Source organism: Oceanicaulis sp. (assembly GCF_051859625.1).
Classification (GTDB): Bacteria; Pseudomonadota; Alphaproteobacteria; order Caulobacterales; family Maricaulaceae; genus Oceanicaulis.
In genome coordinates, this window is record NZ_JBHYFH010000002.1 from 278,623 (window position 1) to 334,536 (window position 55,914).

56 protein-coding genes (2 of these 56 cut by a window edge) are annotated in these 55,914 nt (G+C 61.8%); 39 read left to right on the top strand and 17 right to left on the bottom strand.

The window, feature by feature from the left end; all coding sequences use genetic code 11:
* On the top strand, positions 1-58 hold the end of the coding sequence (locus ACTIGF_RS10835; RefSeq protein WP_439636903.1) for a TonB-dependent receptor. The gene continues 2,276 nt to the left of window position 1, outside the view; only the last 58 of its 2,334 coding nucleotides appear in the window; its start codon lies off the left edge, out of view; its stop codon occupies positions 56-58.
* A 135-nt stretch (positions 59-193) separates the two neighbouring features.
* Positions 194-1,561, top strand: coding sequence for a spinster family MFS transporter (locus ACTIGF_RS10840; RefSeq protein WP_439636904.1), 1,368 nt, complete (start codon positions 194-196; stop codon positions 1,559-1,561).
* A gap of 79 nt (positions 1,562-1,640) precedes the next feature.
* Here ACTIGF_RS10840 and ACTIGF_RS10845 read toward each other — a convergent pair whose 3' ends face one another.
* Entirely contained in the window at positions 1,641-2,183 is a 543-nt protein-coding gene (locus ACTIGF_RS10845; protein WP_375549179.1) for a DJ-1/PfpI family protein, read from the bottom strand.
* 337 nt (positions 2,184-2,520) lie between these two features.
* Between ACTIGF_RS10845 and ACTIGF_RS10850 the strand changes: the two genes are divergently transcribed.
* The 9 genes from ACTIGF_RS10850 to hisIE all read left to right on the top strand — a co-directional run bounded on the left by ACTIGF_RS10850 (position 2,521) and on the right by hisIE (position 9,412).
* Positions 2,521-2,946, top strand: a complete 426-nt coding sequence (locus ACTIGF_RS10850) for a group III truncated hemoglobin (protein ID WP_439636905.1) — start codon at positions 2,521-2,523, stop codon at positions 2,944-2,946.
* 72 nt (positions 2,947-3,018) lie between these two features.
* Positions 3,019-3,339, top strand: a complete 321-nt coding sequence (locus tag ACTIGF_RS10855) for a YerC/YecD family TrpR-related protein (protein WP_439636906.1) — start codon at positions 3,019-3,021, stop codon at positions 3,337-3,339.
* Positions 3,336-4,223 carry an ATP phosphoribosyltransferase gene (hisG, locus tag ACTIGF_RS10860; protein ID WP_439636907.1) on the top strand — a complete coding sequence of 296 codons (888 nt, stop codon included), beginning with the start codon at positions 3,336-3,338 and terminating at the stop codon, positions 4,221-4,223. The genes ACTIGF_RS10855 and hisG overlap by 4 nt, the downstream gene beginning before the upstream one ends.
* A 1-nt stretch (position 4,224) precedes the next feature.
* Entirely contained in the window at positions 4,225-5,529 is a 1,305-nt protein-coding gene (gene hisD / locus ACTIGF_RS10865; protein ID WP_439636908.1) for a histidinol dehydrogenase, read from the top strand.
* Entirely contained in the window at positions 5,526-6,722 is a 1,197-nt protein-coding gene (gene hisB / locus ACTIGF_RS10870) for an imidazoleglycerol-phosphate dehydratase HisB (RefSeq protein WP_439636909.1), read from the top strand. The genes hisD and hisB overlap by 4 nt, the downstream gene beginning before the upstream one ends.
* Positions 6,722-7,321: an imidazole glycerol phosphate synthase subunit HisH gene (gene hisH / locus ACTIGF_RS10875; protein ID WP_439636910.1), complete on the top strand. Its 600-nt coding sequence runs from the start codon at positions 6,722-6,724 to the stop codon at positions 7,319-7,321. The genes hisB and hisH overlap by 1 nt, the downstream gene beginning before the upstream one ends.
* On the top strand, positions 7,318-8,043 hold the full coding sequence (gene hisA, locus ACTIGF_RS10880) for a 1-(5-phosphoribosyl)-5-[(5-phosphoribosylamino)methylideneamino]imidazole-4-carboxamide isomerase (RefSeq protein ID WP_439636911.1): 726 nt from the start codon (positions 7,318-7,320) through the stop codon (positions 8,041-8,043). Before hisH ends, hisA begins: the two co-directional genes overlap by 4 nt.
* Positions 8,037-8,804: an imidazole glycerol phosphate synthase subunit HisF gene (gene hisF, locus ACTIGF_RS10885; RefSeq protein ID WP_439636912.1), complete on the top strand. Its 768-nt coding sequence runs from the start codon at positions 8,037-8,039 to the stop codon at positions 8,802-8,804. Before hisA ends, hisF begins: the two co-directional genes overlap by 7 nt.
* Entirely contained in the window at positions 8,801-9,412 is a 612-nt protein-coding gene (gene hisIE, locus ACTIGF_RS10890; protein WP_439636913.1) for a bifunctional phosphoribosyl-AMP cyclohydrolase/phosphoribosyl-ATP diphosphatase HisIE, read from the top strand. Before hisF ends, hisIE begins: the two co-directional genes overlap by 4 nt.
* A 62-nt stretch (positions 9,413-9,474) precedes the next feature.
* Here hisIE and ACTIGF_RS10895 read toward each other — a convergent pair whose 3' ends face one another.
* Positions 9,475-12,063, bottom strand: a complete 2,589-nt coding sequence (locus tag ACTIGF_RS10895; protein ID WP_439636914.1) for a M14 family metallopeptidase — start codon at positions 12,061-12,063, stop codon at positions 9,475-9,477.
* A 151-nt stretch (positions 12,064-12,214) separates the two neighbouring features.
* Between ACTIGF_RS10895 and ACTIGF_RS10900 the strand changes: the two genes are divergently transcribed.
* The 4 genes from ACTIGF_RS10900 (at position 12,215) to ACTIGF_RS10915 (ending at position 18,984) form a co-directional block, all read left to right on the top strand.
* Positions 12,215-14,260, top strand: coding sequence for a TonB-dependent receptor (locus tag ACTIGF_RS10900; protein WP_439636915.1), 2,046 nt, complete (start codon positions 12,215-12,217; stop codon positions 14,258-14,260).
* 147 nt (positions 14,261-14,407) lie between these two features.
* Positions 14,408-16,027, top strand: a complete 1,620-nt coding sequence (locus tag ACTIGF_RS10905; RefSeq protein WP_439636916.1) for a methyl-accepting chemotaxis protein — start codon at positions 14,408-14,410, stop codon at positions 16,025-16,027.
* A 63-nt stretch (positions 16,028-16,090) separates the two neighbouring features.
* A complete protein-coding gene (locus tag ACTIGF_RS10910; RefSeq protein WP_439636917.1) occupies positions 16,091-17,737 on the top strand; it encodes a thiamine pyrophosphate-dependent enzyme in 1,647 nt (548 codons plus the stop codon).
* A gap of 41 nt (positions 17,738-17,778) precedes the next feature.
* Positions 17,779-18,984 carry a glycine C-acetyltransferase gene (locus ACTIGF_RS10915; protein ID WP_439636918.1) on the top strand — a complete coding sequence of 402 codons (1,206 nt, stop codon included), beginning with the start codon at positions 17,779-17,781 and terminating at the stop codon, positions 18,982-18,984.
* Positions 18,985-19,003: 19 nt separating this feature from the next.
* Here ACTIGF_RS10915 and ACTIGF_RS10920 read toward each other — a convergent pair whose 3' ends face one another.
* A complete protein-coding gene (locus ACTIGF_RS10920; RefSeq protein ID WP_439636919.1) occupies positions 19,004-19,600 on the bottom strand; it encodes a glutathione S-transferase family protein in 597 nt (198 codons plus the stop codon).
* Positions 19,601-19,702: 102 nt separating this feature from the next.
* Between ACTIGF_RS10920 and ACTIGF_RS10925 the strand changes: the two genes are divergently transcribed.
* From ACTIGF_RS10925 to ACTIGF_RS10940, 4 genes are all read left to right on the top strand, one after another.
* The gene (locus tag ACTIGF_RS10925; protein WP_439636920.1) at positions 19,703-20,887 is read left to right on the top strand and encodes a hypothetical protein; all 1,185 of its coding nucleotides are present in this window, start codon (positions 19,703-19,705) and stop codon (positions 20,885-20,887) included.
* 29 nt (positions 20,888-20,916) lie between these two features.
* Complete coding sequence (locus tag ACTIGF_RS10930) at positions 20,917-21,696, top strand: hypothetical protein (protein ID WP_439636921.1); 780 nt, start codon at positions 20,917-20,919, stop codon at positions 21,694-21,696.
* A 160-nt stretch (positions 21,697-21,856) separates the two neighbouring features.
* Complete coding sequence (tdh, locus tag ACTIGF_RS10935; RefSeq protein WP_439636922.1) at positions 21,857-22,891, top strand: L-threonine 3-dehydrogenase; 1,035 nt, start codon at positions 21,857-21,859, stop codon at positions 22,889-22,891.
* Between the two features lie 62 nt (positions 22,892-22,953).
* A complete protein-coding gene (locus ACTIGF_RS10940; protein WP_439636923.1) occupies positions 22,954-23,622 on the top strand; it encodes a nitroreductase family protein in 669 nt (222 codons plus the stop codon).
* A 28-nt stretch (positions 23,623-23,650) separates the two neighbouring features.
* On the opposite strand, the gene ACTIGF_RS10945 is transcribed toward ACTIGF_RS10940, so the two are convergent.
* The 3 genes from ACTIGF_RS10945 to ACTIGF_RS10955 all read right to left on the bottom strand — a co-directional run bounded on the left by ACTIGF_RS10945 (position 23,651) and on the right by ACTIGF_RS10955 (position 27,082).
* The gene (locus ACTIGF_RS10945) at positions 23,651-25,063 is read right to left on the bottom strand and encodes a methyl-accepting chemotaxis protein (protein ID WP_439636924.1); all 1,413 of its coding nucleotides are present in this window, start codon (positions 25,061-25,063) and stop codon (positions 23,651-23,653) included.
* A gap of 67 nt (positions 25,064-25,130) precedes the next feature.
* Positions 25,131-25,313 carry a superinfection immunity protein gene (locus tag ACTIGF_RS10950; RefSeq protein WP_439636925.1) on the bottom strand — a complete coding sequence of 61 codons (183 nt, stop codon included), beginning with the start codon at positions 25,311-25,313 and terminating at the stop codon, positions 25,131-25,133.
* A gap of 137 nt (positions 25,314-25,450) precedes the next feature.
* Complete coding sequence (locus ACTIGF_RS10955) at positions 25,451-27,082, bottom strand: long-chain-fatty-acid--CoA ligase (RefSeq protein WP_439636926.1); 1,632 nt, start codon at positions 27,080-27,082, stop codon at positions 25,451-25,453.
* 152 nt (positions 27,083-27,234) lie between these two features.
* Here ACTIGF_RS10955 and ACTIGF_RS10960 point away from each other — a divergent pair, with 152 nt between their 5' ends.
* On the top strand, positions 27,235-28,215 hold the full coding sequence (locus ACTIGF_RS10960) for a threonine ammonia-lyase (RefSeq protein WP_439636927.1): 981 nt from the start codon (positions 27,235-27,237) through the stop codon (positions 28,213-28,215).
* 2 nt (positions 28,216-28,217) lie between these two features.
* Here ACTIGF_RS10960 and ACTIGF_RS10965 read toward each other — a convergent pair whose 3' ends face one another.
* Positions 28,218-30,398: a lytic transglycosylase domain-containing protein gene (locus ACTIGF_RS10965; RefSeq protein WP_439636928.1), complete on the bottom strand. Its 2,181-nt coding sequence runs from the start codon at positions 30,396-30,398 to the stop codon at positions 28,218-28,220.
* 147 nt (positions 30,399-30,545) lie between these two features.
* Between ACTIGF_RS10965 and dapA the strand changes: the two genes are divergently transcribed.
* A complete protein-coding gene (gene dapA / locus ACTIGF_RS10970) occupies positions 30,546-31,418 on the top strand; it encodes a 4-hydroxy-tetrahydrodipicolinate synthase (protein WP_439636929.1) in 873 nt (290 codons plus the stop codon).
* Positions 31,415-31,885 (top strand): SsrA-binding protein SmpB, encoded by a 471-nt coding sequence (gene smpB / locus ACTIGF_RS10975; protein WP_439636930.1) that lies wholly within the window; start codon positions 31,415-31,417, stop codon positions 31,883-31,885. Before dapA ends, smpB begins: the two co-directional genes overlap by 4 nt.
* A 7-nt stretch (positions 31,886-31,892) precedes the next feature.
* Here the strand turns inward: smpB and ACTIGF_RS10980 are convergent, their stop codons facing one another.
* Positions 31,893-32,924 carry a helix-turn-helix domain-containing protein gene (locus ACTIGF_RS10980; protein WP_439636931.1) on the bottom strand — a complete coding sequence of 344 codons (1,032 nt, stop codon included), beginning with the start codon at positions 32,922-32,924 and terminating at the stop codon, positions 31,893-31,895.
* A gap of 270 nt (positions 32,925-33,194) precedes the next feature.
* Here ACTIGF_RS10980 and ACTIGF_RS10985 point away from each other — a divergent pair, with 270 nt between their 5' ends.
* Both ACTIGF_RS10985 and ACTIGF_RS10990 read left to right on the top strand, forming a co-directional pair.
* Positions 33,195-33,368, top strand: coding sequence for a hypothetical protein (locus ACTIGF_RS10985; protein ID WP_439636932.1), 174 nt, complete (start codon positions 33,195-33,197; stop codon positions 33,366-33,368).
* Positions 33,369-33,458: 90 nt separating this feature from the next.
* Positions 33,459-33,935 carry a toxin-activating lysine-acyltransferase gene (locus tag ACTIGF_RS10990; protein ID WP_439636933.1) on the top strand — a complete coding sequence of 159 codons (477 nt, stop codon included), beginning with the start codon at positions 33,459-33,461 and terminating at the stop codon, positions 33,933-33,935.
* A 17-nt stretch (positions 33,936-33,952) separates the two neighbouring features.
* Here the strand turns inward: ACTIGF_RS10990 and ACTIGF_RS10995 are convergent, their stop codons facing one another.
* Together ACTIGF_RS10995 and ACTIGF_RS11000 are read right to left on the bottom strand one after the other, a co-directional pair.
* Positions 33,953-34,612, bottom strand: coding sequence for a uracil-DNA glycosylase (locus tag ACTIGF_RS10995; protein ID WP_439636934.1), 660 nt, complete (start codon positions 34,610-34,612; stop codon positions 33,953-33,955).
* Positions 34,602-35,174 carry a LabA-like NYN domain-containing protein gene (locus tag ACTIGF_RS11000; protein WP_022702171.1) on the bottom strand — a complete coding sequence of 191 codons (573 nt, stop codon included), beginning with the start codon at positions 35,172-35,174 and terminating at the stop codon, positions 34,602-34,604. The genes ACTIGF_RS10995 and ACTIGF_RS11000 overlap by 11 nt, the downstream gene beginning before the upstream one ends.
* On the opposite strand from ACTIGF_RS11000, the gene folK reads away from it, so the two are divergent.
* From folK to ACTIGF_RS11060, 12 genes are all read left to right on the top strand, one after another.
* A complete protein-coding gene (folK, locus tag ACTIGF_RS11005) occupies positions 35,173-35,772 on the top strand; it encodes a 2-amino-4-hydroxy-6-hydroxymethyldihydropteridine diphosphokinase (RefSeq protein WP_439636935.1) in 600 nt (199 codons plus the stop codon). The genes ACTIGF_RS11000 and folK overlap by 2 nt on opposite strands.
* A gap of 47 nt (positions 35,773-35,819) precedes the next feature.
* Complete coding sequence (rpoZ, locus tag ACTIGF_RS11010; protein WP_439636936.1) at positions 35,820-36,197, top strand: DNA-directed RNA polymerase subunit omega; 378 nt, start codon at positions 35,820-35,822, stop codon at positions 36,195-36,197.
* Between the two features lie 5 nt (positions 36,198-36,202).
* The gene (locus tag ACTIGF_RS11015; RefSeq protein ID WP_439636937.1) at positions 36,203-38,446 is read left to right on the top strand and encodes a RelA/SpoT family protein; all 2,244 of its coding nucleotides are present in this window, start codon (positions 36,203-36,205) and stop codon (positions 38,444-38,446) included.
* Complete coding sequence (gene pyrE, locus ACTIGF_RS11020; protein ID WP_439636938.1) at positions 38,443-39,027, top strand: orotate phosphoribosyltransferase; 585 nt, start codon at positions 38,443-38,445, stop codon at positions 39,025-39,027. Before ACTIGF_RS11015 ends, pyrE begins: the two co-directional genes overlap by 4 nt.
* Positions 39,027-39,785, top strand: coding sequence for a pyridoxine 5'-phosphate synthase (locus ACTIGF_RS11025; RefSeq protein ID WP_439636939.1), 759 nt, complete (start codon positions 39,027-39,029; stop codon positions 39,783-39,785). The genes pyrE and ACTIGF_RS11025 overlap by 1 nt, the downstream gene beginning before the upstream one ends.
* Positions 39,782-40,189, top strand: coding sequence for a holo-ACP synthase (acpS, locus tag ACTIGF_RS11030; RefSeq protein ID WP_439636940.1), 408 nt, complete (start codon positions 39,782-39,784; stop codon positions 40,187-40,189). The genes ACTIGF_RS11025 and acpS overlap by 4 nt, the downstream gene beginning before the upstream one ends.
* A 19-nt stretch (positions 40,190-40,208) precedes the next feature.
* The gene (gene rnc / locus ACTIGF_RS11035; protein WP_439636941.1) at positions 40,209-40,895 is read left to right on the top strand and encodes a ribonuclease III; all 687 of its coding nucleotides are present in this window, start codon (positions 40,209-40,211) and stop codon (positions 40,893-40,895) included.
* The gene (era, locus tag ACTIGF_RS11040) at positions 40,888-41,811 is read left to right on the top strand and encodes a GTPase Era (RefSeq protein WP_439636942.1); all 924 of its coding nucleotides are present in this window, start codon (positions 40,888-40,890) and stop codon (positions 41,809-41,811) included. Before rnc ends, era begins: the two co-directional genes overlap by 8 nt.
* Complete coding sequence (gene recO / locus ACTIGF_RS11045) at positions 41,811-42,539, top strand: DNA repair protein RecO (protein WP_439636943.1); 729 nt, start codon at positions 41,811-41,813, stop codon at positions 42,537-42,539. Before era ends, recO begins: the two co-directional genes overlap by 1 nt.
* A gap of 110 nt (positions 42,540-42,649) precedes the next feature.
* Complete coding sequence (gene parC, locus ACTIGF_RS11050) at positions 42,650-44,890, top strand: DNA topoisomerase IV subunit A (RefSeq protein ID WP_439636944.1); 2,241 nt, start codon at positions 42,650-42,652, stop codon at positions 44,888-44,890.
* A 108-nt stretch (positions 44,891-44,998) separates the two neighbouring features.
* A complete protein-coding gene (locus ACTIGF_RS11055; protein WP_439636945.1) occupies positions 44,999-45,559 on the top strand; it encodes a LemA family protein in 561 nt (186 codons plus the stop codon).
* A gap of 30 nt (positions 45,560-45,589) precedes the next feature.
* Positions 45,590-46,600: a M48 family metallopeptidase gene (locus ACTIGF_RS11060; protein WP_439636946.1), complete on the top strand. Its 1,011-nt coding sequence runs from the start codon at positions 45,590-45,592 to the stop codon at positions 46,598-46,600.
* Here the strand turns inward: ACTIGF_RS11060 and ACTIGF_RS11065 are convergent.
* The 7 genes from ACTIGF_RS11065 to ACTIGF_RS11095 form a co-directional block, all read right to left on the bottom strand.
* On the bottom strand, positions 46,597-47,751 hold the full coding sequence (locus ACTIGF_RS11065) for an AI-2E family transporter (RefSeq protein WP_439636947.1): 1,155 nt from the start codon (positions 47,749-47,751) through the stop codon (positions 46,597-46,599). The two genes, ACTIGF_RS11060 and ACTIGF_RS11065, sit on opposite strands and share 4 nt — an antisense overlap.
* Positions 47,744-49,318 carry a TRAP transporter large permease gene (locus ACTIGF_RS11070; RefSeq protein WP_439636948.1) on the bottom strand — a complete coding sequence of 525 codons (1,575 nt, stop codon included), beginning with the start codon at positions 49,316-49,318 and terminating at the stop codon, positions 47,744-47,746. The genes ACTIGF_RS11065 and ACTIGF_RS11070 overlap by 8 nt, the downstream gene beginning before the upstream one ends.
* 10 nt (positions 49,319-49,328) lie before the next feature.
* Positions 49,329-50,111: a TRAP transporter small permease subunit gene (locus ACTIGF_RS11075; RefSeq protein WP_439636949.1), complete on the bottom strand. Its 783-nt coding sequence runs from the start codon at positions 50,109-50,111 to the stop codon at positions 49,329-49,331.
* 3 nt (positions 50,112-50,114) lie between these two features.
* Positions 50,115-51,236: a TRAP transporter substrate-binding protein gene (locus ACTIGF_RS11080; RefSeq protein WP_273146927.1), complete on the bottom strand. Its 1,122-nt coding sequence runs from the start codon at positions 51,234-51,236 to the stop codon at positions 50,115-50,117.
* A 65-nt stretch (positions 51,237-51,301) separates the two neighbouring features.
* Positions 51,302-52,048, bottom strand: coding sequence for an arginyltransferase (locus ACTIGF_RS11085; RefSeq protein WP_439636950.1), 747 nt, complete (start codon positions 52,046-52,048; stop codon positions 51,302-51,304).
* Positions 52,049-52,085: 37 nt separating this feature from the next.
* On the bottom strand, positions 52,086-53,918 hold the full coding sequence (locus ACTIGF_RS11090; RefSeq protein ID WP_439636951.1) for an SLC13 family permease: 1,833 nt from the start codon (positions 53,916-53,918) through the stop codon (positions 52,086-52,088).
* Between the two features lie 120 nt (positions 53,919-54,038).
* Entirely contained in the window at positions 54,039-54,950 is a 912-nt protein-coding gene (locus ACTIGF_RS11095; RefSeq protein WP_439636952.1) for a flagellar motor protein MotB, read from the bottom strand.
* An 84-nt stretch (positions 54,951-55,034) separates the two neighbouring features.
* Here ACTIGF_RS11095 and ACTIGF_RS11100 point away from each other — a divergent pair, with 84 nt between their 5' ends.
* The 3 genes in view from ACTIGF_RS11100 to ACTIGF_RS11110 are tightly spaced (at most 12 nt apart) and all read left to right on the top strand, a layout consistent with a single transcriptional unit that may run on beyond the window.
* Positions 55,035-55,505: a flavin reductase family protein gene (locus ACTIGF_RS11100; RefSeq protein ID WP_439636953.1), complete on the top strand. Its 471-nt coding sequence runs from the start codon at positions 55,035-55,037 to the stop codon at positions 55,503-55,505.
* Between the two features lie 12 nt (positions 55,506-55,517).
* The gene (locus tag ACTIGF_RS11105; RefSeq protein WP_439636954.1) at positions 55,518-55,907 is read left to right on the top strand and encodes a cupin domain-containing protein; all 390 of its coding nucleotides are present in this window, start codon (positions 55,518-55,520) and stop codon (positions 55,905-55,907) included.
* A gap of 1 nt (position 55,908) precedes the next feature.
* Positions 55,909-55,914, top strand: partial view of an NAD(P)-dependent oxidoreductase gene (locus ACTIGF_RS11110; RefSeq protein ID WP_439636955.1) — the start only. 864 nt of this gene lie beyond the right edge of the window; 6 of the gene's 870 nt are visible here — the first part of the coding sequence; its start codon is at positions 55,909-55,911; its stop codon lies beyond the right edge, outside the window.

Genomic DNA, 55,914 nt, shown 5'->3' on the forward strand with positions numbered 1-55,914 from the left:
GACCGCATTCTACGGCGATCCGCGCACGGTGACGGCTTCCATCACCTACCGCTACTAATCGCGCCTAAGGTGAGAACGCCGCCAACCTCTCCGGGTTGGCGGCGTTTTTTCTTTGCAAAGTGATGGTTTACGCCTTCAGTATGCACTGAGCGCATGTCGACGCGCGAGCAATAGAAAAGACCAGGGGAGAGATATGACCACTCAGACCGAGACAGAGTTGGGCCAGCCGTCACCCCCGACCAGCGCGAAATATAGCGCTTGGGTGCTGGCGATGCTGTTTATCGTTTACGCGTTCAATTTCCTGGACCGGCAGATCATTTCCATTCTGGCGATTCCGATCCAGGAGGAGCTGGGCTTGTCGGACCGCCAGCTCGGTCTGCTGGGCGGGATCGCGTTCGCTCTGCTGTATTCCACGCTGGGCGTCCCGATCGCTTGGCTTGCGGACCGCACCAAACGCACCTGGATCATCACGATTTCTCTGTCCGTCTGGTCCGGCTTCACGGCCTTGTGTGGCTTCGCCACCAACTTCACCCAGCTGTTCCTGGCGCGCGTCGGGGTGGGCGTGGGCGAAGCGGGCGGCGTCGCCCCGTCCTATTCCCTGATCGCGGACTACTTCCCGCCGCAAAGCCGGGCCAGGGCGCTCGCCATTTATTCGCTTGGCATTCCCATCGGATCCGCCTTCGGCGTTGTGGCTGGCGCACAGATCGCTGGCGGCGCTGTGAGCGACAATCTGGACTGGCGCTCCGCCTTTATCATTGTCGGCGTTCTGGGCCTTGTCATCGCGCCATTGTTCAAGTTGACCGTGCGCGAGCCCAAGCGCGGCGGTCTGGACGCGCCGCAACGGCCTGCGGTGGAGGCCGAGCTGGCTGAAAACGTCGCTGCGGCGGGAGAGCCTGTCAAAGCGCCTGAGAAGCCGGGAATTTTCAAGGTTCTGGCTATTCTGTCGAAGAAGCCGAGCTTCTGGTTCCTGACCCTGGGTGCGTCGTGCAGCTCGATGATGGGCTATGGCGTCTTCTTCTGGGTGCCGAGCTTTTTCGCGCGCAGCTTCCAGCTCGACATCATCACGACGGGCTGGCTGTTCGGCGCGATCCTGTTCGTCGGCGGCAGCCTGGGGATCATCCTGGGCGGCGTTCTGGGCGATCTGATGGGCAAGGGCTCCAAGCGCATGTACGCGATCGTGCCGGCGGTGGCCTTTTTCGTCACTTATCCGTTCTATGTCGCCGGTGTGCTGGCGCCGTCAGCGCTATTGGCTGTTTTGTTGTTCATGATCCCGACCGGTCTGGGCCTGGCCTGGCTTGGCCCGACGCTCTCGGCCTTCCAGCATCTGGTGCCGCCCAACATGCGGTCGATGGCCTCAGCGATCTTTTTGCTGATCAATAACCTGCTGGGCATCGGTGTTGGCGTGTACGCCCTGGGCGAACTCTCAACCTTGCTGACCCCGAGCTTTGGCGAGGAAGCCTTGCGCTATTCCATCATGATCGGCGCGACGCTGTATCTTGTGGCGGGGGGCTTGTTCATGATCGGGGCCCGCACCATCGTCCGCGATTGGGAAGAGGCCTAGGCTTCACCTGAGACCTGAAACGAAAAACGCCCCGGCCATCGGCCGGGGCGTTTGCGTATTCAGCAGACAGTCTGAACGATCAGGCTGCGGCGGCCGTCATCGACATCGCCTTGATGAACAGGCTGCGTGCGTCAGAGCGCGCATCTTCACCATCAGCGGCGAACAAATCGCCCTTCAGCGCCAGAACCGCATCGGATTCAGGATTGGTGGTCTCAGCGATTTCCGCGACCATCGCCACGGCTTCGCCCAGTGCGCAAACGGGCGCGCCGGCGCGCAGGAAGTCTGCGATCAAGAGGCGCGAGTCCTGGTCGTTGCGCAGCCGCTCAATGCTTGCGGCGCCAGCAGGGATGACAAGGCCTGTGAACGCGCTTGCGGTCTTCTCGCCCGGCTGGGCGTCGACCACGAAATTCATTTCATCGCCGCCTTCGGGGCGACCCGTGATCAGGCCTTTTTTCGGGCTGATCATCACAGTCCGGTAACCGGCGCGTTCGGCCGATCCGGCGATATCGGTCAGATCACCGGCGTCAAATCCGTCCACCGCGAGAACCGCGATGTCACCGGACGCGCCAAGGTGCGTAAGATCGATTCGATTTTGACGTGCATTGGGTTTGGAAAAAGCCACATGTCCTCCTGCCGCTGCCAGCGGCTTTAAATGATTGATAGAGTGATCGCTAGTATCACATAGGAATATCTGGGCTCTGGTCAAGCCGATGTGCAGAAAAGAATGCAGATACCAGCAAGAAAGAGCTGGGATATTGATGATGTTTCATCGATTAAATAGTGCCAGTTAAACTGCGACGTTTCTAAGCTGTGTTTGAGCTGGCAAGATTTCAGGGATGGTGTGTATTTTAGAGGACATGCGGAGTTGCAAACGTCATGGGTGGTGCGATTTGACGCGTGGCGTGCGCTTGCATGTTTGTGCGGCGGCTGGCATCGGCTAGGGGATCAAGAGGGATTTCATGACCGAACCAGTCATCCGCACCGCATCCGCCCGCCAGACTGACATAGCCCGCCAGGCTGAAAGCATGGGCGTGGACGAGGCGTTCATCTCTGATCTGGTTGACGCATTTTATGCGCGCGTGCAGGCGGATGACGACCTTGGGCCCGTGTTCGAAGCGGCTATTGGTGATGACTGGTCGGAGCATCTGGTCACCATGAAGCAGTTCTGGGCGTCCATCGCGCTCAATGCGGGAACCTATGGCGGTCGTCCGATCCCGGCCCACCACAAGCATCTGGACAAGATCCGTCCTGAACACTTCTCGATCTGGCTGTCCCTGTTTCGCCAAACCCTGCAAGACCGAGCGCCAAGCCCGGAAGCGGCTGTTTTCTTCTTTGAGCGCGCTGAGCGAATTGGCCTGAATTTTCAAAAGATTCTCTTCAAATAGCGGACATCGCAGCCGCACTATTGTTTTATCACGCTAACACGCTATAACGTCTCCAAGAGTTGGAGGCGAGTGATGGCTGATCCTGTTTCTGAAACCCGTGTCGGCGGCCCCGAAGACGTCAGCGCCTTGTGTGAGGCGCTTTTGACCTTGCGCGATGGCGACGAGATGCGCCGGTTCCTGCGCGATCTGACCACGCCGGGCGAGATGCAGGCGCTGGCGGAGCGTTGGCGCGTGGCGCGGCTCTTGTCAGAGGGTCAGAAATCCTACCGCGAAATCAGCGCGGATACCGGGGTCAGCACCACCACTGTCACGCGCGTGGCGCGTTTTCTCAGTCAGGAAGATCATCAGGGATACCGGCTCGTGCTGGACCGTTTGAAGGAACAAGGCCAATGAATGAGAACCGTTTGACCCTGGCTGTTCAGAAAAAGGGACGTTTGGCCGAGGGCGGGCTGGACCTGCTCAAGCGCGCCGGCGTGAAGCTGGCGTATGGCCGGGACGACTTGTTGCGCCGGTCTGAAAACCAGCCCATCGACCTGATGCTGATCCGCGATGACGACATCCCCAGCTTTGTCGCTTCAGGCGCGTGCGATTACGGCATTGTCGGCGAAAACGTTTTGTATGAAGCGCAAAACAAGACCGCTCGCATGGCGGATCTCGAGATTGCGCTGAAGCTGGGTTTCGCTCGATGCACGCTCAAACTGGCGGCTCCCAAGGATGGCGCGATCACCAAGGCTTCAGACCTTGAGGGCAAGACGGTCGCCACCAGCTATCCCGCGTTGACGGCGGCCTATCTCAAGGAGCGCGGCGTCAACGCCGAGATCGTCGAGATGGGCGGCAGCGTGGAAGTCGCGCCGCGCATGGGCGTTGCGGATGCGATCTGCGATCTGGTCTCCACGGGGGCGACCCTTGAAGCCAATGGCCTGGCCGCGTTTGAAACCGTTCTCGAGAGTGAAGCGGTTCTGGTGCGCCGCAAGGGCGCGCAGAAGGACGGCGTCACCGAGACCGCAGAGCGCCTCATCGAACGCTTCAAGGGCGTCATCGCGTCGCGCCAGACCAAATACATCCTGCTGAACGCGCCCAAGGACCGGCTGGAGGAAGTCCGCGCCATCCTGCCGGGCACCGATGCGCCAACCGTGGCGCCCGTGGTCGGGCGCGACGATGTGGTCGCTGTTCATGCCGTCTGCACAGAGGCCGTGTTCTGGTCCACGCTCGAGCAGCTCAAGGCGGCCGGCGCACGCTCCATCCTTGTTATGCCGATTGAAAAGATGATGGCCTGACATGCTGACCCGGATCGATTGGAAAACGTCGGACGCGCAGACGCGTCAACGCCTGTTTGAGCGGCCTTCGCTTGGCTCAGACGCGGTCGCTGTGGCTCAGGAGATTCTGGACGCCGTGCGCGCCCGCGGCGAGGCTGCGGTGCGCGACTACGCCCTGTCATTGGATGATTGGGCGCCGGAAGCCGGTTTCCGGGTTCCTGAAAGCGCTCTGGCCGAGGCTGAGCAAGCCCTGGCCGATGAAGATCGTGACGCGATCCTGGCGGCGACAAAGGCCGTGCGCGCCTTTCACGCTGAACAAGGCTATCGCGATTACGAGGTTCAGACCTGGCCGGGCGCGCGCGCCAGCCGGCGGGCGACCCCGATCGATGTGGCGGGTCTGTATGTGCCTGCCGGCACCGCGCCGCTGGTCTCCACCTTGATCATGCTGGCGGTGCCTGCGCAGCTGGCGGGCGTGCCGCGCATCGCCGTCATCGCGCCGCCGCGCAAGGGGCGGGGCGTTGAGCCGACAGTGCTGGCCGCGGCCAAGCTGCTCGGGGTTGATGAAGTCTACGCCATTGGCGGCGCGCACGGCGTGGCGGCGCTTGGGCTGGGGGTGGCCGGACTGCCCAAGGCGGACAAGATTTTCGGTCCGGGGAACGCGTATGTGGCCGCCGCCAAGGCGTTGTTGTCGCAAAGCCCGAACGGCGCCGCGGCGGATTTGCCGGCGGGGCCGAGCGAAGTCATGGTGGTGGCCGATGACGCCGCCGATCCCGAACTTGTCGCCATCGACCTACTCAGCCAGGCCGAGCACGACCAGATGGCGCAAGTGGTTCTGGTCGCGTTCTCGGAAGGCTTCGCCGCTCGGGTGGAGGCGCAAATCGACGTCTTGCTCACACAATTGCCGCGGGCGGACACCGCGCGGGCTGCGCTGGCCAATTCCCGCGCGGTCATCGTCGCCTCAGAAGACGAAGCGGTGGACGCGGCCAACGCCTACGCCAGTGAGCACTTGATCGTTCAGACCCGCGATCCACGCGCTTTCTCTGACCGTATACGTCATGCCGGGTCGATTTTCCTGGGACCGTGGACGCCGGAGGCGGCGGGTGACTACGCCGCAGGTCCCAACCATGCCTTGCCGACCGCCGGCGCCGCACGCGCTTATGGCGGCGTCACGGTTGAGATGTTTCAGAAGACGACGACGCTTCTGGAACTGAGTGAAGAGAGCCTTCAGTCTATCGCGCCCGTGGTTGAACGCCTGGCGGCGCTTGAAGGACTGGACGCGCACCGCCTGGCGATGGCGTTGCGTCGAAACAGAAAGACGGATCAATGAGCGGCGTATTTGACCTCTCCAAACGTCCTGAAGACATGCGCGCCATGGGTGAAGCCATGTTGCTTGAACGTTTGTCGAGCCTTCTTGAAATTCCGGCCGCCAATCTGTCGCTGGCCTCCAGCACGGACGAAGCGCGTCAGGCGGTCTGGAGCAGTGATCTGACCCTTGTTCACGATTTTGGCGCGGACGGCGTGATTGCGCTGGACGAACCCGCTCAGCGCGGCCTGACCCTCTACAGGATCGGCGGTCTTCAAACGCCCGTCACCGTGTTGTCGGCCATGGATGAAGAACAGGCGGCGCTGTTGCGCACCAAGTTGAATGCGGTGCCCTGTTGCCTGCTTGAAGAAGGCATGAAGCAGTTGAGCCCGGGCGCCCGACTTGCTGCGCGCAAGGACCGTGAGGAGCGCGACGCCATCCTGATTGATATCGGTCAGGCGCTGGCCGAAGAGCTGGGCGAGGTGGGGCAGGTCACCGCCCGGGGGCTGGTCTATGAGCACACCAATCTCAAAACCCTCAGCCGTCTGGGTCTTGTTCTGGCTGAGGACGGCGAAGGGCTGGTCGGCCATGTGAGAGACGCACAGACGGCCCGGCAATTGCGCGATTTCCTGGGACTGCGTATCCAGCGCCGCACAGCCACGGTCCGCCGCGTCACCAAGGAGACGGAGATCACGCTGAGCGTCAATCTGGACCAGGAAGGCGCCCGGATCGACACCGGACTCGCCTTTTTCGATCACATGCTTGAACAAGTGGCCCGACATGGCGGGCTGTCGCTGGACGTGTCGTGTGAAGGCGATCTGGATGTGGATTCCCACCACACGATTGAAGATGTGTGCCTGGCGCTTGGCGAAGGGCTGAAGGAAGCGCTTGGCGACAAGCGCGGGATTGGCCGCTTCGGGTTTGAAGTGCCGATGGACGAGACGCGCGCGGGCGTCTGGATCGATCTGTCAGGGCGTCCCTATGCGGTGTTTGAAGGCGACATCCCCGGCGAGCGCGTTGGTGATTTCCCGGTCGAGATGTGTGAGCACGCTTTCCGCTCCATCGCGGAAAGCCTGAAAGCGGCGCTGCACGTGAAAGTGGAGGGTGAAAACGCCCACCATATGATCGAAGGTTGTTTCAAGGCCTTTGGCCGCGCCTTGCGCATGGCGTCCCGAATTGAAGGCGAGGCCTTGCCGTCCACCAAGGGTGTTTTGTGATGACCACGGCGATCATCGACACCTCGACCGCGAACATCGCTTCGGTGCGGTATGCGCTGGAGCGTCTGGATGCGCGCTACCGCCTTACTGAGACGCCGGACGAAGCGCAGGACTGCGACCGTATTATCCTGCCTGGCGTGGGCGCGGCGGGGCCGGCCATGAAGCGCTTGCGCGAAACCGGCTGGGCGAAAGCGCTGCAGACAGATCAAAGACCTTTGCTGGGCGTTTGCCTGGGGATGCAGCTCTTGTTTGAGTATTCGGTCGAAAGCGAGTGCGAGCTGTTGGGGCTGATCCCGGGGCGCATTGAGCGCCTGGATCCGGGCGCTGAGGGCCCGTGGCCGCATATGGGCTGGAACACCTTGACCCAGAAAAGCGCTGACGAGCCTTTGCTCGAAGGCGTCGATGAGGGCGCGCACGTCTATTTCGTCCATGGCTTTTATGCGCCTGTCGGCGGGCACACGGTCGCGTCCACACACTATGGGCCTGAAGTCACGGCCATCGCCCGCAAGGGCCATGTGGCCGGGTGCCAGTTCCACCCCGAGCGTTCGGCGAACACCGGTGCGCAAATCCTGACCAATTTCATAAAGGGCGCGGCATGATCCTGTATCCCGCCATTGATGTTCTGGACGGCCGCGTCGTGCGGCTGGCCAAGGGCGATTTTGACGCTGTGACTGAGTATGGCGACAATCCCGTAGCCGTCGCCGAGCAGTTCAAATCAGCCGGCGCCGATTGGTTGCATCTGGTGGACCTGTCCGGCGCCCGTGACGGCGCCCGGCGTCAGCAGGATCTGGTGCGCGCCATCGCGGGTGTGGGCCTGAAGGTTCAGACCGGCGGCGGCGTGCGGTCGCGTGACGATGTGGACGCCATCCTGAACGCCGGCGCAAGCCGCGCGGTGATCGGCAGTCTGGCGGTCAGCGATCCCCAGACTGTGATTGGCTGGATCGCGCACTATGGCGCTGAACAGATCGCCGCGGCGTTTGACGTGAAGATCGCGGAGAACGGCGTCGCCTATCCCACGCTCAAGGGCTGGACCGAGCAGTCAGTCACGCCGCTGGCGGACCTTCTGTCGGAATACCGTCTGGCGGGGCTGAGCCATGCTCTGGCGACCGATGTGGCGCGCGACGGCATGCTCGAAGGTCCGAACCTCGAGCTTTACGAAGACCTGGCGCAGATCCGGCCTGACATGAACTGGCAGGCGTCGGGCGGGGTTTCGTCGCTCGATGACATCCGCGCGCTCAAGGCGAACAAACTGTCCGGCGTCATCATCGGACGGGCGCTCTTTGAAGGCCGGTTCACGCTGGAGGAGGCGCTGGCATGCTAGCGCGCCGCATTATTCCCTGCCTGGACGTGCGCGATGGCCGCGTGGTGAAGGGCGTGAAATTCCAGAACCATGAAGATGTGGGCGGCATCGAGGAACTGGCGCGTCGCTATGCCCAGGAAGGCGCGGACGAGCTGGTCTTCTACGATATCAGCGCCAGCCCGTCGGGCCGCACGGTGGAGCCGGAATGGGTGGGTCGCGTGGCGCGCCAGATCGACATTCCCTTCTGTGTGGCGGGCGGCATCCGCTCGCTTGAACATGCGCGGGCGCGTCTGTTTGGCGGCGCGGACAAGATCTCCATCAACACCCCGGCGCTTGAAAACCCCGATCTGATTGACGCGCTGGCGACCGAGTTCGGGTCGCAATGCGTGGTGGTCGGCATCGACAGCCGGGTGATCGACGGCGATTGGCGCTGCCACAAGAACACGGGCGATCCGTCCAAAACCTCTACCGAACACCGCAAGACGCTGGACTGGATTCGCGAAGTCGTTGAGCGCGGCGCAGGCGAGATCGTGCTCAATTGCATGGATCAGGACGGCGTGCGCGAAGGCTATGACATTGACCAGCTCAGCGCCGCGCGCGAGGCGTGTTCCGTGCCGCTGATCGCCTCGGGCGGGGCCGGGGCCCGTGAGCATTTCCGCGACGTCTTTAAAAAAGCGAATGTGGACGGCGCCCTGGCGGCAAGCGTCTTTCATAAAGCCGTGATAGCCATTCCGGAACTCAAGTCCTGGCTGTCGAGCGAAGGTGTGGAGATGCGCGTATGAGCCTGTTTCAGATCGACTGGAAAAAGGGCGGCGGACTGGCCCCCGCCATCGTGCAGCACGCCGACACCGGCGAAGTGCTGATGCTGGGCTATATGAACGCCAAGGCGCTCGACGAGACCCAGACCCGGGGCCTGGTCACGTTCTGGTCGCGCTCCAAGGAGCGGCTCTGGACCAAGGGTGAAAGCTCGGGCAACACGCTGTCTCTGGTGTCGGTGGCGACCGATTGCGATTCAGACGCCATACTGGTGCGGGCGCGCCCGGCTGGCCCGACCTGTCATCTGGGCAGTCATAGCTGTTTTGGCGAAACGCCGGGCCCTGAGATCGGCTTTCTGGGGCAGCTGCAGCACGTGATCGACACCCGCGCCGAGGATGACTCCAAAGACAGCTACACCGCCAAACTCCTGTCCAAAGGCGTTCTGAAATGCGCGCAGAAAGTGGGGGAGGAGGGGGTTGAGACCGCGCTCGCCGCGGCCGCCGAGGATGACGACGCGCTTCTGGGCGAAGCCGCCGACCTGATCTTCCATTTGATGGTGACGCTGAAAGCGCGCGGCCTGTCGCTGGCGGACGTGACAGCGCTGCTGGCGCAAAGGCATGCGGCGAAGGGCTAGGCTCGGTTTTGTTTCAGACTTCAAAAAAAAGGCCCGGTCTTTCGACCGGGCCTTTTCATGTCTTAGTCGCTGGTGCGGCGCGAGGGGTTTCGGAAATCGTTGCCGAAGAAGATTGCGTTCATCATCAGCTTGGCCGGTCCGCGGAAATAGGCGCGGTAATAGGGATCATCCGCAAAGAGGATCACCGATCCCGAGCCGCGGCGTTCGGCGAAGACCGCGCCGGTTCCTGACAGAGCCCGGCGCACTTCCTCTGACGCGTAGCCGCTGAGCAGCGGATCGTCCGCGCCAAAGCGGACGGGCAGGGAGAAGGGATTGTCGCCGCCTGCAAACGCCATGCTGCCGATCCGGTGGCTGGGCAGGACGTCATCGCGATACCCAAAGGCCAGCGGATGGCTGGTGTCGATCCGGGTTTCAAAGATCGCGCCGGAAATCTGAAGCTCAGCGTTCCAGGTCGACATGGCGTCATAGTTTTCAGGCCGGGCGGCGTCCGCTTCAGGCGTTTCCAGCTCGGCGATCGCAGCGCTGGTCAGCTCCTGATCGATCACCCAGCGGGCTGCGCCACGGGTGGCGATCAGCGTGCCGCCATCGCGGACCCAGGCGTTCAGCGTTTCGGGCATGTCATCGCCCATCCGGTACAGACGACCATGGGGCAGGATGATATGGGTGTAGCTGCTGAGATCGGCGCCGCCGAGTTCGGACTGGTCGATCATGCTGACCGGCATGTGCATGTCATGGTCGAGCAGGTGCCACAGCTCGCCCGCATCGCCCATGCTGATGCCGCGCCCGGTGATCAGCAGGACTTCAGGGCGCTCCACATTGGACAGGTTGAACCCGCCCAGATCCGAGCCGCGCGAAGTGCTGCCGGAGGTGACGGCGTGAATTTTCACTCCGTCTTCTTCAGCCGCCCGGGTCAGCAGGGCGTGGATTTCCTCGGCGCTGACCGGCTGGCGGCTCAGCTCGATCATCAGCGCGCCGCGGTCAATATCGGTTTCGCCGGCGGTTGTCTGGATGCTGATTTCATCGGGGATGACGCGAGCGAAGACGCCAGCGTCCAGCAGGCGATAGAGCGCGCGGGGAGCGTAATAGCTGTCCCACTCCATCACATAGCCATAGGCGCTCACATCCGGCGCCGCTTCGGCCATGTCAAAACTGGTGACGCGGTCTCCGACGATCTGGCTGCGATACTGGCCGCCACGCAGTTCTGCGTAATCGAGGTCATAGGCGAGGGGTTGGGTCCAGCCCGACACGTCATAGAACTCGACCTTGTCCTCGATGATGCGGGTCTCAAACAGGCCGCGCACCAGGCGGTATTGCTGTTGACGCAAGGGAACGAGGAAGGCCTCGCCCGGCTCGAAATCCTGCCCCTCATGGGTGAAGGGTTGCGCCAGCTCGTAAACCTCAAGCCGGTGGGTCTCCAGCATTTGCAGGAAATCCGCCAGACGCCCGCGATCGGACGAGCCGAAGACATAGCCGCGCACCGGATCAGAACTCGCCATCTGGCGGCTCTCGTTGAAGAAGTCCCGCATATGCGTTTGCAGCGCGCTGCGGTTGGCGTGCGCGGATGCGATCAGGGCGATGGCGGTGCGCGCCTGCTGGGCGATTTTGTCGTCATAGCGCTGGATGCCGTAATCGGTCTCCTGAATGAGGCCGCGCACCGAACTTTGTTCAAACAGATAGGGAATGGAGCCGATCAGGCCCGGATAGCTCGAGCCATATCCCAGATAGAAGTCATCAAAGACCTCTTCGCTCACATACACCTCGCCAGCTTCGTCAAACTGCGCGTTGATCGACTGGTTCATCGTCAGATTGAGGTCAAACCCATCCAGGCTGAGCAAGGGATGAAAGCCCTCGCGGGGGCCAGGCGAAATGAAGAAGGTGGAGTTCGTCCCCATCTCGTGCAGGTCCGCCGCCACATTGGGGCGCCAGTCCTGGGTGGTGCTGACGAGCGCGCGGGATTCAGGCTGGGTGACGGGCAGCCATTGGCGGTTCAGGTCAAACCAGTAATGGTTCGTGCGCCCCCAGGGCCATTCGTAGAAATGCTCGCGGCTTTGCGGATCGGCCACCGCCACATTGGCGTGATGCATGTTGGTCCACTGGGCGAACCGGTTCGCGCCGTCGGGATTGATCATGACGATCTGCTGGATGACGGTCTCATCGAGCAAGGTCTCGATGTCCGAGCCCTGCGCTGCAGCCAGATGATACAGGATCAGCGGCGCGGAATCGTAGCCCGACGACTCCGAACCATGCACGCCATGGGTCAGCTGCACGATCACCGGTTGGTTCGCCGGCGTTTGCGCGCCTGGATCACCGAGTGAAAGCTGCGTTGCGCGGATCTCTTCCAGCCGAGCCTGATTGACGGGCGACGTGGTGGTCACGCGCAGGATGGGGCGGCCGAAATGGCTGTGTCCGATCGTCTCGACGCTGACCCGGTCAGACGCCGCTGCTATGGCGCGGATATAGGCGACGTGCATTTCAGGGGTGAAAATGATTTCGCCGGATTGAAAGCCCAGCACGGTCTCGGGCGTGGGGATGCCTGGGTCATATCGGACGTCGAAATCGAGTAGTTCAGCGACCGGTTTCGGATCATAGGCCGAAGCGGCTCCGGCCGTGGGCAAGGCCGTGGCCAGAGACAGTGCAAGCGCGCGCAGCATTAAGACAGCTCCCCTTTGTTGTTAATTTGTAACGGTAAACAGGCCGCAGCCCGGGTCAAGCATGTCTGGATGCCGCTCGCGCTCTATCTTGGCGATCCAGCCCTGTAGTAAAGCCTTTCAAACGCTGAAAGCCGCTTGAGGATACGCTGTGATGTCTCGCTTGTTCCGCCTTGTCTTGCTTGGCTCTGTGACCGGATTTGTGAGCGTCATCGGCAGCCAGAGTGTGGCCTCTGCGCAAGAGGCGCCGGCTGCGCGTGACGTGGTGGTTGTGACGGGCGCGCGGGCGGAAACACTGCGCAGCGACAGCACGCTGGCGACCGCAATTCTGGAGGCTGACGCCCTTGAACGGGTCGGCGCGCATCATGTCAGCGAGGCGCTGAACCGTTTGCCCGGCGTCAACATCAATCGCGGTAATGGCGCGGAACACCTGACGGCGATCCGCTCGCCGGTCTTTACGGGCGGACAGGGGGCTGGCAGCTTTTTGTATCTTGAAGACGGCGTGCCGCTGCGCGCTGCAGGGTTCGCCAACATCAACGGCCTGTTTGAGGGGGCGGACGGACTGGCGGACCGGATCGAAGTGGTGCGAGGGCCGGGCTCTGCGGCTTATGGGTCAAACGCGCTGCATGGCCTGGTGAACATCATCACCCCCGATCCGCAGGATGCGCAGCGCTCGGTCCAGCTGGAAGCCGGCTCCTATGGACGTGCGTCGGCACAGGCGAACCTGTCGGGCGAGACGGGGTTTGGCGCGGGATGGCTGGGTCTCGACATGCGCCATGAGGATGGCTGGCGAGACGATGCGTCGCTGGATCGCCGTGTGCTTCAGACCCGGCTGGATGGTCAGCTGGGACAGACTGATTGGTCCTTGCGCCTGTCCGGCGTCGATCTGGAGCAGGAGACCGCGACCTATGTGGGCGGGTTCGAGGCCTATTTGGATGAAGCCGCCTCACGTCGGAATGCAGACCCTGAAGCGTTCCGCAATGCGTACGCCCTGCGCGCCGCCCTGCACCTGAACCGTCCGATCACTGAAACGCTCAGCGCTCAGGCGACCCTGTTCACGCGCAGCAATGAGATGCAGTTTCGCATGCACTTCCTGCCGTCTGAAGCTCTGGAGACCAGCGGCCATGACTCGGTGGGCTTTCAGTCCGCTCTGGTCTGGGCGCTTGATGACAGCGTCTTCCGGCTCGGTCTTGATACGGATTTCACCGAAGGCGCGCTCAGAGAGTTCCAGACGCGCCCGACGATAGGGCCGTTCGTTCAGGGGCTTCATTATGACTATACCGTTCAATCGCGCACCGTCGCCGCCTTCGCCATGGCTGAACATCAGCTGACGCCAAGACTGAGGCTCGACGCCGGAGTGCGGTGGGAAAACACCCGGTACGCGTATTCAAACCGCGCTCCAGTGGGTGAGGTCGGACGCTATCTGCGGCTGGCGGATCGCGATGACAGCTTTGACACGCTGGCCCCGCATGCGGGCTGGGTGTTTGACGTGAACGACTCCCTGTCGCTGTTCGGCCGTGTGGCGCGCGGCGTGCGCGCCCCCCAGACCGCCGAGCTGTACCGGCTGCAACCGGGGCAGAGCGTTGAGGGTATTGAGCCTGAAACCCTGGACAGTGCGGAAACGGGCCTGCGACTTGATCTCGGCGGCGCCGCCCAGCTTGAGCTGACCGGGTATGTGATGCGCAAGGACAATGTGATCTTGCGCGATGCGGACGGGCTGACCGTCACCGGCGCGAAGACGCGCCATCACGGCGTGGAGCTTGAAGGCGGCTGGTCGATCACCGATGCGCTGATGCTCTCGGGCGCGGTCAGCTGGGCGGTTCATGAATATGATTTCAACGGCGGGGCCGGTGCGGGCTCTGAACGCATCCAGAAGGGCGCGCGCATCGACACGGCGCCGGAATGGCTGTCCAGTCTTCGCCTGTTCTGGCGTCCCGTGGACCGTATCACCGTAGAGACCGAATGGGCGCATGTGGGCGAATACTTCGCCGATGCCGGAAACACCGCCGCTTATAACGGCCACGATCTGTTTCACGTGCGCCTTTCCAAGGACATTCAGGACCAGATCCGGATCAGCCTTGCTGTGCGCAACCTTCTTGATGAGCGTTATGCAGAACGGGCGGACTTCGCGTTTGGGCGATACCGGTATTTCCCCGGGGAGGGACGCACCATCAGCGTCAGCGCTGGCTGGTCGTTCTAGGCCGCTCCAAGCCAGAATATGTGAATAACCATGCGTTAATGGACTCACAGCCACCTATGGAGCCTTCTCCAACGCAGGGTGGACTCCATGCTCAGAAACGCGTCAATCGGTCAGAAGCTCTATTTGGCGGGGGGAGCACTGGCCCTCATGCTTGTGCTGCTGACCGTGCTGAGCGCCTTGCAAGTCCGGCGCGCCATGCTTCAGGAGGTTGATCAGGGACTCTCTGAGATCGTCGAGATCGCCACAAGCACGATCAGCTCCTATCACGCCAGAGTCGAAGCAGGCGAGATGACGCAGGAAGCGGCTCAGGCTGCTGCGATGCGGGCTCTCAGCGACATGCGCTTTGAAGGCGACAATTATTTCTTCGTCATTGATCTCGACCACCAGATGGTCATGCACGCGGTGCGCCCTCAGCTGAACGGGCAATCGGTCTATAATACGCAAGACCCCAACGGGCTCTTCCTGTTTCGCGAGATGACCCAGGTTGCGCGTGCCGAAGGACAGGGATTTGTGGATTACGGCTGGCCTCGCGCCGGTTCTGACGTCCCTGAGCCCAAACGCAGTTATGTGATGTTGTTTGAGCCTTGGGGGCTGATCACTGGCGCCGGCGTTTATTATGACAATGTTCAGGCCAGCATCTGGTCGATCATCAGAGTGCTTGCGCTTGGCAATGGTGTTGTTGTCGCCATTCTGTTTGCCGGGGCATACGTGCTCAACCGATCCATTCAGGGGCCTGTGGCGCGACTGAGTGAAGCGGTGGAGCGACTGGCCAAAGGCGATACGGCGGCGGAACTGCCTGAACCCGACGGGCGGGAAGTCTCCACATTGACTGCGTCCGTGAAGGTTCTTCAGGTTTCCGCCCGGGAACGAGAGCGCCTTGAAGCCGAGGCTCATGCCGCTCAGGAGGCGCAGCTCAAGCGCGCCGAACAGATCGAGGCGCTTGTTTCTGAATTTGATCAGAGTGCGGCTCAGGCGATTTCCGCCTTTGAAGCGGCTGGCGAGCATCTGCGTACGTCCTCCCAGGGCATGAAGGCCAATGCGAGCGAAACGGCTAGCGGTGCGAGCACCCTGGACGGAGCGGCCCAGATGTCGGCTGAGAGCGTGGAAGTGGTCGCCGCCGCCGCAGAAGAGCTGACCGCCGCGATCAGCGAGATCAATCAGCAATCGCTGCGGTCCTCTGAAGTGTCCAAATCCGCGGTCGAGCAGGCGGAATCGACACGTCAGGACGTCCAGAAACTGGCGGACGCCGCCCAGAAGATCGACGGCATTGTCCAGCTGATCGCCGGCGTCACCGAGCAGACCAATCTTCTGGCGCTTAACGCCACCATCGAGGCCGCCCGCGCCGGTGAGGCGGGCAAGGGGTTTGCGGTTGTGGCCAGCGAAGTGAAAGCGCTGGCCGAGCAGACCGCCCATGCGACCGAGAGCATCGCTTCAGAGATCAAAGGCATTCAGTCCGCGACGGATGCGTCTGTGACCGCCATTGAGAAGATTGCGACCGTGATTGGCGAGACCTATGAGATCGCCACCGCCATTTCCGCCGCCATGGAGGAGCAGCGCGCCGCCGCCGCGGAAATCTCCCATTCAGCGCAAAACGCCGCTGCGGCGACGGGAGAGGTTCGCACCGAGGTGGGGCAGGCCCAGAGGCGCGCTGAAGAGGCGAACAAGGGCGCGAGTGATCTTGATCAGGCGAGCGTGGCTGTCGCAAGTGAATCGCAGGGCCTGAAAGCCACAATCGAGCGCTTCCTTTCAGGTGTTCGCGCCGCCTGACGCTTGCCAGGCGCCACCGGTGCGCGTTAGCAGATCGGGTCCATTCTTGCGGAGATCCCGATCATGCCTTCACGCACTGGCGCCCAGCACCTTATCGCCGCTTTGTCCGCCAATGGCGTTGAGCGGATTTTCGGTGTTCCTGGAGAGAGTTATCTTGCCGCTCTTGATGCGCTGGTTGAAGTAGATATCCCGTTCATCCAGTGTCGTCACGAAGCGGGCGCAGCCAATATGGCCGAAGCCCATGGCAAGCTGACGGGGCGCCCCGGCATTTGTTTTGTGACCCGGGGGCCTGGCGCGACGCAGGCCGCCGTCGGGGTTCACACCGCGCTTCAGGACTCCACGCCGATGATCTTGCTGGTCGGCCAGGTCCGTCGTGAGGATGAGGGGCGCGAAGCGTTTCAGGAGCTTGATTACGGTCAGGCGTTTGCCGGTCTCGCCAAGGCGGCGTTCGAGATCCGCGATCCGGCGCGTGTTCCCGAGATGATGATGCGCGCCTTTGCGCTGGCCATGAACGGGCGTCCGGGGCCCGTGGTTGTCGGTCTGCCTGAAGACATGCTGACCGAGATTGCTGACGCGCCCGAGGCTGCCGCTCTGGTTCAGGCACGGAGCGAAGTCTCCGCCGAGACCGCCTCCGAAATCGCCGCGATGATCGACGCGGCGGAGCGCCCCGTCATGATGGTGGGCGGTCCGGGCTGGCGCGATGAAGATCGCGAGGCGCTGCATGATTTCGCGGTTCGCACCAATTGCCCCATCCTGACAAGTTTCCGCGTCAAGCATCTGTTTGATAACACGCATTCCCATTATGGCGGTGAGGCCGGCATTGGCGCCTGTCCCGCCGTTGTGACGGCTCTGCGTGAGGCGGATTTGATCGTCGCGGTTGGGCCGCGTCTGGGTGAGATGACCACGCAGAGCTATGATCTGTTTGACGTGCCCGAGGGCGTGGCGGACCGTCTGGTTCACATTCATCCGGGCGGGGAAGAGCTGGGCCGGGTGTATCGGCCGAAACTGGCTGTCACCGCGCAAGCGGGCCTGGCGCTCAGCGCGATCAACGCCGCCGCCAAGCCCCAAAATGCGGCCTCCCGCGCTGACTGGGTCAAGCAATGCCGCGCCGCCTATGACGCCTGGATTGAACCAGTTGAGGTGACGGGGGATGTGAACCCGTCGATCATCTGGCGTGAAACGTCAGACAAGCTCGGCGGTCAGGCGATCATGACCAATGGCGCGGGCAATTTCGCGGCCTGGCTGCATCGTTATTGGGTGCACCAATGCTGCCCCAGCCAGCTCGCCCCGACCTCGGGCGCCATGGGCTACGGCCTGCCTGCGGCCATCGCGGCCAAGCTGCATTGCCCCGACCGTCCGGTGATCGCGGTGTGCGGGGATGGCGATTTCATGATGGCCGCGCCCGAGCTCGCGACCGCCGTCCAGCATGGCGCGAACATCGTGGTCTGCGTCTTCGACAATGGCGCCTATGGCACCATCCGCATGCACCAGGAACGCGCCTATCCGGGGCGGGTCAGCGGTACGGATCTCTCAAACCCTGATTTCAAACTGATGGCGGAAGCGTGCGGCTGCGCGGGCTATTTCGTCGACAAGACCGAGGATTTCGCCGCCGCGCTCGATCAGGCGCTGAAGGCGGGCAAACCGGCGCTGATCCACGTCAAACAAAGCCTGGCTGACATTGCACCGGGCAAGACGCTCACTCTGAGCTAAGTCAGACCTATCCGTTTTCGCCCAGCAGGGAGTCCACCCCCATGTCCCAGAGCTTTTATGACCGCCTGACCGAAACCCTCGCCGAGATCGATGCGGACGGGCTCTACAAGCGCGAACGCACCATCACGTCGCAGCAATTTTCCGAGATCGACGTGCGCGGGACAGACGGGACCGAACGTCATGTGCTGAATTTCTGCGCCAACAATTATCTCGGCCTCGCCAACCGGCCCGAGCTGATCGACGCCGCCAAGACTGCGCTGGATCGCTACGGCTATGGCGTCGCGTCCGTACGCTTCATCTGCGGCGCGCAGGAAGTCCATAAAGAGCTGGAAGCGGCGATCGCCGATTTCACCGGCCAGGAAGACGCCATCCTTTATGCGGCGGCGTTTGACGCCAATGGCGGCCTGTTCGAACCGCTGCTGGGCCCGGAAGATGCGATCATTTCCGACGCGCTGAACCACGCCTCGATCATTGACGGCGTGCGCCTGTGCAAGGCCAAGCGCTATCGCTACGCCAATTCGGACATGAATGATCTGGAAGCCCAGCTCAAACAGGCCCGCAAGGATGGCGCGCGCACCATCATGATCGTCACCGACGGCGTGTTCTCCATGGACGGCTATATCGCGGATCTGAAATCCATTTGCGATCTGGCCGAAAAGTATGACGCCCTGACCATGGTCGATGATTGCCACGCCCACGGCTTCATGGGCGCCAAGGGACGCGGCACGCCCGAGCATTGCGGCGTCATGGGCCGGATCGACATCATCACCGGCACGCTGGGCAAGGCGCTTGGCGGCGCCATGGGCGGCTTCACGGCGGCGAAAAAGCCGGTGATCGACATTCTGCGTCAGCGTTCGCGCCCCTATCTGTTCTCCAACTCGCTGGCCCCGGCGATCGCCGGCGCCAGCCTGAAAGCGCTGGAGATGGTGCGCGAGGGCGATGATCTGCGCGCACGGTTGTTTGACAACGCCAAGCGCTTCCGCGCCGGCATGACCGACGCCGGTTTTGACCTTCTGCCGGGCGAACACCCGATCATTCCGGTGATGCTGGGCGACGCCCCTCTGAGCCAGAAAATGGCCGACAAGCTGATGGAGGAGGGCGTCTATGTGATCGGTTTCTTCTATCCGGTGGTGCCCAAGGGCAAGGCCCGCATCCGCACCCAGATGAGCGCCGCGCATACGCCTGAGATGATAGACCGCGCCGTCTCCGCCTTCACCAAGGTCGGCAAGGAGCTGGGGGTCGTCTGATCCGCCGCAGTGACGCCTGTCACATGGGCAAAGGCGGATAAGCGGTTTTGGCGATCAGCGGCCTCGCCGCAAGCCTGTCCGCCAACGCCTTCAGGCGGGGCTGGGCGAGGGCGACCGTGTCATAGAGCGCCAGATGCTCCCACATGGCGATGAAGTGGAATTCCGCGTAGCCCGGCTCATCGGCGTCAAATGAGTCAGACCGTGCCTCCAGCCAGTCCAGCCCGTGCTGAATAGCTGAGCGCGCCTTGGTGAAATAGGGTGCGGTTTCGGTTGGAAGGCCGGTTCTGGCCCCCAGCACCAGCTTCACCTCCTGGCTCATGATGGCGTTCAGAACCGCGCGCCGGTTCAAGGTCTCTGGATCAAACCGTCGAACCTGCATCCGGTCCTCAGCGTCAAACCGCTCAGACAGGTGACGAGCGATGTGCTCGGAGTCGAGCATCCAGACATCGCCATCGTCCAGGACCGGGATGGACAGGGCGGGATTGCCGCCAAACTGCGCCGGATCGGCCTGTGAGACATCACCCACATCTTCAAATTTGTAAGGCGCGTCCCAATGGTCGAGCAAAAGCCGGACCTTGCGGGTGAAATGCGAGCGCGCGGTTCCGTAAAGTTTCATCAGCTCGCCTTTTTGGAGAGTCGCGACGGGTTTTGGGATGTCTTTTACCCCAAGCCGTGCCAGTCTGACGTATCAATTCATGACCTTGTCCGGGGGGACGCCATGACCAATCCTGACCATCCGAACGCTGCATCGCAGAGCGAGACCGCATCCAGCGCTCGTCCGGGCGATGAAATGCTGCCATTCCTCAACAATTTCCACGACATCTTCACCACCATCGGCGTTCTGATCCTGTTCACAGGTCTGTTCGTGGGCGCGGTCCAGTTTCATGACTCTCTGAATCTGGATCAGCAAAGCGTGGCGGCTGAAAGCGTTTCCTTGCTGTTGTTGGGGCTGATCGCTCTGATCGCCTGGGGGCTTTCTGCGATCTTGGTCGGGCGTCAGCGCCGGATTCTGCCGGGCATCGTGCTGTGCGTCGTCTTCGTGGGGTGTTGCGGAACCTTCCTGGCCTGGCTGTACACCTCCTATGTCATGCCGGCTCTGACCAATGTGGACCCGCAGACGGCCTTTGATCATCTGAGCGTTTTCAATCAGGAGAGCGTGCGCGCCTTGCTCAATGAGCTCGACTGGGTTCTGAGGACCTGGCCCGTGATCATCGCCGCGGTCTTCGTGGTGGCGACGGCCATCTATTATCTCAGCTTCCGTTTGCCGTTCTCCGGCGGCTTGCTGGGCGTGGCGCTGGTCAATCTCGCCGTCTGCGCCTGGCTCGTTATCGACCCGTATTCGCTGGTGGTGTTCAATCCATTGGCCGGCCTCCTGATGGGACTGACGCTCTTTTTCGCCGGCGTCATCTTTGATGCGCGTGATCCTGCCCGGACCACCCGTCTGTCGGGAACCGGGTTTTGGCTGCATTTCTTCGCTGCGCCGGTCTTGCTGTCCGCCGCCATCACGATGGCGCTCAATGGCGTTCGCATTGACCCTCAGGCTGAGGGTGTCGCCGGCATGATCTATTTTCCACAAGGGGGAGAAGACGGGGCCGCCGTACGCGCCGCCATAGTCACCTTGATGGTCATTGCGGTGTTCGCCCTCGTCTCTCTGCTGATCAACAGACGGGCCTTGATCGTGTCGGGCCTGCTGACGACGGGCGTCGCGCTTGGCGTGCTTGTGAACCAGCTGGGTCTGGACGGCGCGGGCGTGGTGGCGACGACCTTGCTGGTGCTGGGCGGGATCGTGGTGCTGCTCGGGGTCGCGTGGACGCCCGTCAGGCGCGTGCTCACCGCGCCGTTTCCCAATGAGGGGGTGATCGCAAGAATTATCCCGTCGCCTGTTCACGGGCATGAGGGCTGAACCCGTAGCTCAACATTGAAGGCATCAAAATGACGCCTCGTGAAGAATTTAATCGCACTAAACGATGGGCGGGATTGTCGGCAGCCTTCCTAATTGCACATTTGTTTGCTGGCGTACAGCAGTCTGCCAATGGTGGCCTTTTTGGCATTACTCTAGAAAATCCAAACGCACTGGATGAAGTATTTTTACTATTTATGTTAATATTCACGTTAAAATCAATAAACATATGGTCCATGCTTGACGATCATTATAGAAGAACGATTCAATATATAGCAGATGATCTATTTTCTCTTATATTGTCAATTACTGCGACAGCATTATATATATTCAATCAGGATTATAACATCCCGAGAATTGGCTTTGATGTCCCTGCTTATTTCGATGTGATTTTGTCAATATTATCAACAACTTTTGTATTTTCAGTTGCGCTAGCTTCTTTGTTTGCGGTTAGATCTATTAGAAAAAATAGACTTTTATTGAACGATATTTCTATCATTAGGAAGTTAACAAGTGGAGATTGGTATCTCATTTTTGCCAACGCTAGGGCGAGGGCTTCCAAGGGGGAAGTAGGATGGAAAAAAATCTCTTTTGAAGAAAGTGGGGAGATAGGAGAAGGAAAAAATCATAATGAATGCACTTGGGCTGTAAGCAATGGATATCTTGAAATATATAATGTTGATGGTGAGATATTTTCTAGATTTGTATTAGCAGGAGAAGGTTTTAAAGCCACCGATGACTCTGATGTGAAGGCCCTTCCAGGTCAAGAAATAATTAGAGATATTGATCTCTGGAAGCAGAAAGAAGTTTGAATTCTGTGCACAAGTCAGCCTTATTACTCGTTGTGCTGGATTCAGAATTTTGTGGATTTTCTAGTCAGCGTTGCAGCAATGACGAGCGCTCTTTTCTTTCATCGCGCGGCGTGATCAAAGCGAGTTGAGACGTCCACCTCTCAATTGGGAGCACCCTCGCATGAAAGCCCTGGTCAAAGCCAAAGCCGAAGAAGGCCTGTGGTTGCAAGATGTCGACAAGCCCGAGATCGGGCCGGACGACGTCCTGATCCGCGTGCACAACACCGCCATCTGCGGCACCGACGTGCATATCTATAACTGGGATTCCTGGGCGCAGAAGAATGTGCCCGTGCCCATGGTCGTCGGCCATGAGTTCGGCGGCGTGATCGAGGCGGTCGGGGCTGACGTGCACCGGGTGTCGGTGGGCATGCGGGTGTCCGGCGAAGGCCATGTGGTGGGCGAAAAATCCCGCGCTGTGCGCGCGGGCCGTTTCCATCTCGACCCCGACACCAAGGGCGTGGGCGTGAACATGCCGGGCGCGTTCGCCGAATACCTGGTGATTCCGGCGTTCAACGCCGTGCCGCTGCCTGATGAAGTCTCCATGGAGCAGGCGGCTTTCCTCGATCCGCTGGGCAACGCCGTTCACACCGCCACCGCCTTTGATCTGGTGGGTGAGGACGTTCTGATCACCGGCGCCGGCCCCATCGGCATCATGGCCGCTGCGGTCGCGCGCCATTGCGGCGCGCGCCATATCGCGGTGACCGACATCAATCCCGATCGTCTGGCGCTTCTGGAAAAGGTCTGCCCCACCGCCGTGCCGGTGAACACCACCAAGGATGACCTCAAGGATGTGCGCGCGCGCCTGAAGATGACCGAAGGCTTTGATGTGGGCCTTGAGATGTCGGGCGCAGAACCGGCCTTCAACCAGATGGTCGAGAACATGGTGATGGGCGGAAAGATCGCCATGCTGGGCCTGCCCGGCAAGCCGTTCAATCTCGACATGGGCAGCCTGATCATGCGGGCGATCACCTTCAAGGGGATCTATGGCCGGGAAATGTTTGAGACCTGGCACAAGATGCTGGCCATGCTCCAGTCCGGCCTCGATGTCAGCCAGCTGATCACCCACCGCCTGCCGGCGACCGACTTCCAGACCGGTTTTGACGCCATGCGCTCCGGCAAGGCGGGCAAGGTGATCCTGGATTGGACAAAGGTTTAAGTGCTGTGATGACAGCGGTTTCGTGAATGGCGTCTGGGCGCGTTCTGTCACAGAATGCGCCCATGACCCATCCCGTGACCCCCCTTGAATTCACCGAACTGCCCGAAGCCGAGATGCGCAACCGGGCGGACGCGTTCTACGAGACCATGCGCCAACGGCGCACCGTGCGCGATTTCTCCGACCGTTCCGTGCCGCGCGACATCATCGAGACCGCCATCCTGACCGCAGGCACGGCGCCCAATGGCGCCAATCATCAACCCTGGCATTTCACCGTTCTGGGGCAGGGGTCGTTGCGCACCCAGCTTCGCGAGGCCGCTGAGGCCGAAGAGCGCGCCTTTTATGAGGGCAAGGCCAGCGCGGAATGGCTCGAAGCGCTGGAACCGCTCGGGACGGACGCCAGCAAGCCGTTTCTGGAAACCGCGCCGTGGATCATCGCCGTCTTCGCCCAGCGTCGCGGCGGGCCCAAGCCCGGCGATGACCGCAAGAATTACTATGTCTCTGAAAGCGTCGGCATCGCCTGCGGGCTGCTTATCGCAAGCCTGCATCAGGCGGGCCTCGCCACCCTGACCCATACGCCCAATCCGATGGGATTCCTGACCGAGATCTGCGAGCGCCCGGCGACCGAAAAGCCGATGATGCTGATCGTCTGCGGCTATCCGGCGGAAGGCGCTCAGGTGCCGCTTCATGCGCTGGAAAAGAAAGCGCTCTCTGAGATCAGCGATTTTCGTTAGCGCAGAGGCCGGGGCGTCTTGGCAACAGTCAGGACGCCTGACTGACCTGGCTCTCGCTCAATTCCCCGATCAGACGGTCAAGCGCATTGAGAACGGTCTCTGAGGCGTCATCCATGTCTTCCACGGCGCGTTCCGCACCCGTGTAATCGCCTGCCGCGCACAGACGAGCGGCGCGCGTGGCGCATTCATGGGCGCGGGCATGGGGCGTTTCGACCGCCTGGAAGGCCGGGATATGGCCGTATTCATGGCGCGCTGCCTCATACCATTTGCCCAGACGGCAGGAGCGATGGTCTGACAGTTCGCTTTCGCTCAGTTGGATTGCGCCGACCAGCATGCTGTTCAGGCGTTTTTTCCAGAGCAAATGGTCAGACTTCGCACAATGAAGGACGAAGTTCTCGATATTGCGATCGCTGAGGGCGGCGAGGGTCTGACCGATGGTGGATTCCGTGCCGGCGCTGGCTTCCACGACATGTTCCACACGTTCGCGGGCGCGAGTCGCGCCGCTGGCGATTTCAGACACTGAGCTCGACAGGTTCGAGGTGGCGCTCGACTGTTCGGTGATCAGCTGGGCGATTTCCGAGACGATGCGAGCGCTCTCGCGCATGGTGTCCGTGACTGAGTTTACGGCGCTTTCAGAGGCATTCGCTGCATTGATGCCTTCTTGAACCGAGCCAGACGAGTTTGAAACGGCTTCGGTGATCGCGGCTACCTGCTGTTGCAGATGATCCATGCGTTGGCGAATGTCCTCAGTGGCTTTCGCAGTCTGTCCTGACAGCACCTTCACTTCGCCAGCAACCACGGCGAATCCGCGACCAGATTCGCCAGCGCGCGCAGCCTCGATCGTGGCGTTGAGCGCCAGAAGATTGGTCTGGTCCGCAATAGCGGCGATGGTGTCGACGATCTCTGCGATCTGACGCGACGCTTGCTCGAGATCGGTCACGCGTCCGGTGATGGTTTCAAAGGCGCCGCCCAATTGTTCGGTTTCCGAACGCGTCAGGCGCACGGCTTCAAGACCGGTCTGGGATTGTTCGACGCATGCGCTCAGCGATTCCGCCCCGCTATTGGCGAGTTTGGTGATGGAGTGGATGGAGAAATCCAGTTCCTCCACCGCCGCGGACATACCCGAAACATGGGTGTCCATCTTGCGCACTTCGCCTGTGGCCCGCGCGATCGCCGCCATCGCGTTCGAATTCTGCGTCGAAGCGCTGACCGTGCGCTCCAGCTCGGACGCATTGCGCTGTTTGAGCTCGTCGTGAAGCTCGGACAGAGCGTCCGCCGCTTGAGGCGGCAGAGCGCTCAAATCCGGTGTCTGGCCTGAACGGATATCTGAGATGGCTTGTGAAAGAGCCTCGGCCCAGTCGCCCGCCGGAGCTTCTGGTTTTGAAGCCGTGACGATATGAGCCGACGCGTTCGAGGCGAGCTTGCGACTGAATCCGAGCATGAAATTCCCCACGTGATCAATACGACAGGGGTAATGCGCAGATGGTAAACGCCTCGTTTATACTCTCTCAGACGCGAACCGGGCGCGCGATGGCTGTGCACGACCAGATCAGGGCGATCAGCCAGCCGATGACGGTCCAGCCCAGCAACAGATTGGTCAGGAAAATCGCAAACCCGTTGTGATGGCCGCGCACCAGCGCAATCAGCGTGGGCAGGAAATGCAGCACCGCCAGCAGAATCATTACGTCCATGACCAACCTCCTTATTGTTTGTCGATAAATGTGGGGAGGGTGGCGATAAACTGCAAGTGACGATCTGGTAAGGTGGCGCAGAAAAAACCCCGATGCAGGGCACCGGGGTTTTGTCCATGTCAGCCATTCGCGTGCGGCTATTCAGGGAAGGTGTAGTCCTTGAACATCTCGCGCAGCTTGGTTTTGAGGATCTTGCCAGTCGCGCCGATCGGCATTTCGTCGATGAACTCGATCCCATCGGGCAGCCACCATTTTGGAACCCGCGTCGACAGATATTCGCGAATGGAGTCCGGCGTGGGCGTGGTGTTGGGTTTGGGCTGAACGATCAGCAGCGGACGCTCCTGCCATTTGGGGTGGGGCATGCCCACCGCCGCGGCGATCGCCACATCGGGATGGCCCATGGCGGCGTTTTCCAGATCGATGGAGCTGACCCATTCGCCGCCGGACTTGATCACGTCCTTGGAGCGGTCGGTGATGGTCATATAGCCGTCCTGGTCGATATGGCCGACATCACCGGTCTTGAACCAGCCGTCATCGGTGAAGCTGTCCGGGCCTGCGCCGCGATAATAGCTGTCGATGATCCAGGGGCCGCGCACATGGATATGTCCGGCGGACTGGCCGTCGCGCGGCAGCACATTGCCGTCATCATCCACGGTGCGCATTTCAACGCCGAACAGAAGACGGCCCTGTTTGAGCTTGATGCCGACCTTCTCGTCCTCGGTCAGGTCTTCATGCTTGGGCAGGAGTTTGCCGACCGTGCCCAGCGGGCTCATCTCGGTCATGCCCCAGCCTTGCTGCATCTCGACGCCATACTCGTCCTGATAGGCGCGCATCAGCGCTTCGGGCATGGCCGAGCCGCCCATCAGAACTTTCTGGACGCAATCAATCCGCTTGCCGCTGTCGCGCAGATACTGAAGCAGGCCCAGCCAGACCGTGGGCACGCCCAGCACCTGGTTGACCACTTCGCCCTCGATCAGGCCTTGCAGGCTTTCGCCATCAAGCTGGGCGCCCGGCATGACCAGTTTCGCGCCCGCCATGGCGGCGGCGTAGGGCACGCCCCAGGCGTTGACGTGGAACATGGGCACCACCGGCATCACCACCCCGTCAGCGCCGACCCCGATCGCGTCCACGCTGCAGCAGGCCATGGCGTGCAGCACCGTCGAGCGGTGTGAATAGAGCGCGCCCTTGGGATCGCCCGTGGTGCCGGACGTGTAGCACAGCCCTGCGGCGGCGTTTTCGTCGAACTCGGGGAAATCATACTCGTCATGCGCGTTCGCAAGCAGGGTCTCGTAGACGTCGATCTTGGTCTTGGTCTGCGGCTTGGTGGCTTCGCTGGTCATGGCGATCCAGCGTTTGACCGTCTTGCAATGCTTGGCCACGGCATCCACCAGCGGCGCGAACGTCACGTCAAAGAAGACGTGTTTGGCCTTGGCGTGATCAATGATCCAGGCGAGCTGTTCGGGGCTGAGACGTGGATTGGCGGTGTGCACGACCGCACCGACGCCAGACACGGCGTAATAGAGCTCCATATGGCGGTGCGTGTTCCAGGCGATGGTGGTGATCCGGTCGCCTGGCTTCACCTTCAGCGGGCCTGTCAGGACATTGGCGAGCTGTTGGGTGCGCTTATAGCAATCGGCATAGCCATAGCGGTGAATTTCGCCCGTGTCGGGCAGGCGCGAGACGATTTCGCGCTGACCGTGATTGAGAGCTGCATGGTGTAAAATGTCCGCAATCATGAGCGGACGGTTCATCATCTGACCGCGTAGCAAGGCTCAGTCCTCCCCTGTAACCTGACGCTCAGCCGAGCTGAGCGCTGGTTCGTTTTGTTGTTACGCCTATCAAAAGGCCCGGAAGCGCAGTACGCAATCCCTTTCACACCAGTTTCTTGCAGCCGCACAAAAGTTCGAAAGGCTTTGCAGCCATGACGTCTCCGCTTCCTGAGTTTAACGATGTCCGTGCAGCCGCCGCACGCTTGAAAGATCAGGCGGTCCGCACCCCGTTGCTGACCAATGCGGCGCTCGACGAGCGCGTTGGCGGACGAATTTTTTTAAAAGCGGAATGCTTGCAGCGCACGGGGACTTTCAAGTTTCGCGGCGCCTTTAACGCCCTGTCTAAACTCAGCGAATCAGAAGCGCGCAAAGGTGTCGTCGCGTTCTCGTCCGGCAATCACGCCCAGGGCGTGGCTGAGGCCGCGCGCATTTTGGGGATCAAGGCGATCATCGTGATGCCTGAAGATGCGCCCGAGGTGAAAAAAGCAGGCGTTCTGGCGCGCGGCGCCGAGATCCGCGCCTATGACCGGGCGACTGAAAGCCGTGAAGAGATCGCTCGCGCGTTATGCGAGAAAAGCGGCGCAGCCTTGATCCCCTCCTATGATCATCCTGACGTGATCGCCGGGCAGGGGACGTGCGGGCTGGAAATCTTTGAAACGCTCAAGGCTGACGGCCTTCAGGCCGATCAGCTGATCTGCTGCGTCGGCGGCGGTGGCCTGATCGCCGGCATCAATCTGGCGGCGCACGCGCTGTCGCCGGACACTGCCGTTTATGGCGCGGAGCCCGAAGAGTTTGATGATCACGCCCGGTCTCTCGCCAGCGGGGACAAGGTCGAGAATGTCCGCAAGTCGGGATCCTTGTGCGATGCGCTTCTCACGGCGACGCCTGGCGAGCTGACCTACGCGATCAACCAGCCGCGCCTTGCGGGCGTCGGGGTCGTAAGTGATCTGGAAGCGATGCAGGCGGTGCGTTTCGGATTTGAAACGCTCAAGCTCGTGCTCGAACCGGGGGGCGCGGCGGCTTTGGCGGCGCTGTTGTCGGGCAAGATCGATGCGAAGGACAAGACCACAGTCGTGGTTCTGACGGGCGGCAATGTGGACAGCGCCGTCTTTCAACAAGCGCTGTCCAGCTAGCTTTAACGACCTTCGGCGCCGCTTTCCGCCTCGTCATCCGGGTCGGTCAGGACCGGCGTGTCCAGGACGGCGGCGTCTGCTTCGTCTTCCAGCGCGCTCTCAAGGGCTTGGGCTTCCCGCAGGGCGGCCACGAAATCATCGGGCAGGGCCGGAAGGTCGCGCGAGAACTGCCCCGAGAGGTCCTGGGTGATGTTGAGCGGCGTGGCTTCGCCATTGTTCAGGCGCGCGCGGTAAACTTGCAGGTTCTCGATGATGCGTTGCACGTAATTGCGCGTTTCCGAGAACGGGATGGACTCAACCCAGTCAATCGGGTCGATGTCGTCGGTGCGCGGATCCCCGTAATTGTTCACCCAGCGCCGCACCCGGTGTCCGCCGGCGTTATAGGCGGCGAGCGCCATCACCAGTGAGCCCTCGTAATCGGTGACCACTTCCTGGAGGTGGGCCATGCCCAGGGTCAGGTTGTAGTCCGGATCATCGGTCAACCATTGGAAGCTGTAGGGCATGTCCAGCTGTCGCGCCGTCTGGCGCGCGGTGGCGGGCATCATCTGCATCAGGCCCCGGGCGCCGGCGCCGGACACGGCCTGGGGGTCAAACTCGGTCTCCTGACGGATGACCGAGTATGTCAGCGCCGCTTCTGGCGCCATCGGCGCGGCGTCCGGCAGGTCGATCAGGGGGTAGGCGCGCTCGGCCAGGATCATGCCTTGCAGGCGCCCGGCCTTGGCGGCGCGAACCGCCTGACGAATCTGGAAGTATTCCAGCGCGATGTCAGTGATCATCGCCTGTTCTTCAGGCGTCTGCATCTCATCGTCGAAATGATACATGAAGACACGGAACAGATAGTCCGCATTCACCTCCGCCAGCAAACGCAGGGCCTGAATTTCTGGGCGGGCGTTGAAGGCGGCGCGCGCCTCTTCGCTGGGATCGGGATCCGGCGGCAGATCAAGCTCGGCCGCATCTGGCCCGAGCGCCAGGATGGCGAGCTGACCGTAATAGGCTGTGGGGTATCCGGCCGCCGCGGTGAAGCGGTCTGAGGCCAGCTCCAGCTCGCCGGAGGCTTCGGCCGCGCGGCCCTGCCAGTAGAGCGCGCGTGAGGTGGAGACGGGCGTGGTGACGCCGTCTTCCAGGCGTTCGAAATGCGCAAAGGCGACGCCCGGTTGGTCAAGCTTGGTCAGCGCCAGCCACCCCGCCAGGAACTCGGCGTCGGCGAATTCCACGCCGCGCTCCATGCCGTTGGCGGCGGCCAGCTCATAAGCGGTTTCGAATTCGCGATCCCGGATCAGGTCCAGGATCATCAGCTTGCGCTCGGTCCACATGGATTCAAGCGCCGCGTCATTGTCATAGCTGTCAGGCAGCTCCAGCAGCAGCTCCAGCGAGGTGTCCAGCCCCCGGCGTCGGCGCCAGCGGGCGCGCTCATACACCAGGCCCGGACTGTCGCTCAGCGAGTCAGGGACAGCGGAAACCGCGCCATCCACACCGCTGGAGCGGCTGGCGAGACGGATGCGCGCTTCCGCAACGCGGCGTTCGCCAGCGGAAAGCTCCGGCAAGAGGCGGCTGGCGGCGGTGCGCTGACCCGCCCACAGCAGGAAGTCGACGCGGGCGGCATGATCCTCATCAGTCAGAAGATCGTCATGCTCACGCAGCACGTCCCGTTGATTTGACAGGCGCAGGCTCTGTGCGCGCCAGGCGGTGCGGATCTGCTCGGCGCCTTCCTCTTCGCGTCCCAGCGCGATCAGCGATTCGCCCAGGGCGATGCGGCCTTCGCCGGTCACCGGTTCGCGATCTTCAAACCAGGCGACGATCAGGGCCGGGCTGAGCCCGGAATCCTCGATTTTCCATTCCGCTTCGCGTCGTATCGAGGCATGACGCGGCCAGCCGTCCAGTTCGTCAATGGCGCGATCAAGGTCTGAAAACGGCGCGCGGGCGTCGCTGACCGCGATCCGCCACAGCAGCACATGGTCCGCCACAGGATTGTCCAGCGCAATAATGGCGGCGCGCACATCACCCCAGTCGTCATCATCAGCGGCGCGCATGCCGTGTCTGAACGCCGTGAAGTCAGCGTCTGACAGCAAGACCGAATGGTTCGGCACAGGCGGTTTCAGCCGCGGCGCCGGCGTTTGCGCCGTCGCGGTCGACAGCGGCAGGGAAAGGGCGAGCAGGAACAGCGCGGCGCGGGCCAGGGTCACGTCTGTATGTCCTATGTAAGATGCGGATAAACAGCAGGGTGAGCCAAGTGCAAGCCGCTGTCCATGATTGTCCTCTGCACTTGGCGCAAATCAGTGCGGCGCGTATGGTCCGCGCCCGAATTTGAAGTTCCGATGAAGGTCCGTCCCATGTTCAAAGGCTCCCTGACAGCGCTTGTCACCCCGTTCAAGAACGGCGCCGTTGACGAGAAAGCCTTCGCCGCCCTGATCGAGCGTCAGATCGCGGCCGGAACGGCTGGGCTTGTTCCGGCGGGCACCACAGCGGAAACGCCGACCCTGACCCAGGCTGAACGGCTGCGCAGCGTCGAGCTATGCGTGGAGATTGCGGCAGGGCGGGTCCCTGTGATCGCAGGGGTCGGGGTGAACGCCACAGCAGCGACAATCGAGCTGCAGGAACACGCCAAGACAATCGGTGCGGACGCCGGGCTGGTGGTGGCGCCGTATTATAACAAGCCGTCCCAGGACGGGATTATCGCCCACTTCACCGCCATTGCGGACGCCGTCGCCCTGCCGATCATCGTCTACAATATTCCGGGCCGGTCCATTGTTGATATAACAGTGGAGACCATGGCGGAGCTGGCGCGCCATCCCAATATCATGGGCGTGAAGGACGCGACGGGCGATGTGCAGCGTGTCACCCGGCATCGCAATGTGATCGGCGAAGACTTCATCCAGCTGTCGGGTGAGGACGCTTCGGCTCTGGGCTATAACGCCCATGGCGGACACGGCGCGATCTCTGTGACGTCGAATGTCGCGCCCCAATTGTGCGCCCAGTTTCAGAGCGCCTGCCAGGACGGTCGCTGGGAGGATGCGCGGACGCTGAATGATCGTCTGCAGCCCTTGCATGAGGCGTTGTTTTCTGCGCCCAGCCCGGGGCCGAGCAAATACGCGCTGTCGCTTCTGGGCTTGTGTGACGAGGAGGTTCGCCTGCCGCTGGTGGCGTGTCCTGAGACCGTGAAGGTCAAAGTCCGCGCAGCGATGGAAGGCTGTGGTCTGCTATGAGCAAGAACAAAGACGATAACGGCCTGGTGGCGGTCAACCGGCGCGCCCGGTTTGACTATGAGCTTGAAGACACGTTTGAAGCCGGCATCCAGCTTTTGGGCACCGAGGTGAAATCCTTGCGTGCGGGCAAGGCCAATATCGCGGAATCCTATGTCAGCCCCGAAGATGGCGAGATCTATCTGATCAATGCTGACATCCCGCCCTATGACCATGGCAACCGCTTCAACCATGCGCCGCGACGTCGCCGGAAACTTCTGCTGAAGAAAAAAGAGATCAACAAGATCGCAGGCTCAGTCGCGCGCGACGGCCGCACGGTCGTGCCCTTGCGCATGTATTTCAACGAGCGCGGCATCGCCAAGCTTCAGATCGCGCTCGCCAAGGGCAAGAAGACGGTCGACAAGCGCGAGACCAAGAAAGAACGCGACTGGCAGCGCCAGAAATCCCGCCTGATGAAGAATTTCGGCTAGGCGAGAGCTATCTGGAGAAAGCGCGGATCCAGGCGTCATAGCTCTGCTGGGACGCGATCTCGGCTTGCGTGTCAGAGGACTGCATGGCCGAGCGGGCTGCTTTGGCTTGCCCCGGCGTCAGGCCATACTGGCGTTTGAAGGCCCGGATATAATCGCTATCTGACCTGAATCCCCATCGGTAGGCGATTTCACTGACCTGCAGTCTGCGCTGACTGGTGTTCAGCACATCGTGCAGGCTTCTGCGCAAACGGCGGCGCCGGATCTCGCTCGCGATGCCGTCCAGATGCTGAAACAGGCGGTAGAGCCGAGACCGGGACAATCCCAAAGCGGCCGATATCATCTCCGGACTCAGGGCAGGGTCGCCAAGATTGTCGTCGATGAAGTCCAGCACGGCGTTCACAACAGCAAAGTCAATGGCTGCGTCATCAAGACTGACGGATGCTTGTTCGGAGCGGGCGTTGAGGATGCTTTCGCTCAGGCTCAGCAGCGGCTCGATCGAGGCCAGCCCTTCATCAAGGGTCATATCGGCGCGATTGGCGTCCAGCGACAGGATGAACCCGTAAAGCAGCTTGGCGAGCGCCGTTTCCCTGGGGATGACGCGGCGGTGATGCCCGTCCGCGGAGACCAGTCTGCGGCTGAGCAGACTGCGCGGAATGACAGCCGACACGGTCTGAAATCCGTAATCGACCGCTTGCAAGGGCGCGCTGGCGTCAATGATGTAGATGTCGCCCGGCCTGACCTGACGCACGGTCCGGCCATCCTGGACTTCACAATGACCCTTGGTGAAGACTTGCACGATATAGCTGTCCAGACCGTCGGACAGGATTTTCTGTTGTGAGCGCTCAAAGGACTGGGTTTCAGAGGTGATGCGCCCCAGCACGATTTGCCCCAGCGCTGTGGCGTCCACCTGTGCATGAAAACGGGTCGGCGTGATCCGCATATCGATTTTGGCGTCGAAGACGACGTTGATGCTGTCACGCCAGACCGCGAACCGCTCCTGAGGGGAGACGGTGCGGGTATCAAAAATGGATCTGTCCAAACCACTCAACGTGCAAGCCCCCCCCTTCCTGACGTTCACCCAGGCCAATTCCAATTAGAGCGTATGTGACGGATGTCCTAGCGATACGGGCTCTCTGGGACGAAATGTCTATAAGTTGAGACGCGCTGTACACGGAGAGTTGTAGCCAGATTTTGGTGCTCGGCTATCGTGATAGGAGCGTTGCTCGCACGGGTGACGTACGGAAATTCCGTATAATATATCTCGTCTTACCCTGCATGAGGTGGGCCGGGACACTCTAGGAGACTTATCATGGTCGTTTTGAAGTGCACTCCAAAGATTGAAGCGCTGTCTGATCAGCTGACCGTTTCTGTTCAATATGTCACGGATGCTGTGCAGTCCTTTGACGCTGCAGCTCTGGCCGTCCTGTCCACCAAATCGGTTGACCTGGCCAACACCGTCAGCGCGCTGCCTTTCATCAGCTAGCGTTTGTCTGAGAGACCGCCGCGGCGACTGTCTGGTCGCTGCGGCGGTTTTGCTATGAGCTCTACTTCCGACAGGCGCAAACAGAGACCTATGACCCAGAATGCAATGGACCCGATGACGGCTTTAGGTCAGATGATCTGGCTTTCGTCGAAGGCGTCAAATTACGCGCAAATGCCTTTGGGCAATATCGTGACGAGCTTTGAATCTGCGATATCGACACAGCAATTTCGAATCTATCGCTCTGGCGATAACACCCCCCTGGCGTGCGTGTGCTGGATGTGGCTCCACGAACAGCATGAAGACGACGCCATCGCCGTCATGAAGGCGGCGCCGTTCGGCGAACTCGAGATCAATCCTGACTGGGTGGGTGGCGACCGTCTCTGGTTCTTCAACTTTATTGCGCCGTTCGGCCATGGCCGCGCTGTGGCTTCGGACTTGCGCAACAACGTGTTTCCAGGCGTCAGCGCGCGCGCTGTGCGCGCCGACAAGAACGGAAACATCAAACATACTGCGCTTTTTAGAAACGACGCGCCGCGCAGTGCGCACAAGACCGCTTCCACTGTTTAACGTTTCGCCGCTTGAGCTTATGCATCGAGCTGAGCCCGCGCGGCGCGGAACACGTTGTGGAACATGGCTTCGGTCAGGCGTCCGGTGTTCGTGTTGTAACGCGAGCAATGATAGCTGTCGAAAAGGGACAGAGGCCCGTTCGGCCCCTCCACATAATGACGCGCGCCATGGCCGAAGGTGAACGCGGATTGTTTATAGCCCAGCGCCTTGACCGTGTTTTCGTGCGCGACGCGCCCGAGGCAGATCAGCGTGGACAGTCGGGGCAGGGCCTTGATCCTGGCCGCCAGGAACGGGCGGCACTTGTTCATTTCCGCGCCGATGGGCTTGTTCTGAGGCGGGACGCAGCGCACGGCGTTGGTGATCATGGCGTCCACAAGCTTCAGATCATCCTGTCCGTCGGGGTCGAAGCGTCCCTTGGAGAAGCCGAAGGTCTCAAGCGTCGGGTAGAGCAGATCGCCCGCCCAGTCCCCGGTGAAGGGACGGGCGGTGCGGTTGGCGCCGCCGCGGCCAGGCGCCAGCCCGACGATCAGAAGACGCGCGTTCTGGTCGCCAAAGCTGGGCACGGCGCCGTTGAACCAGTCTGGTTCTGCCGCAATATTTTCAAGCCGGTATTGGACCAGGCGAGGGCAGAGCGCGCAATCGGGCGCGGGCTCCGCCGGGACCGGTTTACTCGTCATCGCCGTTTTCACTGTCGTCAAACTCACGCTGGCGGCGTTCTCGGCCCACCAGCTGACCCAGATCACGCAGCTCGATAAAGGTGTCGGCCTGGCGGCGCAGATCATCGGCCGCCATGGGCGGGGAGGATTTCAGGGTCGAGACGACAGAGACGCGCACGCCCTTGCGCTGGACAGCCTCGACGACCTTGCGGAAATCGCCATCGCCTGAGAACAGCACGATATGGTCGAGATAGTCGGCGGCCTCCATCACATCGATGGCCAGGTCCACATCCATGTCGCCCTTGATGCGGCGACGCCCTGAATCGTCGGTATATTCCTTGGCCGCCTTCGTGATGACCTTGAAGCCGTTATAATCGAGCCAGTCGATCAGGGGACGGATGGGCGTGTACTCTTCGCTTTCAATCAAAGCGGTGTAGTAATTGGCCCGGATCAGGCGTCCGCGCTTGCGAAATTCTTCAAGCAGACGTTTGTAATCAATGTCAAAATCAAGGTTTCTGGCGGCGGAATACAAATTTGCGCCATCAATGAACAAACCGAGCTTTTCGTTCGGGTAGAAGGTCATGTCTATGCCTTTCCAACAATCAATGAGTTTCAATGAGGCTCAGCGGGGCATATTCATCGCCCTGGGAGCCAATCGACCTTATCGCCGTCACACGCTGTTTGGAAACCTGCATCATGCGCTGCAACTGTTATCCCAGCGTGAGATTTCGATCCTTTCATGCTCCCGGCCCTGGCGCACGCCAGCCTGGCCGGATCCGTCTCAACCGCCTTTTCTGAACGCCGTCGCCCGGATTGACTGGGCGGGGGAAGATCCGGCGACCCTGATGCAGATCCTGCACGAGGTTGAAACGGCGTGCGGGCGCGTCCGGTCGGTCCGCAATGCGCCTCGCACCCTTGATCTTGACCTGATTGATTTCAAAACAAGGGTTCAGGCGCCAAAGACCGAGCACGACCTCACGCTGCCTCATCCGCGCGTCAATGACCGCGCTTTTGTGCTCTTGCCTCTGCGCGAAATTGCGCCACACTGGCGCTGTCCGGTCAGCGGGGCGTTCATCGACACGCTGATCAGCCGGCTCAGCTGGATTGACCGCAAGGGCTGCCGCCCTGCGGGCGGTGTGCTTCATGCTGCGACGCACAGGTTGAAGCGCGCCGCCACATAAGCTATCAGCAGTCTTTCAAGTTTTACGTATCCAAGGAGCGCCCCGGCATGGCTCGCGTTACCGTCGAAGATTGCATTGACAAGGTCGACAACCGGTTCCGTCTGGTTCTTCTGGCCGCGCACCGTGCTCGGAACATCGCCGCCGGCGCTGAGCTGACCCTTGATCGCGACAATGACAAGAACCCGGTCGTCGCCCTGCGTGAGATCGCTGAAGAAAAGCTCGATCTGGATACGCTGGGTGAAAGCCTGGTCTCCGGCCTGCAGCGCGTGATCCCGTCTGACGATGAAGAGGGCGGCATTGAAGAGCGCGTTCCGCAGACCGAAGCGCCTGCCGCTCCGGCCCTGCCTGCGCCTGAAATGGACGAGACCGCCATGCTCAAAGCGTTGCAGTCTGACCGTGACGGCCCCGCTGACGGCCGACTCTAAGCCTCATGAGTGCGCTGGCGTCTCCGTCTGCGCTCGCTTCCGCCGACGCGATCCCGAGCGCCGACGATCTGATCGCGCGCGTTCAGGCCTATTATCCGCAAGCTGACGCGGACCTGATCCGGCGCGCCTATGACTTTGCGCGCGACAGCCATGAAGGGCAGTCGCGCCAGTCAGGCCATCCTTATTATTCCCACGTCGTCGCCGTCGCCATGCTGCTGGCTGAGTTGCGTCTGGACGTGGCCACCATCTGCACCGGCCTGTTGCATGACACGGTTGAGGACACGCCGGCGACGCTTGAGGATATCGAGCGCTTGTTCGGCGCAGACGTCGCCCAGCTCGTGGACGGGGTGACCAAGCTGGGGCAGATGGAGCTGGGCTCCAAACGCACCAAACAGGCGGAAAACCTTCAAAAACTGGTCGTCGCCATCACCCGCGACGTGCGCGTCCTGTTGGTGAAGCTGTGCGACCGGCTGCACAATATGCGTACGCTGCATTATGTGCCCAAGCCTGAAAAACGCGAACGGGTGGCCCGCGAAACCCTTGAAATCTATGCGCCTCTGGCGAGGCGGATCGGGGTCAATCGGGTTTGCGTCGAGCTTGAGAACCTGTCCTTCCAGAACGTCAATCCGGCGGCGTATGAATCTGTCACCCGTCGTCTGACCGAGCTGCGCGAAACGCGGGCCGACGCTGTCGCCATCGTCTCCTCCACCTTGTCGGAACGTCTGACCGAAGCGGGGATCGACTGCCGTGTCTTCGGCCGGGAAAAACGGCCCTATTCGATCTGGCGCAAGCTGGAGAAAAAAGGCGTTTCCTTTGACGATATCGCAGACATCTACGCCTTCCGGATCCTGACGGAGAACATCGAGGATTGTTACGCCGCCCTGGGCGTGGTGCATCGCACCTGGCGCTGCGTGCCCGAGCGGTTTCACGATTACATCTCGACGCCGAAGCCCAATAACTACCGCTCGCTTCACACCACCATCATCGGACCGGGCAATGTCCGCATCGAGTTGCAGATCCGGACCGAAGAGATGGAGCTGGTGGCCGATACCGGTGTCGCGGCGCACTGGCGTTACAAGACGGACGACGGCTACGCCTATGACCCCAAGGCCGCGCGCGAGGCCGGCGGCGATCCGCTGGATCGTCTGCGTCCCTTCGTGGAAATCCTTGAGCAAGGCGGCGATCCGGACGAGTTTCTGGAACACGCCAAGCTCGAGATGTTTTCAGACCAGGTGTATTGCTTCACCCCCAAGGGCCGTCTGATCGCTCTGCCCAATGGCGCGACGCCGCTGGACTTCGCGTTCGCCGTTCATACCGAGCTTGGTTATTCCGCAATCGGCGCGCGTATTAATGGACGTGAGCGACCCTTGCGAACACGTCTGGGCAATGGCGATGTGATCGAGATCGTCAAGGGCGGCGAGCGCCATCCTCCTGCAGGTTGGGAGGATATGGTCAGCACGGGCCGCGCCCGGGCCGCGATCCGCAAGCTGATCCGCGAATCTGAAAGCGAAGAGTTCGCCCGCATCGGGCGGGTGATCGCGGAACACGCCTTCGCGCGTGAAGGCAAGGAATTCCGCGACAGCGCGCTTGGCGATGCGCTCAAACGGCTTGAGCTCGACGATGTCGAGGCCCTGATGATCGCTCTGGGCCGCGGTACGGTCAGCTCATCTGAAATGCTGGACGCAGTCTTTCCCGGACAACGCGAATATCGCGGCGACACTTTGTCTGACCGCGAGCTGATTGAAGACGGCAAGGGCGCGCTCTTTGTTCACGGTCGCGGGCTGACGCCGGGCGTCTCGCTTCATTTCGCGGAATGCTGTTCGCCCATGCCGGGCGACCGGATTGTCGGCGTGATGCAGCCAGGGCGCGGGGTTGTGGTTCATGTGATTGATTGCGAGCGTTTGGCCGAGTTTGAAGACGATGCGAGCCTGGCGAACTGGATTGATCTCAAATGGACGCCCGAAGCGGATACGCGCGGCGTCTCCGTCGGACGCATTCACGCCACCGTACGCAACGAGCCGGGCGTGCTGGCGGAGATCGCCGGCGTGGTCGGCGATGCGCGCGGCAACATCACGGATGTGAAAACCCTGTCGCGCACGCGTGACTTTTTCGAGATGGCGTTTGATGTGGAAGTGTTCGACGCGCGCCATTTGTCCAATATTGTCTCGGCGCTGAAAACCAGCGACCGGGTGGTGTCGGCGGAGCGCGCGCGCTTCACTGAAGACCCTGCGTTAAAGGAGACCGCATGACCACCGAGGACGTGCTGGCGGAGTTCAAGGAGGCGGGTGCGCTTCTTGAAGGTCATTTCATTCTCTCGTCCGGGCTGCGCAGTCCGGTCTTTTTGCAAAAGGCCCTGGTGTTTCGCGATGCGGCGCGCACCGAACGCCTGTGCAAGGCGTTGGCGGAGGCGCTGAAGGCGGCGGGTCACGGCCCGTTCACCGCCATTGTGTCACCGGCCATGGGCGGGATCATTCCCGGCTATGAAACCAGCCGTCACATGCAATTGCCCTTCATGTTCGTGGAGCGTGAGAATGGCGAATTCGCCCTGCGCCGCGGGTTTGAGCTGACAGCCGCGGACCGGGTTCTGGTGATTGAAGACATCGTCACGACGGGGCTGAGCTCGCGCGAATGCATCACCGCCATTGAAAAATCCGGCGCGAAAGTCGTGGCGGAAGGGTGTCTGGTGGACCGCTCCGGCGGCAAGGCCGATGTGGGCGTGCCGCTGGTGGCGCTCGCCACCGTGAATTTCCCGGCCTATCCCGCCGACGCGCTGCCTGAAGAGCTGGAACGCATTCCGGCGATCAAGCCGGGCAGTCGAGGGCTCGCCTGATGACGACGCCTCGCCAGCGCCTGGGACTGAATATCGACCATGTGGCGACCATACGGAACGCCCGGGGCGGCGTTCATCCCGATCCCGCGCGGGCGGCGGCGATGGCCCATGCGGCGGGCGCGGACGGGCTGACGATCCATTTGCGTGAAGACCGCCGGCATATTCAGGATGCAGATCTGCAAAAGGTGCGCGAAGCGTCTGACCTGCCGATCAATCTTGAAATGGCGGCGACCGAGGAAATGACCGAGATCGCGGTCGCGTTCAAACCGCACGCCGCCTGCATCGTCCCGGAAAAGCGCGAGGAGCGCACCACCGAGGGCGGGCTCGACGTGGCGGGCCTGCATAACCAGATCGCGCCGATTGTGCGGCGGTTGGCGGATGCGGGATGTCGGGTATCATTGTTCATCGAGCCCGACCCCGTCCAGATTGCCGTGGCGGAAGTTCTGGGCGCGCCTGTGATCGAGCTGCATACCGGGCGCTACGCCGAGCTTTGGCTCGAAGGCGGCGCGGATGCGGCGGCCTCTGAGCTGGAGCGTATCCGGCTGGCGGCTGTCGAGGCGCGCAAGCGGGGGCTCGAGCCTCACGCCGGCCACGGCCTGACCTTTGACAATGTGAAGCCGATCGCCGCCATCCCGGAGATCGCGGAGCTGAATATCGGTCACTTCCTGATCGGCGAGGCGATTTTTACAGGTCTCGACACGGCCGTGAAACACATGCGCGCCCTGATGGATGAAGCGCAGGCGGAGCGCGCCCGGTGATCCTGGGGATTGGATCAGACCTGACCGATATTCGCCGCATCGAGCGGGCGATAACCCGGTTTGAGACGCGGTTTCTGGACCGGATCTTCACCCCCGCCGAGCAAGCGCGGGCTGACGCCAGACCAGGACGAATAAACACGTATGCAAAACGGTTTGCCGCTAAAGAGGCGTGTGCGAAAGCACTGGGCGGCGGCTTGTGGCGCGGGGTCAGCTTCACCGATATCGAGGTGATGAATCTGAAAAGCGGAAAGCCCAGCATCGACCTTTGCGGAGCGGCGAAAAGCCAGCTCGATGCTTTGTGTCCGGAGGGGCGCAAGACGCGCATTCACCTCACCATGAGCGATGAGCCGCCCTATGCGCAGGCCTTTGTGGTGATCGAAGCGGTTGACCCCAGGTCCACTTGAGAGAATGAAGCCCCGTATCATGAGTGATCGGATCAAAGATTTTGAAGCGCGCATCGACTACCGGTTCAGGGACCGGGAGCTGCTCGAGCGCGCGCTGACCCATGCGTCCCACGGCGATGGCCGTTCGCGGGCGTCGTCCAATGAACGCCTGGAGTTTCTCGGGGATCGGGTTCTGGGCCTGATGGCGAGCCAGAAACTGTATGAGACCTTCCCCCATCTTGAGGAAGGCGGGCTGGCTCAGCGTTTGAACGCAGTGGTCAACAAGTCCGCCTGCGCCCGCGCGGCGCGTCGGTGTGATCTGGGTGAGGGCCTGCGTTTGTCCGCCGCGGAGGAGCGCCTGGGCGGACGCGAGAAAGAATCCATTATCGCGGATGCGTGCGAAGCCGTGATCGGCGCGCTCTATCTGGATGGCGGTCTGGAGGCCGCTCGCACGTTTTTCACCACCTTCTGGGCGGACGAGTTTGATAAACTCATTCGTCGCCCCAAGGACGCCAAATCCCAGCTCCAGGAATGGGCGGCGCAAAAAGGCTATGGCGTTCCAGTCTATGAGACTGTGGCGCGCAAAGGGCCGGATCATCGGCCTATGTTTGAAATTGAAGTCCGGCTCGGCGGTGTCGCGCCGGCGCGCGGCGAGGGCGGGTCCAAACAGGACGCCCAGCGCGCTGCGGCCTCGGAAATGCTTAAACGGGAGGCCGTAGATGGCTGATCAGATCGCCACGCGTGCAGGCTTTGTCGCCATTATCGGCGCGCCGAACGCGGGTAAATCCACCCTTGTGAACGCCCTTGTGGGCCGCAAGGTCTCCATCGTCACCCCCAAGGTGCAAACCACGCGCTTTCAGGTGCGCGGCGTCATGATGCATGGCGCCGCCCAGCTGGTGCTGGTGGATACGCCTGGCGTGTTTGCGCCGCGCCGCCGGCTTGACCGGGCCATGGTCGCCAGCGCTTGGGAAGGCGCCGATGACGCGGACTCCATCGTCCATGTGGTGGACGCCGCCGCCCAGCTGAGCAAGGCGCGCCGCACGGTGGAAGATGTGGAGCGCGTGATCGACGGCCTGAAGGCGCATGATCTGAAAGCCGTACTGGTGCTGAACAAGATTGATCTGATCAAGCGTGATGAATTGCTGTCCCTGTCTCAAAAGCTCTTTGAAACAGGGGTTTATAGCGATGTCTTCATGATCAGCGCCAGCAATGGCGACCGGATCAAGGATCTGGCGGACTTCCTGGTCACCCTGATGCCCGAAAGCCCGTATCTCTATCCTGAAGACCAGATCGCGGATCTGTCAGAGCGCATGCTCGCCGCCGAAGTGACGCGTGAAAAACTCTATCTGCGCGTTCATGACGAGCTGCCCTACGCCCTGACGGTGGAGACGGAAGGCTGGAAGGACCAGCGTGACGGCTCGGTTCGGATCGAGCAGACGGTTTATGTCGAGCGAGAAGCCCACAAGCCGATGATCCTGGGCAAGGGCGGACAGACCATCAAATGGGTGTCCACCGCCGCGCGCACCGATCTGGAAGAACAGCTGGGCCGCAAGGTACACCTGTTCCTGTTCGTCAAGATTCGTCCGAACTGGGGTGATGAGCGCGCCCGTTTCAACGCGCTCGGACTTGATTTCGACGCCTGATGGAGTGGACCGCCTCAGGCCGCATCGTCGCCGTTCGTCCTCATGGGGAGACGAGCGCGGTGATCGAGGTTCTGACGGCGGAGCATGGGCGTCATGCCGGCCTGGTGCGCGGCGGGCGCTCTCGCGCCATGCGCCCCATCCTGCAACCCGGAAACCGCGTGCGCGCAGTCTGGCGCGCCCGGCTTGAAAGCCATCTGGGCGGGTTTCAGGTCGAGGGTGAAGACCTGTCAGCCGGTGTGGTCATGGATGATCCGCTGGCTCTGTCAGGGCTGAACGCCGCTTGCGCCATGGCGTCTCTGTGTCTGCCGGAGCGCGAAGAACATCCGGCGGTCGCGAACGCCTTTGAAGTGCTGATCGCCGCGCTGGAGGACCCCGATGTCTGGCCCGCGCTTTATGTGCGGTGGGAAGCAGGTCTTCTGTCTGATCTTGGATACGGCCTGGACTTGCGCCGGTGTGCGGCCACGGGCGTCGAGACCGATCTGGTCTATGTCAGCCCCAAGTCAGGTCGCGCCGTCAGCGCCGAGGCGGGCGCGCCCTATAAGGACCGGATGCTGGCCTTGCCCGATTTCATGAAGGGCGGCGGCGCGATCTCAGACGGCGATGTGGGCGCGGGATTGAAACTCACCGCCCATTTCATCGAGCGCCGCGTGCTCTGGCCCACCGACCGCATGCTGCCGGACGCCAGAACCCGCATGATCGAGCGGCTAGCGGGCGAGGGACGTCTGTAGCCTCTTGCGGCTCAACTGTTGAAAAGCCTGCGTCATGGCCTGCCCTGACAAGACGATCCGCTCCATACTGGTTCCCAATCGAATCACTAAGGTGACCTGAGGGACTCTGGATGGGCGAGCAATTTCCGGGCGATGGCGGCCGCATTTTCGATGAGAGCTTCAATGATGCGCTCTCTTCGCGCTATCTCGCCTACGCCTTGTCCACCATCACCCAGCGGGCGCTGCCCGATGCGCGTGACGGCCTGAAGCCGGTTCACCGGCGCTTGCTGTACGCCATGCGTCTTCTCAAACTGGCGCCGGACACCGCCTTCAAGAAATGCGCGCGTGTGGTGGGCGACGTGATCGGTCGTTTTCACCCCCATGGCGATCAGGCGGTCTATGAAGCGCTGGTGCGTCTGGCGCAGGATTTCTCATCGCGCTATCCGCTGGTCGAAGGCCAGGGCAATTTCGGCAATGTGGACGGCGACGGCGCCGCGGCCATGCGATACACCGAAGCGCGCCTGACCGAAGCCGCCCAGCTGATCTTGCAGGATTACGATGACGGCACGGTCGATTTTCGCGAGACCTATGACGGCGAAGACCGCGAACCGCTGGTTCTGCCCGCCGCCTTTCCAAACCTGCTGGCCAATGGCTCGGCGGGCATCGCCGTGGGCATGGCGACCAATATCCCGCCCCATAACGCCGCCGAGCTGTGCGACGCCGCACGCCATCTGATCAAGACGCCCGGCGCCGCCACTGAAACCCTGCTCAATTATGTGCAGGGCCCGGACTTCCCCACGGGCGGCGTATGCGTGGAGACGCGCGAGAATATCCTCGACGCCTATGAGACGGGCCGGGGCGGCTTCCGTCTGCGCGCCCGCTGGGAGGTTGAGGAGCTGGGCCGCGGTCAATGGCAGATCGTGGTCACCGAAATCCCGTATCTGGTGCAGAAAGCCAAGCTGATCGAGCGCATCGCTTCGCTTCTTGACCAGAAGAAGCTGCCGCTGCTGGCCGACGTGATGGATGAAAGCGCGGAAGATGTGCGCCTGATCCTGGAGCCGAAATCGCGCACGATTGATCCGGCCTTGCTGATGGAATCCGTCTTCAAGCTGACCGATCTCGAAATCCGCTTTGCGCTGAACCTCAACGTGCTCGACCCGACCGGCGCGCCGCGCGTTGTGGGGCTGAAAGAAGCGCTGCAGATCTGGCTCAACCACCGCCGCGAAGTGGTGGTGCGCCGCGCCACCCGCCGACTGGAGCAGGTGGAGGACCGGCTGGAAGTCCTGTCGGGCTTCATGGTCGCCTATCTCAACCTGGATGAAGTGATCCGCATCATCCGGTTTGAGGACCATCCCAAAGACCAGCTGATCACCACCTTCTCGCTGACCGACCGTCAGGCCGAAGCCATTCTCAACATGCGTCTGCGCAGCTTGCGCAAGCTTGAAGAGATGGAAATCCGCGACGAACAGACCCGGCTTGAAGGCGAGCGTGATGCGCTGACCGCCCTGATCGGTGATGAAGACCTGCAATGGAAAAAGGTCGACAGCGAAGTCGCTGACGTCAAAAAGCGCTTTGGCCCGAACACGCCGCTGGGCAAGCGCCGCACGACCTTCGCCGACGCGCCGGACGCAGACTTCGCCGATATGGTGGAAGAGGCGTTGATCCCGCGCGAGCCGATCACGATCGTGCTGTCGCGCATGGGCTGGATCCGGGCGCTGAAGGGCCATACCGATGACGTCACGGGCATCAAGCACAAGGATGGCGACGAGACGTTGTTCTCGCTGAAAGCGGAGACCACCGACAAGATCCTGATGCTCACCACTGATGGGCGCGTTTATACGCTCGACGCGTCCAAACTGCCCGGCGGGCGCGGCTTTGGCGAACCGGTGCGCCTGCTCATTGATATGGATGAGAGCGCGGAACCCGTCGCTCTGTTCAAATACAAGGCGGACCGCAAGCTGCTGCTCGCCTCGACCTCTGGCCATGGCTTCGTGGTGGCGGAAAAAGACCTGCCCGCCATCAAGCGCGCCGGGCGTCAGGTGCTCAATGTGATCGACGGGCATAAAGCCATGATGGCGCTGCCGGTCGCGGGCGACCGGATCGCCGTGCTGGGCGAGAACAAGAAGCTTCTGGTCTTTAACGCCGACGAGATCCCCGAAATGGTCCGCGGCAAGGGCGTGCGCCTGCTCGGCGGCAAATCCGGCGATGTGGCCGATATCAGCGTCTTCAACTCTGAAGAGGGCCTCGTGCGCGTCGATCCGGCCGGCCGTCGTCATCTGGTCGAGGACTGGCGCTATTATGAAGGCAAACGCGCCAGCGCCGGCAAGCTCGCCCCGCGCGGTTTCGCCAATAAAAGCTTCGGCGGGCGTTAAGCACAAAAGAAGAGGCGTAAGCCCTTCACCGCGCTGTCACTTGGCGTTCTCCCGCAATCGGAGTAAGGCTTTACCCGGTTTCCCCTCAGCGCCATCAAGGAGCGTTTCATGGAATTGCTGATTACTTTCGGTGTGATCGTTCTGATCGGCCTGTTCGTCATGGCGATCTACAACCGTCTGGTGGCTTTGCGTCAGACCACGCGTCAGGCCTGGGGCGATATCGACGTCCAGCTCAAGCAGCGCCATGATCTGGTGCCGAACCTGGTGGAGACCGTCAAAGGCTATGCCAGCCATGAAAAAGAGACGCTGGAAAGCGTCGTGAAGGCGCGCCAGCAGGCCGTGGACGCCAGCTCGGTCAAGGATCTGGCCGCGGCCGAAAACGTGCTGTCCGGCGCGCTGCGCCAGCTGTTCGCCTTGTCGGAAAGCTATCCCGATCTGAAAGCGAACGAGAACTTCCTGTCGCTGCAGAACGAGTTGGCCGATCTGGAAAACAAGATCGCCGCCGCCCGCCGTTTCTTCAACAATGCGGTCAGCGAATACAACACCGCGCGCGAGCAATTCCCGGCGGTCATCCTGGCCAATTCCTTCGGCTTCAATGAGGCGGACTTCTTTGAAGTCGCCGCCAATGAACGCGCGGCCGTCAACGCCGGCCCGTCCGTGAAGTTCTAAGACCATGCGCAGGCTGGAGGAGGGCGCATCATGATCGCCGCCGCCGGCCTGCGCACCCATATCTGGAACAATAATCTCAAATCCATCGCGCTGCTGGCCGGGTTTCCGGTTCTGGTTCTGGGGATCGTCTTCGCGGGCGCTCTGGTGTGGAGCGGGTATGCGGACGCCCCTGTGAAAGCCGGCGCCTCTGCCGGCGCGATGGGGCCGGCGCTGGATCTGACCTTGCGCGCCTTTCCGTTCGTGATGATCGGCGTGGCCGTCTGGTTCGTCATCGCCTGGCTGGGCCATCAGGCGATGATTGATGCGGCGACCGGCGCGCGCAAAGTCAGCCGCACTGATGAGCCCGAGCTTTATAACCTTCTTGAAAACCTGACGATTTCGCGCGGCATGCCGATGCCGTCCTTGCGAATCATCGAGACTGACGCGCTGAACGCCTATGCGTCCGGGTTGAGCGAAAACAAAGCCGTCATCACCGTGACGCGCGGCCTGATGAACACGCTGAACGCGCAAGAGCTAGAAGCGGTTCTGGCCCATGAGCTGAGCCATGTGATCAATCGTGATGTGCGCCTTTTGGTGATCGCGGTGATCTTTGTGGGCATCATCTCCTTCACGGTGGAGATTGCGGCGCGCGGCCTGTTTCATGGTTCGCTGGCGCGCGCAGGCGGCGGACGTCGCGGACGGTCGGGCAATGCCGGCGTGATCTTGCTGGTGGCGGCGCTGATCGTGGCGGTGGCTTATGGATTGGCGTTCGTGATCCGCTTTGCGTTGTCACGCTCGCGCGAATACATGGCGGACGCCGGCGCGGTGGAGCTGACCAAGAACCCTGACGCGATGATCTCGGCGCTGGAGAAGATCTCAGGCCGCAGCGAGATCAAGGACGCGCCTGAAGAAGTGCGTCAGATGTTCATCGAGAATGAGACCAAGGTCAGCTTCGCCGGCCTGTTCGCCACCCATCCGCCGATCGAGAAACGCATCGAAGCGCTTGAGACTTATGCTGGCGGACGTCGTCGCCAGCGCGAAACCTCAATCCCGTCCGTTTAGTCACTACCGGGTTCGACGCCGTCTTCGGGGTGGTTCTCGTTCAGCAAGGGCGCGTAGGACTGGGCGTACAGATACCAGACCGACGCGAACAGGGCCGCGATCATCGGCCCGACGATCAGGCCGACAGCCCCGAACAGCGTCAAGCCGCCCAGGGTCGAGATCAGGATCATCAGATCAGGCAGTTTGGCGTCCTGACCCACAAGGCGGGGACGCAGGAGATTGTCGATCAACCCCACCACCAGCGCGCCCCAGGCGATCAGCAAGCCGCCTTCCAGATACCGGCCGCTGGCGATCAGCCACAGACCCGCCGGCCCCCAGACGAGCGGCGGGCCGATGCCGGGAATGACCGACAGGACGGCGGTGAGCGTCGCCAGGAACAACGCGCCCGGAACGTCCGCCAGCGCCAGCGCGGCGCCCGTCAGAACGCCTTGAATGATGGCGATGACAAAGGTGCCTTTCACCGTGGCGCGGATGGTGGACATGGCGCGCTCGACCAGCAGATCGCGATCTTCAGACGGCATGGGCATCAATTTCAGTCCCTGACCGGCGAGGCGGGGGCCTTGGGTCAGGAAGAAGAACAGCGCGAACAGCATCACCACCAGATTGAGAAAGGCGCCAAACGTGCCTGATGTGGCCCGACGCAAGGCGTCCACCAGCCAACCACCGGCGTTCGAGGCGAACTGAGCGGCCTGACTGGTGATGTCTTGCTGATAGGGCGCCAGGCTTTCGCGGAAGGGCAGCCAGGCGGGCAGGGCCTCAAGACCGCCTTCGCGGAGCGCGGCGATCTGTTCTTGCAGCCAGGGCGCGACTGCGCCGGTCACCTGCACGGCCTGATCGGCGACAATCACCAGGATGGCGGCCAGCGGGATCAGCACGACCACCACAGCCAGGAGCAGCACCACGCCGGCGGCGGCGGAGCTGGAGCCGAACAGGACACGCCGCATAAAGCGGTGGACGGGATGCAGGAACATCGCGAACACAGCCGCCATGAAGAGCGGGCTGAGAAAGCCGCGGATCATCCAGATGAAGATGACCGAAATGCCGAGCGCCAGAACCACGATGAACAGACGCTGCAGCGCTTCGCGATCAGACATCAGAGCAGACATGTTGCTGCCGCTGGAAGAGGCGTCGGATTTGCTCTGATCAGTCATACAGCAGTCCCGGAAGTGCGGTCGCCAGCCATGGCATGAACGCGACCATAGCGATCATCAGAAGCTGAATTATGACGAAAGGCGCAGCGCCCCGATAGATCGCGCCCGAGGTCAGGCTAGGGGGCGCGACGCCGCGCAGATAGAACAGCGCAAAACCGAAAGGCGGCGTCAGGAAGCTGGTTTGCAGGTTCAGCGCCATCATCACGCCCAGCCAGACCGGGTCGACCCCCATCATGAACAGCACCGGCGCGACAATGGGCACGACCACGAAGGTGATCTCGATGAAATCCAGGAAGAAGCCCAGAAGGAACATCACGATCATCACCACGATCAGCGCGCCTGTCGCGCCGCCTGGGGCGGCCTCGAGCGCTGCGCGCACCGTGTGATCGCCGCCCAGCTCGCGGAAGACCAGGGCGAACAGGCTGGCGCCGATCAGGATGACGAAGACCATGGCCGAGATCTGTGCGGTGGACCGCATGACCTGATCCAGAACCTCGGTCTTGAACAGGCGAACGCAGGCGTAAACGACGCCTGAAGCCGCGAATGCCGAAAGCCCATAGGCCAGCGCCATCTGAGGCGCGGCGCCGCCCGCTCGCAGGTCGAACACAAGCGGAGAGAGCAAGATCAACAAGAGCGAGACCGAGCCGATGACGATCACGGCTTTTCCAAAGGCGGGATTGTCCGTGCCGCCGCTATTGCGATAGCCCGCCAGCAAGATCGCGCCAAGCGCGCCGACGCCCGCCGCTTCGGTGGGTGTGGCGAGCCCGCCCAGGATCGAACCGAGCACCGCAATGATCAGGATGAGGGGCGGGATCAACGCGCCCAGCAGTTTGCCCCAGTCGGCATGGATTTCTTCAGGCGGGATCGCCGGGGACGCGCTTGGGCGCAGAATGGCGATTCCGACCTGATAGAGGATATACACCGCGACCAGCAGCAAGCCGGGGATCAGCGCCCCGGCGAACAAATCGCCCACCGAGACGATGTCGGGTGAGAAAATGCCCTGCGCGCGCTGCGCCTCGGCATAGGCGGACGACAGCTGATCACCCAACAGAACCAGAACGATTGAGGGCGGGATGATTTGCCCCAGCGTCCCTGCGGCCGCGATGGAGCCGGCGGCGAGTGAGGGCGAATACCCGCGTTTGAGCATTGTGGGCAGGGACAGCAATCCCATGGTCACCACGGTGGCGCCGACAATGCCGGTGGACGCGGCCAGAAGCGCGCCGACAATCACGACAGAGATCCCAAGCCCGCCGCGCAATGTGCCGAACAGCGAGCCCATGGCGTCGAGCAATTGTTCGGCGATGCGGGACTTTTCCAGCATCACGCCCATGAACACAAAGAGCGGCACGGCCACCAGAATGGCTTTGTCCATCTCCATGATATTGCCGTAGATCCGCTGCGGGAAGGCGCGCAGATGGAAGGGATCAAACAGGCCCAGCGCCAGTCCGATCAGGGCGAAGGCGAGGCCGACGCCCGCCAGCGTAAACGCCACCGGAAAGCCGCGAAGCAAGGCGACAAAGGCTGCCGCAAACATGGCGAATGGCAGGAGACTAATAATTAAATCCATAGTTTAGTCTCTAAAGCTCATGTTCAGCATTATCATGACCTGCAGGGGGCGGGGTTTCCCCTGATAGCGTCAACGCGGCGCGCGACGCCATGGCGAAACCCTGGCCGATCATCATGACAGCGAAGACGGGAATGGCGGTTTTCAGCAAGAAGACCAGCGGCAGGCCGTCGCTTTCCCGGGATCGCTCGAGGATGCGCCAGGCGCCGCCCACATAGCTCTCCGCCGTGACAAGGATCAGCCAGCACATGGGAATGAGGGCGAGATAGACGCCGAAGAGATCGGTCCAGGCTTTGCCGTGATCAGAGAGCTTGGAATAGACGATATCCACCCGGACATGGCCGCCATTATAAAGCGTCGCCGCGCTCGACAGCAGGAACAGGATGGCGTGCAGATAGATCACGCTCTCTTGCAGCTTGGTCAGCGACACGCCGAACACGTAGCGCTGCACCACGATCAGTCCGGTCACCAGCACTAGCGCCAGCGCCGCCCATCGCACCATGTCGCCGACCGTCACGGAGATGGCGTCAAAGATCGCGATCAGCCGACGCAACAGCTTGGACACAGGGGTTGGCAGGCCTTTGAACCGTCCATAGATCGCGCTCAACAGGGCGATCAGCAGGAACGGGCTGAGCGCCCAGCCGATAAAGCCCAGAACCCGTCCCGTAATCGCAGCGACCGCGCTGAGATTGCCATCCATCACAGCGCCGATCGCGCCCCCTGACAGGGCGTCGGCGACAAGCAGCACGGCCGTGACGGCGATCACGGCGAGCAGTAGACGATCCGCAAGTTTCATGATCTAGCGACCAAGCACCATTTCACGTTTCTGGTAATAGGGCGCTTCAGACACATTGGCCCAGTCCCGTCCCAGACGCCGTGCGTCGCGATAGCTTTCATAGACGCGGCGGCTCAAAGGGTCCGCATTGGCGGTGTCGGCGACGACGGCTTCGGAAATGCGCCCCACTTCTCGCCAGATATCATCGGAGAATTCACGCAGCTGCACGCCGTGCTCGCCGGTCAGCGTGCGCAGGGCGAGGCCGTTCTGATAGGTGAACTCGGCGAGCGATTGATTGTTTGCGGCACGGGCTGCGGCGCGGACGATCGCTTGTTGATCCGCGGGCAGGGAATCCCAGACGCCGCGATTCAGGCCCACCGCCAGAGACGAGCCCGGCTCATGAAAGCCCGGACCGTAATAATAGGGCGCTTCGCGGTAGAACCCGAAGGCGAGGTCATTCCAGGGGCCGACCCATTCCGTGGCGTCGATCGCACCGGACTGAAGCGATTGGTAGATTTCGCCGCCTGACAGGGCCACCGCCGCGCCGCCCAGCTCACGCAGGACCGAGCCGCCCAGGCCCGGAATGCGCATGCGCAGGCCGCGGAAATCCTCCAGCGTGTTGACCTCGCGCTTGAACCAGCCGCCCATCTGGTGACCTGAATTGCCGGCCTGGAACGCGATCAGGCCGAACTGACCTGACAGCTCCTCCCACAATTGCTGACCGCCGCCATATTCCACCCACGCCATGATTTCATGGGCGGTCATGCCCAAGGGCACGGCGCAGAAAAAGTTGAAGGCGGGCGAGCGGCCCTGCCAGTAATATTCAGCGCCGTGATACATGTCCGCGACGCCGTTGGAGACCGCGTCAAAGACTTCAAACGCGCCGACGATTTCACCTGCGCCGTACACTTCGACTTCAAGCGCGCCGCCGGTCATCTCGGTGATGAATTGCGCCGTGCGCTCGGCTGCTGAGCCTAGCCCTGGAAAACCGGTCGGCCAGGTGGTGACCATGCGCAGGCGGCGCGTGCGATTGCGGTTCACCGCCGGCGCGGCGGGCGCCGTCTCTGCGCCCGTGTCTTGTGAACAGGCCGATGCGGCGCCAGCGGCGACCACCGCGGCGCCGGACAAAAATGTACGACGATCCATCTATTCCTCCCCAGGCCGGACAGACTGATTATGGCTCAGTTCTTGTCCGTGATGTCAGCTTTTGATCACTCTTGTGCGTGAGAGGGCGGCTGCAAGGCGCGCCAGCCTTCAGGTTCAAGCACTTCAAGCGGTTTGTAATGAGCCTTGTAGTCCATTTTCGGACTGCCTTGCACCCAGTATCCCAGATAGACGAACGGCAAATTCTCCGCGCGGGCGCGTTCGATATGATCAAGGATGATGTATGCGCCGAGGCTGTCCTTGACCCGGTCTGGCGCGAAAAAACTGTAGACCAGTGAGAAGCCGTCAATCAGCCTGTCCACCAGCACGCAGGCGATCAGCTGGCCGTGGGCGTCACGATACTCCACCAGCTCGGTGTGTTCCGCGCCGTCTTCAATCATGGAGGCGAAGTCGAAGAAATCCATGCCCGCCATATCGCCATCACCGTGGCGGGCGTTGAGATACCGGCTGAGCAGTGCGAATTGTTCTGGCATCGCCTCGGCGGGACGCGGCAGGCGCAACAGTCCGGCATTGCGCTTCAGCACACGGCGCTGCGTGCGCGAGGCTTTGAATTCAGACACGGGGATGCGGGCGGATTTGCACGCCGAACACATCTCGCAGGCCGGTCGATACAGGATGGATTGTGAGCGTCTGAAGCCGGCATGGGTCAGGATATTGTTCAGATGCGCCGTCTGTTCGCCATCCACGCGCGTGAAGATCTTCCGCTCCATCCGGCCCTCCAGATAGGGGCAGGCGGTGGGCGCCGTCAGGAAGAAGGGCAATTGACGGGTCGCAAACGGGCGAGTCACGAGCATCCTCTCAAACGCTAAAGTCCGGCCATCCTAACCTGAGCTAGGCCAGGGCGAAACTGATGCCCACCAAAACGGTGAAGGCAAGCCATATCAAGACGGCGAGGGGCGCGCCGGCGCGGATGAAGTCCGCAAAGCGGTATTTGCCAGGCCCCATCACCAGAAGATTGGTCTGATAGCCGATCGGCGTTGCAAAACAGGTGTTGGCGGCGAACAACACGGTCAAGGCGAAGAGCGTCGGGTCTGCGCCTACGGAGTTGGCCGCCGTCACTGCGATGGGGGTGAACAGAATGGCGGTGGCGTTGTTGGACAGCACATTGGTCAGCACCATCACCAGGAAGAACAGGGCCGAAACCAGCGCTGTCGTGCCCAAGGGCGAGAACACATGCACCACGCCCATGGCCAGGACAGTCGCGCCGCCCGTGGCCTCCATCGCGGTCCCCAGCGCGAAGGCGGAGCCGATCAGGAGATAGAGCTTGAGGTCAAACGCACGGGCCGCCTGACGCACATTCAGGCATCCCGCGCCGATCATGGCCGCCGCGCCAATCAGGGATGCGGCGACGATGGGGAGTAGCCCCGTGGATGCAGTCAGCACCACACCGCCCAGAATCGCGCGCGCAATGGAGGCTTTGCGGATATCGGGCAGATCCGAGGTCGCCCAATCCATCAATAGAACGTCGCGATCCGCCCGCAGGCGGCGCATGGCGTCCGCGCCCCCAAACAGCAGCAAGACATCGCCTGCTTCCAGACGGATTTCCCCAAGTTTGGCGCGGATCATGCGCGAGCGCCGTTGCACGCCCAGAACAATGGCGCCGACGGCGTGACGGAACCCGATCTGGCGAACGGTGCGGCCAATCAGACGCGAACCCGGTGAAACCACAGCCTCGGTCAGCGCCAGGCGTTCGCCGCGTGTGGGCAGATCCGCCGGACCCGCGGAGCGCAGGACGCCTTCGACGAATTCAGCGCGGCTGGAGAGAAGTTCGGTGAGTTTCTTGCGGGTGGCGGCGATGATGATCAGATCGCCCTGTTTGAGTTCGATGGAATCAAAAGGCGGCAAAAACGCATCTTCATTGCGCTGAACCATCCGCACGGTGATGTCGCCGAGCTCAGTGAACATGCCGGCCACCGGCTTGGCGCCGACCAGCGGATGACCCGCGGTCACTTCGATCTGAGCGATATATTGTTTGCCCGGCGACCCCGCCTTGTCGTCTTCGGATTCTTCACGCTCCGGCAACAGCTTGGGCATGATGAAGGCGATATAGATCATGCCGACGACCGAGAGCATGGCGCCCATTCTGGCTGGTTGGAAAAAGCCCAGCGTCTCACCCGTGCTCGCCAGCAGGCTGTCAGCCACCAGAAGGTTGGTGGACGAGCCGATCAGCGTGGTCATGCCGGCGAAGATGCACACAAAGCTCAGCGGCATCATGAAGACCGAGGCCGAGCCGCCCATCCGGGCCGCCACAGCGCCCAGAATGGGGATGAACATCACCACCACGGGCGTGTTGTTGATGAAGGCGGAGACGCCAAACACCAGCGCGAACAGCGTCACGATGGTCAGCTTGGGCCGCACATCGAACATGGAGAGCAGAGTGCGGGTCGGCCCGTCGAGCGCGCCGGTATGGAAAATGCCCTGACCCACCACAAGCAGCGCCATGATGGTCAGAAGGGCCGGGTTTGAAAAGCCGGCCAGGAGTGCAGCGGCTGTGGGGGCGTCATCGGCGCCGAAGAGTTCAAAAAAGACCAGCGCCGAGCACAGGATTACGACCGAGACGAGTTCTAGGGCGAACTTCTCCCAGCAATAAAAAACGATGGCTCCGCCGACACCGGCCAGAACCGCCCACATTCGCCAGTCCGATAATACGGAGAGGTCGTCCATGCCCGTCACTCATGCCCCGCGCGGATTCGCGCCAAAGTGAGCAGGTTAACGCCTTTGCAGCGTGATGCGAGCGCGAACCGCTGTACGCAGGGACTCTTTGAGGACAGTCCCTGCGTTCGGCTAGAGTGAGTGGCCAGGCGGAATGGCCGGAGCTTCGCGCAGCAAGGTGATGGACAGGCGGCGATTGCCCGGCAGGTAAGGGTCGTCGGGGAAGAGCGGCTCAGCGCCAGCCTTGCCCCGGACTTCCGCGATCCGATGATCGGGGACGCCAGCATTCGCCATGATGTTCAGCGCCGCGTTGGCGCGGGCCGCCGAAAGCTCCCAGTTGGACGGGCCGCCCACAGGCGCCGGACTGGCGTCGGTGTGACCGGACAGGGTGATGCGGTTCGGCAGACGCAGGACGATCTCGGAAATCGTCCGCAGCAGCACGCGCGCCCGGCTGTTGGGCTCGATCGCGCCAGGCTCGAACATCGGACGGCCTTCCTGGTCGATCAGCTGGATGCGCAGACCTTCTGGCGTTTCTTCAATCAGGACGTGGCGCGACAGCTCGGCGAGCTCGGGCATGTCTTGCAGGGCCTGACGTAGGGATTGCTCGGCGCTGGCGAATTCAGCCGCTTCACGGCGGGCGAGGGCGCTGGCGAGGGCGTCCGTTGAGGCTTGCGGCTGACCGCCGGCGGCGCCGGAGGCTTCATCGGCTTCCTGTTCGCGAGACACATCCTGCTCAGAACGGGGCGCGAGGCGTTCGACGACTGAGGACGAGCCGGACCCGCGTGCGCCGTCATCGCCAAAGCTGGTGCCGCCCAGAACGCCGCCGGAGCCTGATGTGGTGCGGCTGACGCTGGCGGGTGCGAAATAGTCCGCAATGCCCTGTCGCTGTTCGGGTTCTGTGTTATTGATCAGCCACATCATGAGGAAGAACGCCATCATGGCCGTCACGAAATCGGCATAGGCGACTTTCCAGGCGCCGCCATGGTGCCCATGGCCGCCGCCCTTCTTGACTTTCTTGATGACGATCGGTTGATCCGAGCTCATATCCACCCACCTTCGGCATTTCTGGCGGACACTCTGGAGCAACAGGGTTAAATCTGCGTTGTCAAAACGAATCAGGAGCGAATTTTGTCACTTTTTGAGCGCGAATTTCGCGATTGCCTGGGACGATTCCCTACTGGCGTGGCCCTGATCACGGTCATGGATGGAGGATCGGCGCGGGCGATGACGATCAATTCCTTCTCCTCCGTCTCTCTCGATCCGCCCCTGATCCTGTGGTCGCTGGCCAAAGACAGCCATCGCTATGACCGGTTTCTGAACGCGCAGGATTTCGCCGTGAATATACTGGCGGCGGACCAGGCGGACTTATCCACAGCCTGTTCGCGCTCTGACGATCTGGAGGCGAATGGCGGACGATGGACGCCTGCCAAAAACGGCGCTCCTTTGCTTGAAAACGCGATCGCCCGGTTTGAATGTCGCCGTCATCAGGTCTTTGCTGGCGGTGATCATGAGATCATTCTCGGTGAAGTTCTGAACGCGGACCGTCCCAGGGACGCAGAAGCGCTGGTCTTTGTGCGCTCAGGCTATTCGAAGATTTGAGGAGAGGCGGACATGATTGCGGACGTCAAACGCCTGCAGGCTGAGTTTGACCAGATTTCCGAGTACTGGTCCCCGCGCGTGATCGCCCGGGTCAATGACCAGTACGTCAAGCTGGCCAAGCTCCAGGGCGAGTTTGTCTGGCATGATCATGCGGATGAAGATGAGTTGTTCTTTATCGTGAAGGGGCGGCTCGACATGCAATATGAGGACGGCTCGGTGACGCTGTCTGAAGGCGACATGCACGTCGTGCCTAAGGGCGTCCGCCACAACCCGGTCGCGGAAGACGAATGCTGGGTGATGCTGGTCGAACCAGTCGCCACCAAACATACGGGCGATGTGGTGGCGGACAAAACGCGTAGTCTGGACGAACAATTGGCTGGAAGCGGCCTTGAGGGAGCATAATATGGCG

Bases quoted from the DNA above. Each gene is read 5' to 3' on its own strand.
- ACTIGF_RS10840 (WP_439636904.1), top strand. From the start codon at position 194: ATGACCACTCAGACCGAGACAGAGTTGGGCCAGCCGTCACCCCCGACC.
- ACTIGF_RS10850 (WP_439636905.1), top strand. From the start codon at position 2,521: ATGACCGAACCAGTCATCCGCACCGCATCCGCCCGCCAGACTGACATA.
- ACTIGF_RS10855 (WP_439636906.1), top strand. From the start codon at position 3,019: ATGGCTGATCCTGTTTCTGAAACCCGTGTCGGCGGCCCCGAAGACGTC.
- hisG (WP_439636907.1), top strand. From the start codon at position 3,336: ATGAATGAGAACCGTTTGACCCTGGCTGTTCAGAAAAAGGGACGTTTG.
- hisD (WP_439636908.1), top strand. From the start codon at position 4,225: ATGCTGACCCGGATCGATTGGAAAACGTCGGACGCGCAGACGCGTCAA.
- hisB (WP_439636909.1), top strand. From the start codon at position 5,526: ATGAGCGGCGTATTTGACCTCTCCAAACGTCCTGAAGACATGCGCGCC.
- hisH (WP_439636910.1), top strand. From the start codon at position 6,722: ATGACCACGGCGATCATCGACACCTCGACCGCGAACATCGCTTCGGTG.
- hisA (WP_439636911.1), top strand. From the start codon at position 7,318: ATGATCCTGTATCCCGCCATTGATGTTCTGGACGGCCGCGTCGTGCGG.
- hisF (WP_439636912.1), top strand. From the start codon at position 8,037: ATGCTAGCGCGCCGCATTATTCCCTGCCTGGACGTGCGCGATGGCCGC.
- hisIE (WP_439636913.1), top strand. From the start codon at position 8,801: ATGAGCCTGTTTCAGATCGACTGGAAAAAGGGCGGCGGACTGGCCCCC.
- ACTIGF_RS10895 (WP_439636914.1), bottom strand. From the start codon at position 12,063: ATGCTGCGCGCGCTTGCACTGTCTCTGGCCACGGCCTTGCCCACGGCC.
- ACTIGF_RS10900 (WP_439636915.1), top strand. From the start codon at position 12,215: ATGTCTCGCTTGTTCCGCCTTGTCTTGCTTGGCTCTGTGACCGGATTT.
- ACTIGF_RS10905 (WP_439636916.1), top strand. From the start codon at position 14,408: ATGCTTGTGCTGCTGACCGTGCTGAGCGCCTTGCAAGTCCGGCGCGCC.
- ACTIGF_RS10910 (WP_439636917.1), top strand. From the start codon at position 16,091: ATGCCTTCACGCACTGGCGCCCAGCACCTTATCGCCGCTTTGTCCGCC.
- ACTIGF_RS10915 (WP_439636918.1), top strand. From the start codon at position 17,779: ATGTCCCAGAGCTTTTATGACCGCCTGACCGAAACCCTCGCCGAGATC.
- ACTIGF_RS10920 (WP_439636919.1), bottom strand. From the start codon at position 19,600: ATGAAACTTTACGGAACCGCGCGCTCGCATTTCACCCGCAAGGTCCGG.
- ACTIGF_RS10925 (WP_439636920.1), top strand. From the start codon at position 19,703: ATGACCAATCCTGACCATCCGAACGCTGCATCGCAGAGCGAGACCGCA.
- ACTIGF_RS10930 (WP_439636921.1), top strand. From the start codon at position 20,917: ATGACGCCTCGTGAAGAATTTAATCGCACTAAACGATGGGCGGGATTG.
- tdh (WP_439636922.1), top strand. From the start codon at position 21,857: ATGAAAGCCCTGGTCAAAGCCAAAGCCGAAGAAGGCCTGTGGTTGCAA.
- ACTIGF_RS10940 (WP_439636923.1), top strand. From the start codon at position 22,954: ATGACCCATCCCGTGACCCCCCTTGAATTCACCGAACTGCCCGAAGCC.
- ACTIGF_RS10945 (WP_439636924.1), bottom strand. From the start codon at position 25,063: ATGCTCGGATTCAGTCGCAAGCTCGCCTCGAACGCGTCGGCTCATATC.
- ACTIGF_RS10950 (WP_439636925.1), bottom strand. From the start codon at position 25,313: ATGGACGTAATGATTCTGCTGGCGGTGCTGCATTTCCTGCCCACGCTG.
- ACTIGF_RS10960 (WP_439636927.1), top strand. From the start codon at position 27,235: ATGACGTCTCCGCTTCCTGAGTTTAACGATGTCCGTGCAGCCGCCGCA.
- dapA (WP_439636929.1), top strand. From the start codon at position 30,546: ATGTTCAAAGGCTCCCTGACAGCGCTTGTCACCCCGTTCAAGAACGGC.
- smpB (WP_439636930.1), top strand. From the start codon at position 31,415: ATGAGCAAGAACAAAGACGATAACGGCCTGGTGGCGGTCAACCGGCGC.
- ACTIGF_RS10985 (WP_439636932.1), top strand. From the start codon at position 33,195: ATGGTCGTTTTGAAGTGCACTCCAAAGATTGAAGCGCTGTCTGATCAG.
- ACTIGF_RS10990 (WP_439636933.1), top strand. From the start codon at position 33,459: ATGACCCAGAATGCAATGGACCCGATGACGGCTTTAGGTCAGATGATC.
- ACTIGF_RS10995 (WP_439636934.1), bottom strand. From the start codon at position 34,612: ATGACGAGTAAACCGGTCCCGGCGGAGCCCGCGCCCGATTGCGCGCTC.
- folK (WP_439636935.1), top strand. From the start codon at position 35,173: ATGTCTATGCCTTTCCAACAATCAATGAGTTTCAATGAGGCTCAGCGG.
- ACTIGF_RS11000 (WP_022702171.1), bottom strand. From the start codon at position 35,174: ATGACCTTCTACCCGAACGAAAAGCTCGGTTTGTTCATTGATGGCGCA.
- rpoZ (WP_439636936.1), top strand. From the start codon at position 35,820: ATGGCTCGCGTTACCGTCGAAGATTGCATTGACAAGGTCGACAACCGG.
- ACTIGF_RS11015 (WP_439636937.1), top strand. From the start codon at position 36,203: ATGAGTGCGCTGGCGTCTCCGTCTGCGCTCGCTTCCGCCGACGCGATC.
- pyrE (WP_439636938.1), top strand. From the start codon at position 38,443: ATGACCACCGAGGACGTGCTGGCGGAGTTCAAGGAGGCGGGTGCGCTT.
- ACTIGF_RS11025 (WP_439636939.1), top strand. From the start codon at position 39,027: ATGACGACGCCTCGCCAGCGCCTGGGACTGAATATCGACCATGTGGCG.
- rnc (WP_439636941.1), top strand. From the start codon at position 40,209: ATGAGTGATCGGATCAAAGATTTTGAAGCGCGCATCGACTACCGGTTC.
- era (WP_439636942.1), top strand. From the start codon at position 40,888: ATGGCTGATCAGATCGCCACGCGTGCAGGCTTTGTCGCCATTATCGGC.
- recO (WP_439636943.1), top strand. From the start codon at position 41,811: ATGGAGTGGACCGCCTCAGGCCGCATCGTCGCCGTTCGTCCTCATGGG.
- parC (WP_439636944.1), top strand. From the start codon at position 42,650: ATGGGCGAGCAATTTCCGGGCGATGGCGGCCGCATTTTCGATGAGAGC.
- ACTIGF_RS11055 (WP_439636945.1), top strand. From the start codon at position 44,999: ATGGAATTGCTGATTACTTTCGGTGTGATCGTTCTGATCGGCCTGTTC.
- ACTIGF_RS11060 (WP_439636946.1), top strand. From the start codon at position 45,590: ATGATCGCCGCCGCCGGCCTGCGCACCCATATCTGGAACAATAATCTC.
- ACTIGF_RS11065 (WP_439636947.1), bottom strand. From the start codon at position 47,751: ATGACTGATCAGAGCAAATCCGACGCCTCTTCCAGCGGCAGCAACATG.
- ACTIGF_RS11070 (WP_439636948.1), bottom strand. From the start codon at position 49,318: ATGGATTTAATTATTAGTCTCCTGCCATTCGCCATGTTTGCGGCAGCC.
- ACTIGF_RS11075 (WP_439636949.1), bottom strand. From the start codon at position 50,111: ATGAAACTTGCGGATCGTCTACTGCTCGCCGTGATCGCCGTCACGGCC.
- ACTIGF_RS11080 (WP_273146927.1), bottom strand. From the start codon at position 51,236: ATGGATCGTCGTACATTTTTGTCCGGCGCCGCGGTGGTCGCCGCTGGC.
- ACTIGF_RS11085 (WP_439636950.1), bottom strand. From the start codon at position 52,048: ATGCTCGTGACTCGCCCGTTTGCGACCCGTCAATTGCCCTTCTTCCTG.
- ACTIGF_RS11090 (WP_439636951.1), bottom strand. From the start codon at position 53,918: ATGGACGACCTCTCCGTATTATCGGACTGGCGAATGTGGGCGGTTCTG.
- ACTIGF_RS11095 (WP_439636952.1), bottom strand. From the start codon at position 54,950: ATGAGCTCGGATCAACCGATCGTCATCAAGAAAGTCAAGAAGGGCGGC.
- ACTIGF_RS11105 (WP_439636954.1), top strand. From the start codon at position 55,518: ATGATTGCGGACGTCAAACGCCTGCAGGCTGAGTTTGACCAGATTTCC.